We start from the raw sequence: 57671 nt of genomic DNA, 5'->3' as shown, positions 1-57671 counted from the left end.
TATTACTCATGGCGGCGGTGCCGTATCCTTTTCTCCTTGCAGTATGCAATACAGCTATACTACATATCTTGATTTTCCTGCCATTAATATTGGCCGCAGCGGTGATACATCAAAAATGTCCCTTGACCGCTTTGACAACGATGTTCTTCCAATTAAACCGGTTAATCTTATGATACTTACCGGCTCCAATTGTCTTAGGGATTCCTTTATTACCGCTGAAATGGTAATAGCTGACCTGGAGGGAATTTACCAGAAGTGTATATCCAACGATATCAGGCCTATTATGCTTACACTGCCACCAATTAATCCGGCTAACATAATGCTGGCATTCAGAACGCCTACGGATCCTAACTGGTATTCCAAAATGGTGAAAATCAACACCTATATTAAGACTAAACCGTATTACATTGATCTGGAGCCATATTTCTATGATTATACCCATACCTTTATGGATCCGACTTTTGCCAATGACGGTCTTCACCCTGATATAATGGGTAAAATGATTATGGCAGAGGTTATTAATTCCCACAAGGAAGTATTTAAGCATTAATCAAGAGTATTTGATTCAATAACAAATTCTATGAAAAAATACCAGTCATCAAAGCTGTAAACCTTGGTGGCTGGTATTTTGTATTTATTTGATTATCGTTCAAACAGCATGGATAAGATGGCTTCAAAATCTGAATTCTCTGCCGCTGACTTTATACTTTGGCAAAGCTCAGCATCTGAATCTGGAACACGATACCCTTCTATTTCTGCAAAAACAGCTGCTATGCTTTCTGCATCATGAGCTTCAGCAGATGCCCTGACTTCTTCATATACAGTATCCATCAGCTCTGCATCTGCCTCCGGCATATCATCTTCCATATTGTCGTTGACATCCTCTGCCACATCATTTGCAGCATTGTCTTCCGCATCATTCTCAGTGAAAACTAAGGACAATGGTTCCTTAAAGCTCCTATACGTCGCTATGAAGTCATTATGATGCTGGTTGATATAGTCCAAATCCCCAGCCTTGCCGGCATTTTCCAGCTGCTGGGCCTCTTCAGCAATGGCCTCTGCTCCAATAAGACGGGCAGAGCTCTTCATTGCATGTACTTTTATGGTGTAGTCATTGATATTACCCTCAGTATAGAAGCCATCAACAATTCCCGTGTCTTCCTCTATGGACTCGTAAAAGATTTTCAGTAATGGCAAATAATACTCTGAACTACCGCTGTTTTTTATTCCCGCAGCCAGATTAATCCAGTCCTGGTCCTTAAGCGGTGCCAATACAGCAGGAATATTATCCTGCTCTTCTTCCTCAACGGTATCAACATCGTCTTCCCCTGTAATAATTATTTTATCTCCCGGAAGATAAGCCATCAGCATATCCTCCAGCTTGCTAGGATGAATCGGCTTGGTAAGATAATTATCAAATCCCGCTGCGATATACTGTTCCCTTGCACCGGATATAGCATTAGCGGTCAGACATACAGATACGGTGCAGTCATTCAAGCCTTCAGCCTGCTCTTTCATTTCATGCAGGGTTTCGATACCATCCTTCCCCGGCATCATATGATCAAGGAAAATCATATCATACATCTTGTTCTTGGTCATCTGAAGTGCCTCATCACCACTTTCTGCCGTATCAATATTTATCCTGGTACGCTTCAGAAGGCTCTTGAACACCGTCAGATTCATCGTATTATCATCCACCACCAGCACATTAGCATCTGGTGCCGTGAACTTCTCCTTATATTTCTTATGCTCCTTTAAAAGCACATTAACAGATGTCTTGTAGTCTCCTAATGGCTCCCACTTGCCAACCTTCTGTCGTAAATCGAAGAAGAAGGTGGTACCAACACCATAGGTACTCTCCACCTGCAGATGGCTACCCATCATTTCAAGCAGATTTTTCGTGATGGTCATACCGAGGCCGGTACCCTCGATATTGCGATTCCGCTTTTCTTCTATGCGCTCAAATTTGGAAAATAGCTTTTCCATATCCTCCGGTTTTATACCGATACCCGTATCCTTCACCTTCACATGAAGAATAATACTATCAGTGGCGTCTTCACAACGATCATATCCAACAGAAAAAGTCACACTGCCTTTTTCCGTGTATTTTACCGCATTTGTCAAAATATTTGTGATAACCTGCTTTACACGAACCTCATCGCCAAAAAGCTGCTTTGGTACATTGGGGTCAAATTCAACATTAAAGGTAAGTCCTTTGTCGTCAGCCCGGTTATGAATCATTACCACCATATCGTTTAGAGTGGATGAAAGATCATAATCCACTGGAATAATATCGATTTTACCAGCCTCAATCTTCGAGAAATCCAAAATATCGTTTATCAGTCCTAACAGGGTATTGCCTGAGCTTCGTACATTTTCCGCATAGGACAGAATATTATCGTCTTCACATTCACGGAGTATCAGCTCATTCATGCCCAGAACCGCATTAATTGGTGTACGGATTTCATGGGACATATTGGAAAGGAATTCGCTCTTGGCTTGAGATGCCTGTTCAGCAGCCTCTTTTTCCCGGCGCAGGGATTCCAGGCTGGCACGACGGTATTCCTCTACTCTTTCACTTATAACGAAGGTATGCAGGAGACAGGTGCCAAGCATATAACCAATGGTATACATTGGAATGAAGAGAAATTCAAGCTGAAGAATAAGGGATATTGCGATAACCAATACAAACAGACAAATGGTCCGATGGCGTTTCTTTATGGTTCCTTCCAACCTTAACATAGCGCTGAAGGTGTAGGCAGCTGTCAACAAAAACAGCACTATCTGGAAAACAAGCTGTGCATACCGGGCCGGACAAGCATGATATTCGCCAGCCTCATCAAACCAAAACAGCACAGGAGTAGATATGCTGGCAAGAGATGCCAGTGTAATAACTACAAAGAAAATGCGTCCCGTCCAGAGAAGAAACTTTCCAAATTTGTGTTCCTCCCCTAAATATGTAACCACGAACCGTGTCCAAGTGAGTATGCCCGCAGCCATGACAATATAGTATATAACCACATTGGCAAAGAGCAGGTTAAATAAATTCAGCTCACTAAAAACGCCCCATAGTGTATCGGAAATATAGTATGCCAAAACAGCAAACAGAAATCTCCTATACATTTTTACTGCAGGAAGATTTTGATTTTTGCCATACTGAAATAAAATATCATAATTTACAAGCAAAAGAATGAGTATAGCAAGTAGTCCAATTAAAGCCAGATAAAACATAGAGATTGCCCCTCTCCATTAATCTGCAAGAACTCCCCTTAAGGATTCCAACAAGCTGCTTCTGGTAGTTGATTTTAAAATATATCCATCTGGCTTAAGGGCCATAACCCGTTCTACCCCTTCTCTGGTGCCTACACCGGTCAGAAAAACAACAGGAATATGTTTGGTGGACTGCTCCTGGCGCAGCATCTGGAAAACCTGCGGTCCATCCACCACAGGCATCTCATAATCAAGCAAAATTAAATCCACCGGAGTTTTCAGCAAAAAGGTGATGGCATCCATTCCAGATGTGACACTATATACCAGATAATCCTCCTTTATCCATTCTGTAACCATTTTGGAGAAGGATGGATTGTCATCCACGATAAGTATTTTTTTCTTTCCACCAGTGTAAATCGTATTTAGAACCGTCTTTTCCAGCTCATCCATTTTAAGTGGACGGTCAAGCCATGCAAAATGCTCCAAACGATGATTATGCTGCATCAGACGCTGACGGTCCTTCTTTTCACCTATCAGCAGCATGTTTGTACTGGTATACCACAGCTGCTCCTGAATTTTGTCCAGTATCTCTATTCCCTCCTGATCATCGGCAATATCGCCTGGCAGGTAGGTAACGAATAACAGTGCAGAATCTGCCATTTCCGCGATTTTGTCCAAATCACCTACAATAGTTACCACATTGTAGCCACACTCCTTGAGCTTCCGTTCAACAGCCTTTGCTACCACACTAGGTTTATATAAAAATAACACAATGCTAAAATCTATATCCATATCCAGGTACCTCCCTATAAATTACTGCTTCTTTGTCAATTCTATGTGTATGACCTTAATTCCTTCTTTATCTTAAGTCATTGGTCCCTAATCTGTCAAAGAAACTCTTCCCTATAACGTGACTATATATAACTGAGCCTCTTGATTAAATATATTTAGGTAAGGGACTGTAGTTATGTTAAACATTTATTAATTGTTACTATTCGTTATTCAATTGTAATTTCCTGCTTGGAAACATTATTTGTATTTTAAACTAAAATACCAGCCAACAAAAATTCTTTTGCTGACTGGTACTTTTTTAGATTAAATAATGAATTATATTAGTTTAATATCTAAATTAAGCTATGACTATATTATCTTTCTAGTTTTTATCGGGAATAATCTGCAACTCTCCCTTACCATTGCTTACTCTCATGCCGGGAGCTACAGAGCTGGTTATAAAGCAGTTACCGCTAATAATACATCCATCCCCGATAACCGTTTCGCCCCCAAGGATGGAGGCATTGGAATAAATAGTAACATCATTGCCGATAGTTGGATGGCGACGCATGCCACGCAGGCTCTGACCTCCTCTGGTAGACAAGCCACCAAGGGTAACCCCCTGATAAAGCTTTACTCTGTCACCAATGATGGTGGTCTCACCTATTACCACACCCGTTCCATGGTCTATGAAAAAATACTCACCTATTTGGGCTCCTGGGTGAATATCTACCCCTGTACGACTGTGGGCATGCTCCGTCATAATACGCGGAATCATGGGAACCTCCAGCTTATACAGTACATGGGCTATACGATTTACCATAATGGCATAAAAGCCTGGATAAGAGAAAATAATCTCATCAAAGCTGGTGGCTGCCGGGTCTCCGTCATAGCCTGCCTGAATATCCTTCTTTAACAGCTGACGGATTTCCGGAAGGGTATCAATGAACACCCCAACTATGGCTTCAGCATGATCCTCTCTAACCTCATCGTTCTTATTCATGTACTCAGGATGCTGTTGAAGAGAAATCATAACCTGCTTAGTAAGACAATTCGCAACATTGGACAGCCGTGTCCCCATTTCATAACACATCGAATAGCTGCCCGGAGTTTTTTGATTGGCAAAATGAGCAGGAAACAGAATAGCCACCAGATTATCCAATATCCGTATGATAGCATCCCTATCCAACTGCAAATGCTCAAACAGCTTGCTGGCAGTATGGGATTCTACCACATCTGCAAATATATCATCTGTAACACCCTGTATCTTTTCCTCCATTATTGCCATTAAATATCTCTCCAAACCATTAAAATTAAACTATTTTGGAACCGTCGTAAATCTCGCCACCTACATCAAGTCCCAAGCCATACTTCTCAGCCCACTCTGACTTATACTTTACAGCCTGAGCATGAATAGCCTTAAAACCATTCTCATCCAGGGTTTTCTTTACCTTGGCCGGGCAACCCACTACCAAGGAATTAGGTGGAATAATAGTACCCTTGGTAACCAGAGCACCAGCACCCACAATAGAGCCACGTCCTATAACTGCACCGTCAAGAATGGTGGCACCCATACCAATAAGACAATAATCCTCAATGGTGCAGGCATGAAGGGTAACACTGTGCCCTACAGTTACATAATCGCCCACGATACAGGCATAGTCGTCAGCCACATGAAGACAGGAGTTATCCTGAATGTTGCTGTAGCGACCAACCACAACCTTATTTACGTCTCCACGAAGGGTGGCATTTGGCCAAACACTGGCGTATTCCTTTAACTCCACATCCCCCACCAGAGTGGCGGTACTGAAGGAATATGCCTTTTTGTCAATAACTGGGTATCTTCCTTCAAATTCATAAATATAATGCTTGGCATCCTGCTCACGAATCTTAATGTACTCCATTTTCATATACCTCATTCATAAAACACAAAACACGAACCACAAATTTCTTTTAAGTATACAGCTTTTGTAGGTTTTTATCAATAATTATTCAAACAAAGGCTTACAAGCTGCAGACAGCTTATCCTTCTTAGCCTGTGCCTCTGCCAAATCCTTCCCCAATGTCGTAAAGTATGCCTTAATCTTTGGCTCAGTGCCTGAAGGCCTTACCACGATGGTTGCTCCGTCCTCCAAGGTGTAAATAAGAACGTTGGCAGAAGGAAGTCCTGTTTCCTCTGTCTTTTTGTAATCCACAGCCTTGGTAACCTTCAGCCCTGCAAATTCAGCAGGTGGATTGTCGCGGAGTCCCTGCATAATGCCGGCCATCTTATCCATACCACTGAGACCTGGGAATTCAAAGCTGTCAATCTTGTTGTAATAACGGCCATACTTGGCATAGATTTCCTCAAGGCGGGCCTTTATGCTGGAGCCGATACTTCTGTAATAAGCAGCCATTTCACAAATAAGCATAGAAGCTACCACTGCATCCTTGTCACGGACATAGGAACCGGAAAGATAGCCATAGCTTTCCTCAAAGCCAAAGATGAAACGCTCCTCCTGACCTGCTTCCTCCAAATGGAGAATCTGGTCACCAATCCACTTAAAGCCAGTGAGAACCTTTCTGAGCTCTACGCCGTAATTTTGGGCCACCGCATCAGCCAATGGGGTTGATACCAAGGACATTACCGCCACAGGATCCTTAGGCATAGTACCCTTTTCAATGCGTCCAGCGCAGATATAGTCAAGGAGCAATACTCCCATCTCATTTCCGGATACCAATTCATAGGAACCATCCGGACACTTCATGGCAATACCAACACGGTCTGCATCCGGGTCAGTAGCCAGCATCAAATCCGCATCGCACTTCTCTGCCAGCTTCAGCCCAGCCTCCAAAGCCTCATAAATTTCCGGGTTAGGATAGCTGCAGGTGGTGAAATAGCCATTTGGATACTCCTGCTCTGGTACGATGGTAATATCGTTGATACCAATATCCTTCAGGACCTGAGTTACCGGAACCAGACCGGAGCCGTTTAATGGACTGTAAACCAGCTTTAAGCCGCTTGTTTTAGCCAACCCCGGGCGAACCTGTCTGGACTCAATAGCATCATAAAAGGCCTTTTTACAGCCATCATCCACAAAGCGGATAAGACCATCTTCTACACCCTGGGCAAAGGACATGGTCTTGGCCCCTGTAAGAACATCAGTCTTTTGAATTTCATCGTATACAATGGCAGCCGCATCATCGGTCATCTGACAGCCATCAGGACCATAAGCCTTATAGCCATTATATTTTGATGGATTGTGGGAGGCGGTCACCATAATTCCAGCATTACACTTGTAATATCTGGTAGCAAAGGATAATGCAGGCACCGGCATAGCTGCATCGTAAATACGGACCTTTATTCCGTTAGCTGCCAAAACTCCTGCAGCGGTCTTGGAGAACACATCACTTTTTAGACGGGTATCAAAGCTGATAGCCACAGTCTGGCTGCCCCCCTGCTTCTTTACCCAATTAGCCAAGCCCTGGGTAGCCTGCCGTACAACGTAAATATTCATGCGGTTGGTACCGGCCCCCAGTACACCACGAAGTCCAGCAGTACCAAATTTAAGGGATACAGCGAAGCGATCCTTGATTTCCTCATCATTTCCTTCAATTTTCGCTAATTCAGGATAAAGGTCGCAATCCTCAAGGTCAAAGGACATCCAACGCTTATATTCGTTCTGATACATAAATAGCCCCTCCATTTTTCAATATAATTCATTCTCTTTACACTTCGATAATAAACGGTCAAAATCCTTTATTTATCTGGAAAAAATCTATATTTAAGCAAAAAAAGATTTGTGTACTACTAAGGACATATAAATACAAAAAAGATGTGCGGACTCGAATATAGTCTACACATCTTTAATAATTTTATATTAGTTTTTCATTCGAAGAATTTTTGTAAGCAGTTCATCCGCCAGCTTATGCTTGGTCATAATCGGCAGCTCCTCAATAGTGCCGTTCCTGTAGAGCAGCTTAACCACATTTGTATCTGTATTAAAACCGGCATCCTTGCGGGACACGTCATTGGCCACAATCATATCAAGATTTTTCTTTTCCAGCTTGGCCTTGGCGTATTCCAAAAGCTTCTGGGTTTCAGCAGCAAAGCCCACCAAAATCTGGCTAGCTCTCTTTTTCTCCCCCAGCTCCTTTAATATGTCAGGATTCTTTTCAAGGACAAGGGTCAGCTCCTCATCATTCTTCTTTATCTTTTGGTCAGACACATCACGTACACGGTAGTCCGCCACAGCTGCTGCCTTAATAACCATATCTGCTTCAGAGAAATGCTTCATTACAGCATCACGCATCTCGGCTGCTGATTCCACGCCGATAAATTCCACGCCCTCCGGCGGTTTAAGTGCAGAAGGACCGGATACCAAAACAACCTCAGCACCCCGTTTTTGAGCTGCTTCCGCAATAGCATAGCCCATTTTTCCACTGGAACGGTTTCCAATGTATCTTACCGGATCTATAGGCTCGTATGTCCCTGCAGCAGTTACCAAAACCTTTATGCCCAGCATATCTGCAGCAAAAGCCATGGTAAAGCGCACAAAATCAAAAATATCGGCCGGTTCTGGCATACGCCCAACTCCGTCCACACCACAGGCCAAATGCCCGGATTCAGGGGGAATGAAATTCCAACCGTTTTCAATCAAAGCATCAATGTTTTTTTGAGTCAGCTGGTTTTCGTACATATTGCTGTTCATGGCAGGAGCAAAGAATATAGGTGCCTTGGTAGCCAGCAACGTAGTGGTAAGCATATCGTCAGCCATGCCCATTGCACATTTGGCAATAAAATTAGCAGTGGCAGGAGCCACAATAACCAAATCAGCCAAATTAGCCAAAGCAATATGCTCCACATTATGATTGGTTACCTCCCCCCACATGGTAGTGGTTACAGGATTTCCCGTAATCTCCCTAAACGTCAGGGGAGTAACAAAATTCTGGGCACCCTTGGTCATAATAACATGGACAGAGGCACCTGCTTTACGGAGCCTGCTGGCAAGATCCACAGATTTATAAGCTGCTATACCACCAGTAACTCCCAGTATAACATTCTTGTCTTTTAGCATAGACTATTCCTTATGACAACACAAAATGACGGTACGGGTTAAACATTATTTTATTTAGTGGTATTGCGCAGACGCTTGTAAGTAATCTTACCCTCGTAAATTTCCTCAAGAGCATTGGTTACATCTCTGGTGGAGGTACGCTCAGCAGTCACCTTATGGGTGCCATCCATAATATCACGGGCACGCTTTGCAGCAAGTGAAACAAGTGTGTAGCGGCTGTCAACCTTTGGTAATACCTGATCTAAAGATGGGGTTACAATATCCATTATAAAATCTCCTTCCGGTTCTTTAACTTATCCAAAATTTCAATATTTAAATCAGTGCGATGTCGTTCTGCCTCAATGATATTAGTGATTTCATCAGCAGCAATATCCACTGTTTTATTAACTACAACATATCTGTACTGACGGCCAATCTCAATTTCAGCAATAGCTGAACCAAGACGTCGCTTCAGACTTTCATCATCTTCAGTACCTCGGCCGCAAAGGCGGTTTCTCAGCTCCTCCAAAGAAGGAGGTACAAGGAAAATAAACAGCCCGTCAGGACATTTTTCCTTTACATTCATGGCCCCCTGGGTATCTATTTCCAAAATAATATCGATGCCCTTGGCTCTCTGCTCCTCTATATGCTTGAGAGGGGTTCCGTAGTAATTGCCATATACATTGGCCCATTCCAGAAGCTCCCCGTTATTAATCATAGCAACGAATTCTTCCTTGGTGTGGAAGTAATAATTTACACCATCCTGCTCCCCTGGGCGGGCAGCTCTGGTGGTGGCTGATACAGAATAGGCAATGTCAGGATTTTTTTTGCGAACTACCTCGCACACTGTCCCCTTGCCTGTTCCTGATGGTCCTGAAATAACAATCAGCAGACCTTTACGCATTAGCTTTTATCCTCCTCGTCAAATCGGTGTGACATGGTATCCGGCTGTACCGCAGACAATATAACATGACCGCTGTCCATAATAATAACAGCTCTGGTCCTGCGGCCATAAGTGGCGTCCACAAGCTGGCCTCTGTCCCTGGCATCCTGCATAACCCTTTTAATTGGCGCAGACTCGGGACTTACCATGGCTATCACCCTATTGGCAGATACGATATTACCAAAACCAATATTTATAAGCTTTATATTCATAAAAAGCCACGACCTTACTCTATGTTCTGAATCTGTTCACGAATCTTTTCAATTTCGCATTTTACATCAACAGCTATCTGGGCGGCCCCGGTGGAATTTGCTTTTGAAGCAACCGTGTTGATTTCCCGGTTCATCTCCTGAATCAGGAAATCCAGCTTACGGCCCACAGGCTCGTTGGACTTAATGATGGTTCTGAACTGGTCAAAATGGCTGTGAAGGCGGACAACCTCCTCAGTGTAATTCACCTTATCTGTATACAGTGCTGTTTCCTGAATAATGCGGTTTTCATCAATATCCTCTTTTGCCAGATACTGCTCCAAAAGAGTCTCCAGTTTCTGCCGATAAGCTGCCACGATTTCAGGAGCCAGCTTCTCCAGCTGAGAAACATAGTCCTCCAAGGTGTCAATACGGGCCAGCAAATCAGCCTGGATATTCTCACCCTCGTGTTCACGCATGGCCACAAGATTTTTCATGGCCTCCTCAACAGCAGAAAGAATAGCAGGACCTGCCTCATCCAGATCACTGGCATCGTCATCAACCTTTAGTACATCAGGGAAACGGGCAATATCCATGGCAGAATATGGTCTGTCAGTACCAATCTGCTTATTAATTGCCGCCAAGGCCTCACTGTAAGCATAAACCAGTCCCCTGTCAACAGTAATGGAAACCGCCTTTTCCCTAAGATCACGGAAGCTAACATTGATGTCCAGCTTGCCACGGGAGGCATATTCCTTAATTTTCTTGGTTATATCTCCCTCGAAACGTGCCAAGGTGTGATGCATGTGGAAATTTACTTCCAGATACCGCTGATTAACGGTTTTTATTTCAACATGAGCCTTGAAAGAATCGTTTTCAAAATCGCCGGCGCCAAAGCCGGTCATACTTTTTATCATTGTATACTCCTAAAATTTAAATGGTCTCAAACCAGTATTAAATCTCTGCAACCCCGGTAAATACCTCTTCTGCCGGGCCAGTCATATATAGATGATTATTATCAGCCCACTCCACCTGAAGCTTGCCACCATCCAGCTGAATTTCTGCCTTGCGGTCTGCCAGACCGTTCAATACAGCAGCCGTAAGTGTGGCGCAGGAACCAGTACCACAGGCCAGGGTTACAGCAGCACCCCGCTCCCAAACCCGCATACGAAGGTGGGTCTTATCCTTTACCTCGACAAATTCAGTATTGGTCTTTCGTGGGAATTTTTCATGGGACTCAAAAAGAGGACCGTACTCATAAATAGGGAAGCTCTCTGCATCCTCAACGAACACTACACAATGAGGATTGCCCATGGAAACACAGGTCATCTTAAAAGACTTGTCCTTTACATTAATGGATTCACTGATAACCCTGTTCATCCCAAAGCCCTGAACTGGAATATTATCACCTTCAAGGATTGGTTCCCCCATATCAACTTGAACCTGGCTCACGCGGCCATTTTTCAAAATCATCTTGGGAACAAGAATCCCTGCACCGGTTTCCACGGTGAATTCCTCTTTGGCTACAATACCCTTTTCATAAACATAACGGGCAAAGCAACGGATGCCGTTGCCGCACATTTCCGCCTCACTGCCATCAGCGTTTATAATCCGCATACAAATATCGGCCTTATCAGAGGGCAGCACCAGCAAAATACCATCTGCCCCAATACCATAATGGCGGTCACAAAGTGCCTTGGCTGCACCAATATAGTCCAGCTTCGGCTCCTTTAAACAATCAATTAAAACAAAATCATTACCTGTGCCCTGAAGCTTGGTAAAATTAAATTTCATTATCTGTTCCTCCACAACTTACATAGGAGTTTGTATTCTACACATCAATATATTTTATCATATTTTTGGGTATTGTAAATATATCATAACTGTAAAAGCTGGTTATAAACCTGCTCCAGCTCTACGATATTCAGCCCGCCGTCGAGGGCTTTGATATTTGTTTCCAGACGTTCCTTCAAGCGTTTGCTAAAACGTTGGCACACCTTATCATATAGACCGCAAAGGGCTTCTTTCTCCTGACTTAGGAGCTTTGACTTTTCCTTGGCCAGATATTCATCAGCCATCTTTGAAAGTATAACCTCCATTTCTTCAGCCATAACTTTGGAGGCTCCCTCCTCGAAGAAATCCTTCGGATTCTTGTATATGGAAAGAGGCTTGATAAATATGTCGCGGTCTACACCCACAAATGCCTGCTGGAAGTTCAGCTGATTTTCATAGCTGTATTCCTTAACGGACAGTGTAAATTCATTGCTGATCTGGGCAAGACGCTGATTGGTATGCTCCTGAAATTTTAACAGGGAGTTTTTGATGTAGTTATCTGTTCTAAGGCTGGTAGCTCTAAGCTCCTGGGCCAAATCAAAGCCAATACTTTCAAGAAGCTGATCAAGAGCCTCCTTTAACTGCTCATTGGAATTTCCCCCGGATTTCAAGGTGGCCGGGTTAAAGGATTCACGGAAGAAATCAAGGTATCTTAGGAAAACTCTCTGCTTAACATAATAAATAAGCTCGGAGGCCTCCTGCTCCAGTCCCTTAACCAGCTCGGTATTGCTTAAATCTTCAAGCACACAGCCAATTTCCTGCTGGAACCTCTTTAATTTGGCCAATCGTTGTTCCTTTTGAGCGCTGTCACTTTTGCTTATATTTATAAGGTCATGGATACGCTCCACTGCCTTATCAAATTCCTGCCGGGCAGCAGAAAGGGCTATATCATTTAAGTCATTGACAACAAAATTATAAAAGGAGTTTTCAAATTCTGTTGGCGTGGTGTTTCCAGCTTCCCTTTCCTCCAATACCTCCTGAGAGGAAAGGGCAAAGAGCTGTGGCTTGGACACACCGTAGGATTTCAACTGCTTGCGAACATAATTAACCACATGGTCAGCCTCATCCTGATCCTCTGCCAGATCAATGGCATTGACTATAAAGAACATTTTATCCAGCTGGAAGGAATCCTTTACACGACCCATCTGAATAATAAATTCCCTGTCTGCCTTTCCAAAGGCATGGTTGTAATATGTCACATAAAGCACCACATCGGATTGGCGAATAAAATTAAAGGACATATTGGTGTGTCTTGCGTTAATGGAATCAGCACCTGGGGTATCCACAAGGGTTATCCCCTTGGCTGTCATTGGGCAATCATAATACACTTTTATCCAATCCACAAAGCAGGACTTATCCTCCTGGGCGGCATATTCACCAAAGCCCTTTAAATTGCTGGCAAATACTTCGCCCAGTTTGTTTTTCACTGTTTCATAGCCTGATATAAAGGCCCGTAGGAAGGATTTTTCCTTCTGATGTGTGTTGCCACCCTTGTTCATGGCCTCCTTGGCCAATGTTATTGCATCCTTTAAGCTGGCAGGTGACATATTAAATGGCTTAAAGGCCCTTAATAAGTCATCCAGCAGCATTCGTTCGGATTTCAGCTTAATATCCACTGTACCATGAGGATGCTCCTTATCCACCGGTAAAATCATATTAATTGCTGCAGTGGTTGGATTTGGAGATACAGGCAGCAGCCGTTCTCCCAGCAAGGAATTGGCAAAGGAGGATTTTCCCGCACTGAAGGCACCAAACAAGGTTACTAGAAAGCCCTTATTATTAAGACGTTCAGCCCTGTCCTGAAGCTCCTGGGCCATCTGCCCTACTCCTGGTATTTCCCCGATAAGCTCAGCACTTTTATGGAGCTTTACCGACATCTCCTTTAATTTTTCAGTGCCTGATGCAGTGAAAATATCAAGGTGTTTAGATGCTTCATTATCAAGGTCATGAGTGTTTTGTGTATCCCCCTTGGCCTTATCACCTGTTTCAGCCTTAGCCTTATCAACTTTTTTTATTAAAGACTCTTTAGAATCTAAAGCTGCTTCCGGGGCTACTATTTCCTCATCTGGTATTTCCACTCGTGAAATATCAACAATATTTTCCCTGGTTTCCACCATATCTTCGGTGGAAAGCATATCTCCAAGCTCTTTTGTAAGACGTGACATTTCAGCATCCAATGAATCCAGGACACACCAAGCCTTGTGATATTCCTCCAGCTCTACCAAACGTGAATTGATAGCCTCAATGCGCTGGGCTCTGTGATTATTTAAAAGCTCAGCAAATATATTCTTTATATCTCCTGCTTTGCTGCGGGCCACGTTTTTTATGCCCTCGGCAAAGTTAAGGGTATAGTTCATTACATAGCTGCCGTCCTGAGTGAGCTTTGCCCCAGAACGCATGGCTTCAGTAAGGAGCTCCTCTGGTGGCAGAATTTCCAATGATTGGATTTTTTCCTGCAGCTCCTTATTATTAACATTATGCTGACGAACAAAATCCAGCAAAAAGGTCTTTAAATGCCACTCTATCTGGGTCTTCGCCTTTTCAGAGGCATCCTCAAAGAAAATCTGTTTTCTGCGCTCCAGCTCTGCCTCTGTTTTCTTGCCGCGGCCAAAGAAGCCCACCTTGAAGGATGGCTGACAGGCCTCCAGATAATCCCTGGCCAAATCACGGGTAGAGGTTGGCATAAGATAGGCATTATCCAATATTTTGGCAATTCCTGCCTTATATGTTTCCTCCCAATCCTCATTAAGTATACTCTGCTCATGGGAAAGGCTGCCGTATTCATCACGCATAAGCTGAAGCTTCTCATCTGCTATTCCTTCAAGAATTGCCCCAGCTTCCTTTTTCTTTGAATCCGAATCCCTTTCAACGGCCTTAATATATTCAGTAATAATTCTGTTAAGGGAAGCATATATGGAAGCTTCAAGATCATCATTGCGGTGAGCAATCTTATTCTCCAAAAGTGCCATCAGCTCCTCATATTGGTTGTGGGCAGCGTCAGGATATTTGGCAGAAATAAAATACACACCCTTGGCCTTTACACCCCAACCTTCAAAAGCCTTGTACACAGAATTTTTGAAGGTCTCAAAGGACAGCTCATTTTCACGGTGCTTATCTATCTGATTAATAACCAGATATACTTCTTTACCGGCCTTGGTCAGATCACGGGTAAAGGAAAAATTCAGCTCTGACTGAACGTGATTATAGTCCATTACATAGAAAATCATATCAGCCAAATGAATAGCATCCTCTGTAACCATACGATGTGCATCATCAGCGGAATCAATGCCCGGGGTATCCATAATCTCCACCCCTTCCGGAATATGGAGACTGGAATAGCTAAGCTCTATACAGGACACAGCATCCCCATCACGACAATAGCTCTTAACAAGCTCATAGTCGTAGGGTGCCAAATATTTACGTGGCTTTCCCTTGCTGAAAAAAACACGGGCATAGTCCTCCCCTTTATATACCTTTACAAGATTGGCAGAGGTGGGAATAGGGCTGGAGGGCAGTATATTATCCCCTAAAAATGAATTTATGAGTCTGGATTTACCAGCAGAAAAATGTCCCGCAAAGGCAATGCCATATTTCTTGTCAGTGAGCTTTTGGGCCAGATGACGGACATGGTTCATATTGCGGGTATGATTTATTTTTTTAAAAAATTCATAAGCTGCTGTTAGCTTGTTTTCCAATAATTCTTTATTCATAATTGCTCCAATCAGGACGTGGTGATAGGATCAATATCTATCATTACATTCATATCACGGTGTACTCCCTGGTCACGGAGAAATTGATTTACCGCCTTTAAATCATCGGTTTTTATCAGCATTGAAAATCTGTGAACTCCCTTAAATGTTGGAATCATGGCAGGAGCCGGACCTATAATCTGATGATGCTTGGTATAACCGAAATTATTTAAGAAATTATCCTTTATATTCTGAGCCTGCTGACGGGCCTTTTCCGGCTTTTCGTTGTGTACTATCAGCTTAACGATACGACAAAACGGCGGATAGAAAAGACTTTCTCTCAGCTTCATTTCTTCTTCGTAAAAGCCTTGATAATCCTGCTTTATACCACTTTGTACTGCATTATGCTCCGGTGAATAGCTTTGGACTATAACCTTGCCGGGAATAACTCCACGACCTGCCCGGCCAGCAGTCTGGGTAATCAGCATAAACACTCTTTCTGCGGCACGAAAATCAGGCATATTAAGGGCCGAATCCGCACTGATTATCCCCACAGCCGTCACATTTGGAATATCGTGACCCTTGGCCACCATCTGGGTCCCCAATAATATATCGAATTCCTTATTGCGGAACCGCTCAATGATATTAGTATGCCCAAACTTGCCGGTAGTAGTATCTCTATCCATACGAATAACTCTGGCTTTAGGAACCAATGTCCTCAGCTCCTGCTCCAGCTTTTCTGTACCAGAGCCAAAATATTTGATATAACGGCTCTCGCATTTTGGGCACACATCCGGCACAGGAACGGTAATATCACAATGATGGCACATTAGCCGCTTATCCTTATGATAAACAAGTGGCATGGTGCATTGAGGACATTTAATAACCTCGCCGCAGGAACGACACATCACAAAGGTGGCAAAACCACGACGGTTCAACATAATAATCATCTGCTCTCCCTTGGCAATGGTGTCTTCAATAAGAAGACGCAAAGGGTGGCTGATAATATTTCTTCTTCCCTTTTTCAGCTCCTGTCGCATATCCACACACGCCACCTGTGGAAGTGGCTTATTGCCAATACGATTAGGAAGACTGAGCATGGTACACTTACCAATTCTAGCCTTGTGATATGTTTCCAATGAAGGGGTGGCACTTCCCAAAAGCAGCGGTGCCCCATAAATCTCAGCCAGCTTTTCTGCCACTACTCTGGCATGATAACGTGGAGATTCATCCTGTTTATAGGAGTTATCCTGCTCCTCATCCATAATAATCAGTCCGATGTCATCAGCTGGGGTAAATAGGGCAGAACGGGCACCAATAATAATCCCCGCCTCACCACGGCGCACTCTCAAAATAGCATCATTCCGCTCGCTGATGGACAGACGACTATGAATAACGATAATATCTTCTTCAAAATAGCTTTTAAAGGCTTGTACTACCTGACCTGTCAGAGCAATCTCCGGAACTAAAACCACCACTCTACGGCCCAAATTCCGTACTTGTTTGGCCGCCTCAATATACACCTGGGTTTTACCGCTGCCGGTAACCCCATATAGCAGAAATTCTTTATATGTCTTGTCGTTAATGGCCTCTCCCAAGGCATGAACAGCTTTATTTTGTTCAATAGTAAGTTCAATATTTTTATGTTTTAAACTAGGAGCATCATAGCTGTCACGGAAGACACGACGCCTTTCCCTGCAAAGAATCCCCGCTTCCACCAAAGCCCTTAATGTGGCAGCAGATACGCCATGGACTTTAAAAGCTTCACCAGTAAATGTAGTTTTCTCAGGGCATTGCTGATCCAGTGTATTCTGCTGATTTATAATTATCTGCAAAGCCTTTTTCTGAGCTGGCTTTCGTGAAAAATCCGAAAGCAGCTCCTCTGTTATCAACTTTGATGTTACATAAACGTTTTCAAATGCAGCTTTGGCCTTACTGTCAGCGTTATAAACTCGTTTGATGGCCCTGTATTGCAGCAGCTTTTCCAAAATATTATCCAGCGACTCAGCTATGTCTTCGTTACCATCAGCCAGCAGCTGGTCCTTTATTTCCTTTTTCTTGACTACTCCGGATATTTTTACTGCATCATAAACTGCACGATATGCCTGAACCTGCAAAAGTACATTATTTTCCATATTGGGAACTGCTTTATATGCTAATTGTATATGGGCACCACTTTTGCCGGGAATAAAAAGACGCATCATTTCACCCACTGAGCAAAGATAAAAATCAGCCATCCAGCGGGCAGCCTCTATTACCTCGTGGGTAAACCAGGCCTCCTCATCCAAGGTGCCCTTTATTTCTTTAAGTTTAAAATCGCCTTTGATGCTGCTTTCATCCACATTTTTTACGGACACGATAAATCCCTCAATGGCTCTGCCACCAAAGGGTACAATAACCCTCCAGCCCTCTGTAAGAAAGCAAAGATTATCTGGCACAATGTAGCTGTATGCCTGGGATATGCTTTTTATAGGAATATTAATATATACATCAGCCAGTCTCACGTTATCAGTCCATCCTGTTTTTTAGTCCGCTATTAATTCAATGAATATAGATGAAAAAACGGGACCACGTTCCTAGTCCCGTTTCATTTTATTAAGTGTTCATATAGTTTAAAAATGTATGCTTTCCACTATCTTGTCCGCAGCCTTCTCATAATCATCATCGTCGGCCTTGTATGATATGGTAATGCACCAATGCTCATCACCCTTGAAGAAGGAAATGAATCTTGTTTTAATCTTAATATCATTACTGGTGCCATCCAAAACAGCTACCTTTGCCGGCTCCCCGGCCACAGTGGCGTTCTCAAGCTGACCGCCAGTTGACTGCCGCTTGCTCTTATAGGTCTTTAAAAGATCCTCAGAAAATTTATTAAGGTCAGGCTTAAATTCTGAAGCGGTAAACTCCTTGTATTTGGCCCGATCATAATGAACACTCATAACAGTTATCTCAAAATCACTATTATGGTCTGCACTGGTACAAATAGTAGTACCATTAGGAAATGTTTTTGGTGCCATAGGATTTCTAAAGTCAAAGGGCAGACTGATTGTAAGGGTGCTTGCATGGCCATTGACACTGACATCATGAAGCTCAATATTCTTGGAGCCACATCCAGTCACAAGAATACTCAGTACCATAACAGTCAGGGCGGCCACAAAGGCCATCAGCTTCTTGTAATTCATAACCGACATAAAGCTGATGCCTCCTTAATCCAAATCGTATTGAAGCATGGACATAACCTTTATACCGGTATTTTCCAGCTTCTGACGACCGCCAAGGGTAGTCAGCTCCACAAAAAATACAGCTGCACTTACCTCGCCGCCAACCTTTTTTATGAGCTTTGCCGCAGCAGTAGCAGTACCACCGGTAGCCAGCAAATCATCAACAATGAGTACCTTCTGACCAGGTTTAATGGCATCCTTATGCATCTCAATGGTATCACTGCCATACTCCAGATCATAGTCAACACTAACCACCTCAGCAGGCAGCTTTCCTGGCTTGCGAATTGGCACAAAACCGATATTAGTAGCCGCAGAAAGAGCTGCACCATAAATGAAGCCACGGGATTCCAGACCCACAATCATATCAATTTTCTCATCCTTGAGAAGCTCCTTCATATAATCCAGGGTCAAGCCAAAAGCCTTGGCATCTTTAAGAGTAGTAGTAATATCTACAAACTTGATGCCCTCTTTTGGGAAATTATCCACCAGACGGATATGGTCCTTCACATAGTTTATGTCATTTGCTGTTAAGCTCATCAGAAAAATACTCCTTATAGTTTAATAATTAAATTCACAAACCATTTAATTATAACGCAGTTGTTCAAATTTTTCTATCTCCGATAGAAAAATATACTATATAGGCGTTTCAACGAGGTAATTTTTACCGAGTTATAACGCAGTTGTTCAAATTTTTCTATCTCCGATAGAAAAATATACTATATTTAAGCGTTTATTCGAGGTACAAGCAATCCTTGCCAACCTCAATAGCGGTTTCCTTATCCTTAAGCAGCTCAATCATCTTAAGAGCAAAGGCAATAGAAGTACCAGGACCACGGCTGGTAATAATATTTCCGTCCACAACCACCTCATTGGTACAGGTCTTGCCACCCTTCATGTGGTCCTCAAAGCCAGGATAACAGGTGCAACGCTTTCCTTCCACCAACCCGTTATCACCAAGAATAGATGGTGATGCACAAATTGCAGCCACCCATTTGCCTGCCTCATTAAATTTCTTAAGAATAGCCACTACTTCCTTGCTGGCCCCAAGATTCAGCATACCATCCATGCCACCAGGCAATACGACAATGCTATACTCATCGGCGTTTATATCAGCGAGAAGTGCATCTGCTTCAACAGGTATTTTATGTGCTCCAACAACTCTCTTATCATTATGAATTGATGCAGCAGTAACCTCAATGCCACCACGACGGAGAAAATCGACCTGAGTTATGGCCTCTACTTCTTCAAAACCATTGGCAAACAAAACTAATGCTTTCATATCTGTATCGCTCCTTTTGTAAAAATAAAACTACGTTACTCTAATTATACCATAAAGAACCGAGAACCTTGCAAATCAAATTAATAGGTATGTATAATTGTTTTTAGAGTAAAATACATTTAAAGATTGCTATATATCGGAGTGACAATATGAAAAAGAAGTTATCCCTTTTACTTTCCATGCTATCCATTATCTTTGGCTTGTCTTCACCAGCTGATATGCCCCAGGCCAATGCAAAAGTTCAAAACACAGTTAAGGGCACTATTCTTTTTGTGCCTCATGACAATCGCCCTACCTCCTGTGAGCAATCCACCGAAGCTTTGGAGCTGGCTGGCTACAATGTTATCATGCCCCCAAAGGATATGCTGGGAGGACTTAGAAATACTGCTGATACAAACGAGCTTTGGAGCTGGGTTAATAAAAACATTTCCAAGGCTGATGTGGCTGTAGTTTCCACGGACTCTCTCATTTACGGTGGACTGGTATCCTCCCGTAACCACAACAATAGTGAGGAGGAACTGCTTTATCAAACAAACAAGTTTAAGCAGTTAAAAAAATGAACCAAAAAATTAAAGATATTTGCTTTCGGCTCGCTTATGCGCACTCCAAAAAACGGTGCTGCAGCCGGGGCTGAGGAGCCGGAATATTATCAGAAATATGGCGATAAAATTTTTAAGGTCTCTGCTCTTAATGACCAAAAGGAAACCAGAAAACTTACTGAATTGGAAAAGGATGAACGAGAAGAACTTATGAATTCCATTCCAAGTGGTGTATACAAGGATTACTTTGGTCGTCGGACAAAAAATATTAATATTACAAAAAGCCTTATGAATTTAACCCAAAATGGCGTATTGAATTTTCTGGTCATTGGCAAGGATGATAATGCCCCCTTCTGTGCCACCCATCAGGAGGCCCGGGAATTAAGCACTTATGCCAAAAAACAGGGGCTTTCAAGGGACAAATTCATGGTGGCTACTGGTATTGATGAATTTGCCATGCTGCTATTGGCCAGAGCTGCCAATACTATTGATCATAAGCAATATACAGTTAATGTCCAATACAATACAGGTGTTGGCAAGGATACCATACCAAAATTCTCTGATGAGAAGCTCTTTAAATCCATTCGGGATGAGCTGACAATGGCAGGAGCGAAGGAAACCAACAAACCAAATGCTGATTTGTTTCTGCTGGTAAACACCGACCCTAAGGGACGCACCACTGATGGTTATCCCGATCCGAATGAACCTGACCCAATGTATAATGATGGCAAGCTACGAATTGGCACCCAATATTTTCTTGAGCTTGTAAAAGATAATCTTGCCAAAAACCATAGTGTGGCACTGGCGGATGTATGCTTTGCCAACGGCAGTGACAAGGCTCTTATGAACCAACTTTCCGAGAATAAGCTGTTGTTCAGGTTCCGCTCTTATTCTGGCTGGAATACACCAACCAACAGCACCGGCTTTGCTTTAGGACAGGGACTGGTAAATCTGAGAAACAGTCAAGAGGACTGCAACAGGATGCTTGTTAAGCGTTATCTTGATGATTGGGGCTATCAGGCCTATGCAAGAGAAAAGCTGATGGGTAGTCTTCCTAATTATAGGTATTACTTTAATCTTGCTGAATACGAACAATACGCTGAAAATTTGGTAACAACGGAATTACGTGAATTTGCCACCCGGCATCTCAGCGAATATCCAAATGCCACTGACATCAAGGTTACTTTCCCTTGGCATATTACCTTTATTGGGGGTATTACCATAAATGAGAACATTCCTAAAAAAAAAATAATTTTTAATGGTCGCTGGAACATTGAAAATGACCAGGCTACCTGTGGCTATGGAGCTACCTACATTAAAGCCCGTTTTACCGGTACAAGTATTGCTGCAAAAATGGATGACAGAAATTGCTGGTGGCGTTATGAAATAGATGGTAAGCCATATAACCGAATAAGGTTCAGGAGCGAATTGACTACCCTTGCAGATAACCTTCCAAAGGGTGAGCACGAAATTAAATTGGTCCGCTCCACAGAAGGTCAAGCAGGACTAAGCATTTTCAAAGGCTTTGTACTGGATGAGGGGGCTGAATTTTTGTCACCGAATGAGCCTAAACGACTAAGGCTGGAATTTGTAGGTGATTCCATTACGGCAGGAGCCTTTAATGATGGTCCCCATGATGTGTTGAGTTACCACGATGTAGAGAACAATGATATGTCATACGGCCCACAGCTGGCCCGAATGCTGGATGCAGACTACAGTGTTGTGGCAAAATCCGGTGAAGGCCTCGTACATAACTACTCAGAGGAATGGCCATATAATCAGGTTCATACTGCTGATCGCTACCCTTGGACCTACTATTCCTTTAACTGGAATGAACCCCATTTAAACTGGGATTTTTCCAATAACGAAGTTGATGCAGTGTTCATTTCCATTGGTGCTAATGATTTTTTATTTGAACCAAAGCCAACTGAAGACGAATTTATTAAGGGTTATACTCACCTTATAAATGTCGTTCGAAAAAACAATCCATCAGCCGCCATTATCTGTCTGGATCCTGTACCAACAGTTATTGGCCCTGATGCAGCAAGATGGACTGAAATAGCTGTAGCAAAGCTAAAAAATAATGGTGACAAGGCACTTTACTATATTCCGCTTAACAAGGCTGCCCCACTGCTTTCTGATTCAGATTATGCAGGCGACGGTGTTCATCCGACTCAGGGTGGTTCCCAAAAAATCGCTGAATATCTAAAAAACAAGGTTGAGTCAATTCTAAAAAAATAAACTTAAAATGTTATAATTATTGAGATACAAAAGCAGTGAGTTAACCTAAAAAACATTAGTTTGATTCACTGCTTTACTTATGTTATTCTTTAATTGAAATGTGTTGTGTATTATTGATTTTAGGGAGGTTATTATATGGATAAATCTAAAGTTTACTTTACTGATTTTCGCGTTCCGGTTGGCACCAGCATTTTGACCAAGATGAAAAAGCTCTTTATCAAAGCCGGCATTCAGAATATTAATATGGAAAATCAGTTTGTGGCTATCAAAATGCATTTTGGCGAGCTTGGCAATTTGGCTTTCATTCGTCCTAACTATGCCAAGGCAGTTGCTGATTTGGTAAAGGAACAGGGTGGCATTCCATTCCTTACTGACTGCAACACCCTTTATCCAGGCAGCAGAAAGCATGCGTTGGAGCACATGGACTGTGCTAACATAAACGGTTTCAATACTATTACCACCGGTTGTCAGATTATCATTGGTGACGGACTTAAGGGTACAGATGATATTGAGGTGCCTGTAAAAAATGGTGAATACTGTAAGACAGCTAAGATTGGTCGTGCTGTTATGGATGCTGATGTATTTATTTCTCTTGCTCATTTTAAAGGTCATGAAATGACAGGCTTTGGCGGTGCAGTCAAGAATATCGGCATGGGCTGTGGAAGCCGTGCGGGTAAGATGGAACAACATTCCTCCGGCAAAGTTGAGGTTAATATGGACAAATGCCGTGGTTGCCAGGTTTGTGCCAAGCATTGCGGATCCAATGCAATTACCTACGAAAACAAAAAGGCCATTATCGATAAGGATATTTGTAAGGGCTGTGGCCGTTGTATAGGTGCTTGTCCGTTTGATGCCATCCACAATGACCAGTGGGATGCCGGAGATCTGCTTGACAAGAAGATGGCCGAGTACGCTCAGGCCGTTGTTCAGGATAGACCTTGCTTCCATATCAACATGATTATGGATGTATCTCCAAACTGCGACTGTCATGGTGAAAACGATGCCCCTATTCTGCCAAATCTTGGTATTGCCTGCTCCTTTGACCCTGTAGCCCTCGATCAGGCCTGCGTAGATATTTGCCAGAATACTGAGCCTATCCGCAATTCCCAGTTAGGTGACATAATGGCTGATCCACATCACCACGACCATGGTGATCACTGGCTTAACAACAATCCTAATTCTCACTGGAAGGAAACTCTGGAGCATGGAGAAAAAATCGGCATGGGTACCAGGGATTATGAATTAATCGTAATGAAATAACTGCTAGCTGATACAGCTTTAAGAAGCACTGGCTCAAAGTCTTGAACCAGTGCTTTATTTTATAGCTAGTATATATTTATTTACATAATTGTCAAACTATTTGTAAAATTTATACTTTATTTGTTGTCATGTTTAGATAAAAGGTTTAAAATTTATACAGAGTATTACATATTAAAGATTGGGGGATTACCAAATGTCAAACAGAATTGTATTAAACACTATCTCTTATCACGGTTCAGGAGCTATTAATGAAATCATCGGCGAAATAGAACGAGGTGCCTACAAGCATATCTTCGTATGCACTGACCCGGACCTGGTAAAATTTGGAGTAACAGCCAAGATTACAGATTTACTGAGCAAAAACAATATTCCATTCACCGTTTATGACAAGATTAAGCCAAATCCAACCATCCAGAACGTACAGGATGGCGTGGCAGCTTTTAAGGAATGTAAGGCAGACGCCATTATTGCTGTTGGCGGTGGTTCTTCCATGGATACAGCCAAGGCTGTTGGTATAATTATCACCAATCCGGAATTCGAGGATGTACGTTCCTTGGAAGGCTTGTCTCCAACCAAGAATCATGCAGTACCAACTATCGCAGTACCTACTACTGCCGGAACTGCTGCCGAGGTTACTATAAACTACGTAATTACCGATGTGGAAAAACAGCGTAAATTTGTCTGCGTTGACCCTAACGACATTCCTTCAGTCTCTATTGTTGACCCTGATATGATGTCCTCTATGCCAAAGGGACTGACTGCTGCAACTGGTATGGATGCCCTCACCCACGCCATTGAGGGCTATATTACCAAGGCTGCCTGGGAGCTTACTGATATGTTCCATCTGGAAGCAATTAAACTCATTTCCCAGAATCTCCGTGATGCGGTAGCCAATAAACCGGAAGGTCGCAATGGCATGGCCATGGCTCAGTACATCGCCGGAATGGGCTTTTCCAATGTAGGTCTGGGAATAGACCACGCAATGGCCCATACTCTAAGTGCACATTACGACACCCCTCACGGTGTAGCCTGTGCAATGCTCCTGCCAATTGCCATGGAATTTAATAAGGAACACACCGGCGAGCGCTATCGTGAAATTGCCCGTGCCATGGGTGTAGCCAATGTTGACTCCATGTCCCAGACTGAATACCGCGATGCTGCTATTGCTGCAGTCCGCAAGTTGTCTGAGGATGTTGGCATCCCAGCCAAGAACGAAAAGATTACCGAAGCCGACCTGAAGGTTCTGGCCAAGGATGCCTTGGCTGACGCCTGCTATCCTGGCAACCCTTGCGAAGCAACCGAACAGCAAGTAATCGACATGTTCCGCCAGCTTATGTAATTCGTAACATCAACTAAATAAAATCACTTAAATAGGCATTGGCTCAATAACAGTCAATGCCTATTTTTTACTAAATTTTAATTATCTACAACTTGTTTCAATACACTTTCGTCTATTTTGTACTATAAGTACATTTTGGCCGCTAATTAAATTCTAATTTGCATTTCTATCGTCAAAGTGAATAAAATATCTATAGAAAATAAATTAGGAGCGGATGGATATGAAGTTCTTTAAACATCTTTTATTATATACATTCATGGCGCTTAGCCTGTTGGTGTTTACGTTTCAGCAAGCTGAGGCAAGGATGGAAACCTTCAGGGGCACCGGTGAATATACAGTCAGCGATAATGAAACATTACAGCAGGCTGAGGATTATGCAGTGGCTGAAGCTTTAAGGAATATTTCCGAGCAGGTAGGTGTTTTGGTATATAGCAATACCAGAGTGGAAAACTCCGTGGTTACCTACGATGAAATCGTCACTGTAAGCCGTAATTATGTGAAGGTATTAGATAAAAAAATCAGCCGCAGCATGACTTCAGCCGGAGATATTCACATTACAGCAGACGTGGTGGCCAATGCGGACCCGGAGCAAGTGGAATCTGAGTTAAAGAAGCTCACAGTAGTCAAGCCTAATGGCAGCTCCCCTGCTCCAACCAATCCTGCCAATACCACTTACCCGCCAACAACGGCTCAACCCGTAAAAAGTGATATCCCATCAGAATATGCTGGCGCTGTTCAACAGGCAGAAGGTTATGCCACTGCCAACCATCTTTCCAAAAAGGGCTTGTTCAGACATCTTCTGAGCAATGGCTATCCCCGTAATGTGGCCACACTGGTGTCCGACCATGTAGCTACTGACTGGAAAACTAATGCATTAAACAAGGCTCAGGATTATTTAACAAAGGGCTATTACTCAAAGAATGGTATATATATTCAGCTATTGTCCCCAAATGAAGGCTTTACCAAAGAAGAAGTCTTTTATGCCATGACAAATATCAATGCCGACTGGAAGGCTCAGGCCTTAGGTAAGGCGCAACAGTATAAGGATATGGGATGGACCAAGGATAAAATAAATCAGCGTCTTCTGGTGGAAGGCTTTTCCAAGGATGATGTTCAATATGCTATTTCTATGATGTAAAAAGGAGGCCTTTTGAGGTCTCCTTTTCTCATGCGTATTTATTAACTCAATTATGATTTATGTAAGCTCCACTGTTTCCACCCCATCAAGGGCATACAGGGCGTGCATTATTTCTACTTCCCGAATATGCTTTGTGTTAATAAGCTCCATCTCCACGAAAATGTGTGTATCATCTGCGGCATGTTCGGTATTTTTCATTTTTACTACGCTGATTTTTACGTCATAATGCTTAAGAATATCATAAATCTGTTGAACGGCGAGAGAATCGTTCTTAATTATTACCTTTGCAGATAGTTTTTTATCAATGGGATGAAATGAATCCAGCTTAGCAAATACTTCCAATACCACAAATACCAAAACTGCCGTAATAAAGGCGCTCATATAATAGCCGGCACCTACAGAAAGACCAACACCCGCTACTACCCAAAGACAGGCGGCTGTAGTAAGACCTGTAACGTTGAGACCTTCCTTCATAATTGCACCAGCACCCAAAAAACCTATACCGCTGACAACCTGGGCCGCCAAGCGGGCAGGATCAGCATTAGTCTTGCCTTCGACAGTGGAATAAAGCTCTGTAGAAAGAATCATAATCAGACACGATCCCAGGCATACCAGCATATTGGTTCTAAGTCCTGCTGACTTGCTCTTTGATTCTCGTTCATAACCTATAATTCCGCCTAAAATACATGATAAAGCCAGACGTCCCAAAATCTCCAAATCATTAGGGGTTACAAAACTAAGTTCCATACTATCACCGCCATTATGTAAAAATTAAAAATAATTCTTGACATCAATCAATAGTTATTATAAACTAATAAAAGTTTATGAAAACTGAATATCGCCACGAAAGGAGTGGGAACATTGACTAACATCGATATGTTATTTTCAATGATAGGGTTATTCACCGTAGCAGCAGCTATTCCTTGCATCTTTGCACCAGAGCTGGCTATGAATGAAGTTCGTGCCCTTGTGAAGTCTATTCTCTAATTTTAGAGATATTCTTCACTAAACAGAAACCGCAGCTGATTTTTTATCAGGTGCCTTTTTTATTTTCAGAATAAAATAAGGTTACTACAATAAGTATATCACAGTAACCTTATTAGTATAGATATTTTTTAACAAATTAATGTTTTACGCACTATTAGAGCCAGGCTTATTATTTTTCGGAATAAGACAGCTTGGCTTTTTTGCTGCTGGCAAAACATGGCAGGAATAATAACAGTTTACTTACACAATAGGTGATAAACAACCCGATAATACTGCTTATTATCCACTTAGGAAACCAAGGAATATCCAAAGGAAGCAGGAAATATGCCACCGGGAATACTATCTGCATATGAGCATAGTACATGGTGTAGGAATTGGCTGCCATTTCCCCGAAGAACTTGTTGGTTCCATTAAAGAATTTAAAGAAAATTGCCAGCAGGCCAAAGAAGGAAGACGTAAACATAGCTGCCTGGCACAAGCCTCTGATAAAGATAAAATGAAGCGGGTCAGTAGCAATAAATCTGCCAAACAATACCCAGCACGGATAAATCAGTGTCATTACAGCAAATATAGGAACCCACTTTTTAACTGATGGTGTATAACCTGTCTCAGAGAACCACTGATGCTTCCATGCGTATGCTCCCAAAAAGAATGCCCATACATAAGGTAAAACACGACATGGCTGAATTACCAAAAAGTAGCTGAGGTGAATCCACAAATCATCAAAGCCGGTGATAATATCCATTGCCACCACGTTGCAGAAAACAAAGATAAACAATGGAACTGCCATTGATCTGTCATTTGGTCTTGGATCATACTGGGTAAGGTAGTTCTTGTCCAGCCTGCTGATAATGTACATAACCAAATAAAATACTGTCAATACACCCAAATACCAATACTGGATATGAGAGAAAAACACACCGGAACCACCATTTACCGGGTCAAAGAAAAACCAGTCACGGCAAAATGTAGCAAAATCCACCGGCGCATTACGGCTGAAAAAGGTCAGGTATGATACTGGTGCCGCAAAAAGGGCAACACCAACTATCCACGGAACAATAATCCGCTTAAAACGACCATTCCACCACTTGCTACCCCCATGTTTTTTTAAAGTCCTAATACCAAAATATCCACTAATAAAGAACATCATTGGCATAATAAATACATCAACCCATGTTACAAATCCGGTAAGAAACAGGGAGCAATGCTCCGTATCTACAACATACCACCACTCAGGCGAGTATGCCATATAACACAGGCCTAAATGAAAGACAATCATCAGATTAATAGTAAACATTTTCAGATTGTCCATAAAAAATAGTCTTTTTTCATTCACTTGAATGACACCCCTCAAAAAAAATTATAGTATATATTCCCCTACATATACCAACGTATCTAATGATAGAACCATATCTTGGGTTATGTCAATTAAATCATAAAATATGGAAAAATTAATCAGATGAAAAAAATGACTTTGACAAAATTTGTCGAACAAATTACAATAGATGTATCTGAAGGAAAGGATGGAACCATTATGAAAAATACAAAAAAAGTTAGTTTTCTCTATGACACTGGTACTGTAGATTTGGAGGTTCCAGCAGAAAGCGCGGTTCTTACCTCCCGTGTTGATGAGCTTAAAAGCTCCCGATCCGGACGTGAAATTGTCCATGAAGCAATGATGAATCCTATTGACAGTCCGCTTCTCTCTGAGCTTGCCAAGGGTAAGCCTGATTGCTGCATCATCATTTCCGACCACACCCGTCCTGTTCCAAGCAAGGACATTTTACCGGAAATGATTGCAGAGCTGCGTAAAGGCAACCCTGATATAAAAATAACATTATTGGTTGCTACTGGTTTCCACAGACCAACCAGCACCGAGGAATTGCGTAGTAAACTTGGTGATGACTTGTATGATGAATTCAAAGATGACATCATCGTACATGATGCCCATAATCCAGAATGCAATACCAAGGTTGGTGTACTTCCATCTGGCCCTGACTGCATTATCGATAAAGTTGCAGCTGAAACATCCTTGCTTATTGCAGAGGGATTTATCGAGGCCCATTTCTTCGCTGGCTTCTCCGGTGGCCGCAAGAGTGTCCTGCCTGGTATTTGTGATGCTGTTACCGTTATGGGCAACCATTGTGGTGAGTTTATTGCCTCACCTTATGCCCGCACCGGTATTTTGAAGGGCAATCCATTACATATTGATATGGTGGCTGCAGCCAAGATGGCCAAGCTTGCCTTTATCTGCAATGTAATAATTGACGAAGAACAGAAGACTGTTGCTGCTTATGCCGGCAACTTCGAAACAGCACATCTGGAGGGCACAGAATTCTTGGCAAAGTATTGTGCCGTAAAACCAGCTCCTGCTGATATTGTTATTACAACCAACGGTGGTTATCCACTGGACCAGAACGCATACCAGTGTCCAAAGGGTATGACTGCCGCTGAAGCCTCCATTAATGAAGGCGGTGTCATAATAATGCTGGCCACCTGTAAAGACGGTCACGGCGGTCAGTCTTATTATGACTCTATACACGATGCTGCTACTGCTGACGAGTTCTTCCAGAAGTGCGTAAACACTCCTCAGGAGGAAACACTGCCTGATCAGTGGTGTGCCCAGGTATGGTGCCGTATTTTAAGAAAGCACACCGTACTCTTTGTAGCCGCTCCAGAACAGAAACAGCTTATTGAGGACCTTAAGGCCCACTACTTCCCTACTTTGGAAGAGGCTTATGCTGAGGCTCGCCGCATAAAGGGCGAAAACGCAACTGTAACCTGTATTCCAAACGGAATATCCGTTATAGTCCGCGATTAATTATTGTCGTTCCCTAACATTACATACACATATTATCCAAACTTGATTATCCGATGATAATCCAACCAAAAACAGCTGCCATATACCCCCGGCAGCTGTTTTTGGTTGCTTAATATTTACTTATGATTGTTATCAAAAATTTTATCAAAATAAAACCTTACAAGCTTTTGCGCATATTTCAACACCGGCAAAACAATATTATTATTTTCGAAATAATACATGTGCCGGTTAAAACGTTTATTTACCAAATCGTGTAAAAGCTCCAGCTGAAACTCCTTTTCTTCCTCACTGGTAACAATATTCCAGAAGACATAAAGAGTAATATTAAGCTCCTTAATGAAGGTAACATGATTCATTTCCCTGGATTCATCCTCATCCAGCCCCATCCCCACTGCTATTCGTATGGCATCCTCAGTGTCACTGGCCGTGGCAGAAGGATGGAGATTGAACATCAAACAGTTATTATGGGCAATAGAATTTCTAAGGTTCTTAACCACATTAAGATATTTTGTCTCAACATGCTTTTGCTGGTACTTATCAAAATACATATCATAAAGATCAATAAACTGGGAAAAGGTCTGAACCTCTATAATATTCCAAACAGCAAAATTTCCTTTATATTTTTCAATAAGGCCCTTAGCATATTTACTTTGGTGGCGGGACAGCTCCTTATCAAGGTATTTACGCTTTTCCATATATTCATTGACAATATTATAGCCATTTTCTTTTTTATTTCTTGCCAGCGCATTAAGAAGCTGAATCTTGGCATAATGCTCCACATCCTGCACAATATTAAACATAACCCGCCGATAATAAAGATCCAACAGGGAAAGCTCCTTCAAATGTGCAAATTCCAAATCAATATATCTGGTGCCCACACCAGACTTTTTTATTTTCTCAAAATTCTCAGCGTAATGCTTCAGGCGAAAATAATAAGTATGTTTAGCCAGATATTCCAGTGCCTCTGGCTCTTTTACAATATTAAAGCCGATATTTTTCGACTTCATTTGCTGTATCTGACCTTCAAGATTAAGCTTATTATTAGCCAAAAGGTTTACTCCCTCTCTCCGTAAAGTTCTATGTACTTCTTTTCATTTCTTAAAACGCCCCTGACATACATTTCGGTTTCCCTAAAAGGAATGGCGGAAATATCATTAAAATCATAATCCCAGCCGTACTGCTCCATCCACTCCTCCACATTGCCATGGCCTGCGTTATAGGCTGCCAGTGCCAATATTTTGTTTCCATGAAAATCTCTCAATAATCTGGAAAGGTACCAGGAACCGTAATATATGTTAATTTCCGGAGTTTCCAGCCGCTCTATGGAATAGAAGCTATCATGCATTTCAGATGCTATCCACTCAGCTGTGCTAGGCATAAGCTGCATCAGTCCAACTGCCCCCGGAGTAGAAACAGCATTGTTTTTAAAGTTGCTTTCTGACTTTATTACGGCTGCAATCAAAAACTCATCAACGTTGTTTTCCTCACTGCAAACCCGAACAATCTGCTGATACTCATAAGGAAACATAAAGGTCCTCTGGACACTTTTCTGCTGCATTACAAAAAACGTAACAAATGCCATAAGAAGAATAATAATCCCTACAGCACAGCTCCAGGTTCTTCTCTGAAATTCTTTTTTTCTGAGTAGATATTCACGGCGACGTTTCAAGCGTTCGTCTTCCCTGTCCATTACTCACCCTCTATCCTCAAATGTTCCAGTTTTTCATCCAGCTGATGGCGAAGTCTTTTTCTGTCAGCATTATTATTTATAATAACGTCACTTAATTTTTTCTTTTCTTCAAGGCTCATTTGCGAATCAATACGTCGAACCGCTTCATCATGATTAAACTTATTTCGGGACATGAGCCTTCTAAGCTGTGTTTCACGGCTGACATAAACCAGCCATTTCTCGTCTACTATTTTATCGTATGATGCCTCAAATAATAATGGCACATCGAGAAAAATTACCTTTTCCCCCTCATCACCAGCAGCCTTCACCTGAGACATCATCTCATCCTTTATTAGCGGATGAACAAGACTGTTAATAGTCTCCAGTTCCTTTTTATCCTTAAAAACTATATCCGCCACAGCCTGACGGTTCAAGGATCTGTCCGGATTAATAACCTTACTGCCATAACGGGCAAAATAAATCCTCCATATTGAACGATCAGGCTCCGCCAGCTCCCAGGCAATTTTATCACAATCCACCACAGTATAACCCTGTTGACGAAGATACTTTGTAACGGTACTCTTGCCACTGGCTATGCCACCTGTTAAACCGATAATCTTCATAATTTTAAGCGTTCCTTAAAAATAAAACCTATCCCAAAACTTATTTCATAGGTTGGCACTTAGGACAATAAACTGTCCCCCTGCCGCCAACCTTTATTTTCTCCATTATAGTACCACATTTTCGGCATGGCTGACCACCACGTCCATAGGCATAGAGATTGTTCTGATGGCTGCCCTTGCCCCCGACACCGTCACGATAGTCACGGAAGGTAGTACCGCCGTCGTTTATTCCGTCCTCTATAACCTTATTAATACAAGCATGAAGCTTTTTTGCTTCAGCACCAGTTACAGAATCCGGATTCCTTAATGGATTTATCCCAGCCAAAAACAAACACTCATCCACATATATATTTCCAAGACCGGCAATATAGTTTTGCTTTAACAAAAAGGATTTTATTTTTCCCTTTTTACCTGCAAGAATATCTTTAAGGTATTCTGGTGTAAAGTCTTTACTAAGAGGCTCTGGCCCCAGCTCTGCCAGTCCATTAATCATAGGCAGCTCATCCTCACGCATAGCATAAATGGTCCCAAGGGTGCGGGTATCAGCAAATACGAAACGGGCACCATCATCCAAATGGAAAATTATGCGGGAATGCTTTCTATCAGAATCATTTGGACCACAATAGCAAGCCTGACCACTCATTCTAAGATGAATCACAAGGGAAATATTGTTTTCAAGGACTAGAATAAGATATTTTCCCCTGCGCTGAAGCTCCATTACCCTTTGTCCCTTAATGCGGGATACAAATTCCTCAGGGGAAGGGTGCTTGATCTGACGGGACAGTAAAAGCTCCACATCATCAATTCTTCTGCCTTTTATATGTGGCTCCAATGACCGTTTTATTGTTTCCAGCTCCGGCATCTCAGGCATATTAAATCCCCCTTATCACTTGGCCTCAGCCCAATTTTTACCCATGCTAATATCAATGGAAAGTGGAACACTTAATGACACTATATTTTCCATAGCATCCTTTAAAATGGATTTCACAGCTTCAATCTCGGACTCAACCACTTCCAAAACGAGCTCATCATGAACCTGAAGAAGTATCCTGCTTTTCAGCTTGGCATCATTAATCATCCTATGTGCTTTAATCATTGCCAATTTGATAATATCAGCTGCTGTCCCCTGAATAGGTGTATTCATGGCCATTCTTTCCGCCAACATACGCTGCATATAATTAGAGCTATTAATAGATGCAAGCTCACGGCGACGTCCATAGGCGGTCTGAACATAACCCTTGGCGTGGGCCTCCTCAACTACCTTATCTATAAATTTCTTAACGCCCTTACATTTTTCAAAATAGCTATCAATATAGCCTGCTGCTTCCTTGCGGGTAATTCCCAAATCCTGTGATAAACCATAATCACTGATACCATAAACAATACCAAAATTAACTGCCTTGGCATGACGGCGGAGTGTTGGAGTTACTTCATCCATAGGAATTCCAAAGACCTCAGCTGCCGTACGTGCATGAATATCCTCATTATTATTAAATGCCTTAATAAAATTTTCATCCTGGGACATATGGGCCAAAACCCTAAGCTCAATCTGGGAATAATCTGCACTAAGAAGATAATCATACCCGGCACCTGGCTCAAAGAGCTGACGGATTTTCTTTCCCTCCTCAGTACGAACAGGAATATTCTGCAAATTAGGATCTGAACTGCTGAGTCTGCCTGTGGCTGTAACAGTCTGATTAAAGGAGGTGTGAATCCGGTTAGTTCCACTGTCGATGAGCTGGCTTATACCGTCAAGATATGTAGATTTCAGCTTAGTCCAAAGGCGGTAGCTTAAAATTTTCTCGATAATAGGATGTTCACCACGAAGCTGATTAAGCACCTCTGCATTGGTAGAATAACCAGTCTTTGTTTTTTTAATCACTGGAAGACCTAATTTTTCAAAGAGAACCTCCCCCAGCTGTTTTGGAGAATTCACATTAAAGTCCATACCAGCCAACTCACGGATTTCCTTATCAAGGTCAGCTATTATCTTGCCTACAGCAACAGACTGCTCATGAAGATTTTTCCGGTTCACATAAATACCGTTTTTCTCCATATCAGCCAATACATATACCAACGGAAGCTCCATATCATTGTAGAGCTTGTCCAGCTCCTTTTCCTCAAGCCGATGAAGCATATCTTCACTAAAACGCTCCATGGCAAATGCCTGCCATGACACACTATTATATATATCAGTCCCCTTCTCAGGAGCAGTAAGAGAAGGCGCAAAGGCCGCTGCCAACTCACTTACATCATATTTGGAGCTTACAGGATTCAGGAGATAGCCAATGAGCTCCAAATCGTAAACCTTGCCCGTAACTTCAACATTGGCATGATAATAATTTTTTAAACCATGAATATATTTAACCACTGACTCATCAGAGAACAATACCTTTAAAATCTTCCATAGCTCATTTTCTGCAACAAGCTCATCAAAAAACAGAGAATCATGTTCAAAATCACCCATGGATGAAACATCTACAAAATAACGCTTACCATTTACAGCAACACCTAGCCCGGTCAAAGCTACGGAAGGAACCTTGCCACTGAAAACAGCAGCCGCATTTATTTTACCGGCCTGACGGCATTCATCCACCAGCTTCTTGGCTCCAGAAGCATCATTTATCACCTGGCACTCCAGGAGCTTTTCTTCAGAAACCGCTTCCACTACCCCGCCTTCAGAAATAAATGGCTGGATTGCCTTTAGCATAGACTTAATATTGTAACGTGTATAAAAACGGGTAAGCTCATTACCGTCAGTAGTGATTTTAAAGGCGGCATCGTCAAATTCCACAGGAACCTCCAAGCAGATAGTAGCCAGTTTCTTTGATAAAATGGCCATCTGCTGATTCTCACGGATATTTTCTTTTAGCTTTTTCCCGGCAATTTCCTCCACATGAAGGAGAACCTCCTCCACGCTGCCATAAGCGGCCAACAGCTTTGAAGCTGTCTTTGGGCCCACTCCCGGAACACCTGGAATGTTATCAGAGGTATCGCCCATAAGCCCCTTCATATCAATGAGCTGAATAGGATCCAGGCCATCATATTCCTCCCGGAAGGTGGGAACATCATAAACCTTAAGCTCAGAGATGCCCTTCTTGGTGAAAAGTACACTTAAGTCAGGCTTAACAAGCTGGAGCGCATCTCTATCCCCAGTAACAACATAGGCCTCACAGCCATTATCCACAGCCTTGTTGGCCAAGGTGCCAATAATATCATCAGCCTCATAACCAGGCAGCTCCACCAGAGAAATCCCCCATGCTTCAGCCATTTCATGCAATAATGGAATCTGGCTCAAAAGTTCAGGAGGGGTAGGTTTTCTGGTGCCCTTATATTCAGTAAACATTTCATTACGGAACGTCTTTTTTCCCGCATCAAAGGCAATAACCAAATAATCAGGCTTCCACTCAGTCATGAGTTTTACCAGCATATTGGAAAAGCCATAAATAGCATTGGTATATTCCCCGGACTTGGATTCCAAAAGTGGCAAAGCATAAAACGCCCTGTACAAAAGAGAACTTCCATCTAAAATAAAAAATTTCTTTTTCAAAGTGATACCCCCATCTATATGCTTAAACATATAGGCACAAGAAAGCAGAGATATAATATACCTCTGCTTTGATAAAACAAACTTACTAAAAAATTATTTTTTTCCCGATTCTACATTTCTGTTAAATACGGCAGTTTCATTAACCTTGGTTCCAGATTCACTATTTTTAACTTCCTCAGTCTTTTTAGGCGGATTGGTTTTATACACCATGGAATTACTGGAGTATTTACCACCATTTATGTTAAAAACAGCTTCTGCTTCATCAGCATTGATATAAAGAACATTCTTAAAATCATTAACAGTGGCTGTACCATAGGATGTTCTCACCATGCCGGCATCCTTATCAGTGTAAACTGCCATATTCAGGGCCTCAGCCATCTGATATAGCGGCAAATAATAGATGCCATCCTTCTGAATAGCCTTCCATTCCAAGGTCTTACCATTTACGGTCAAGTTGAAAGGCCTTGCCACAAATGTAGGCTGGCCATCCTCCGCAGCAATCTTCTCTTTTATGGCATCATCACTTTCAAAACATTCCACACCATAACCGTGAAGCCATTCATTGATCTGCTCCACAGAAAGTGGCTGACAGTCATAAGCGTCTGGATAGATGTAATACACCACTGTGCCGTCATTTGATTTTTCCATAACACAGCGATTGTAGTAAACCTCCACAGGAGTGCCTACCTCAACCCGTTCATACAGGTCCTCCACGTCATCCTCCAGCATACGGATACAGCCCTTGGAGGCATAGGTGCCAATGCTGGATGGGTTATTTGTACCATGAATACCATAATAACCATTAAATCCAATCCAACGATACCCCAGTGGATTAGATGGACCGGAAGTAACCACATTTGTGCGATCAGCAGGATCAATCCAAGTAGGATTAACCTCTTTCTCACTAACCTTATAATAACCTACCGGAGAACGATTGGTATATTTGCCACAAGCTATAGGATACAGCTTGGTCTTAACGCCCTTTTCATATAAATAGAGCCCACGATTGGCCAAATTTATCATAATTTTCGTGCCATCATTAACCTTTGGTATCAATTCTTCCTCATGAAGCTCCACCTGTGCACTTGCCACAGCAGCTGCCTGTTCTCTGGTAACATCAGCTACATTAATATCTATTCCCTCTGGTTCAGCTGCCCAGGCTGTACCATACATAAACATTGAAGCTGCACATATTATGCCAGCCAATGCTCTCATCCTAATTGCCATCATATTCATCCTCCGGACAAAATAAATTACATCTCTAAGTTTATCATGGCGACTTATTTTTTTCAATGTAAAAAACATAAGAAAAAGCCCTTCTCAGGTGCTTACTGAAAAGGGCTCAGAGATATTTAGGTATTCTTCATTTGCTCAATGCGTTTCTTCTTTTTTCGCTTCCAACGACTATGTTCAATCTTATAAATTACCATAGGGATTATCAGGCTGATAGCACCGAGATATATTGTCTCCCGAAGCTCCGGCTCCGATGCCACTATGATGATACAGATAACCTGAGCCCAAATGCCGAAATGAGTGACAAATGGGAAGAACGGAGTCCTGTAGCGAAGCCTTTCCACAGAATTTCTTGCCTCACAATGCTTACGGAAATTGTACTGGCTCCAGCAAATTGAAATCCAGGCAATAGCTCCGGTGAAACCGGACAAGGAAAGTAGATATGTATATGCCATGTCACTGGTATCAAAGCTATAAAGCAATATAATCAGCCAGCAGGTGGCAATGGTAACCACCACAGAATTCTGAGGCATACCGTTTCTATTAAGAGTTGACAGCTTTTTGGGAGCCATGCCAATCTTTGACAAGGAGTAAAGGGCACGGCTGGTGCCATAAAGACCAGAATTTGTACAGGACAAGGCCGCTGTCAGCACAACGAAGCTGAAAAACGCTGCAAACTTATCCAAACCATATTCAGCCAATGCCACTGCAAATACGCTTTCCTCAAGGCTCGCCTTATCCCATGGCAAAATGGAAATCAATACTGAAATAGGGATAATATAAAGAGCAATAATACGCCATGTTACATTACGCACTGCCAAAGGGATACTCTCCTCAGGCTTTTCACATTCACCAGCTGCCAAACCGATGATTTCAGTACCCTGAAAATTTACCAAAATTATAGTCATGGTTACTATAATTGCCCAGTAACCATTTGGGGTAAAACCACCGCTGCCGAGCAGCAATGTAGTTCCCAGATAGCCCTGATCACCGATTAGGCCAAGTATTATTAGAACGCCCACAACAACGAAAGCCATCAGGGCAATAATTTTTATAATAGCCAGCCAAAACTCGCTTTCGCCAAATTTATCCACCTGAAACAGGTTCACCAAAGTAACTAGCAGACAAAATAGAACAGCCCACCAAAGCTGACTGACCTCTGGCACGAAATTATTCATTATTATGCCGGCGGCAATCATTTCTGACGGAACATAGGAAACCCATGTGACCCAATATGTCCAGCCTACACCACATGCCCATGTTGGATTAATATACTTTCTGGCATAAGTTACAAAAGAGCCCGCTATAGGTTCAGCTACCGCCAATTCTGCCAAACAAAGCATGACACATAGTACAATGGCGCCTCCTAACAAATAGGAAACTATTGCAGCCGGTCCTGCTTTTTCCAGAATATAGCCGGTACCAAGGAAATATCCGCTGCCAATTACACCACCTAAGGAAATAAGCTGTAAATGGCGATTCTTCAATCCCCTTTTCATTCCTTTTTCTTCCATTGTCTCACTAACACAACCTTTCATTTATCGATATACAGATAGTGCAAATATCTCGTTAAATATACCACGTTTAAGACCACAATACTATAAAAATTATTTTTTATCTAACAAATCCTTTTTCCCTCTATCATCGTTGATGTCATCATATCCTTCTGACTCCTCGTTAGAGTTATTATGCTTTTTGTTGTACATAATCATGGCCACCACTGCTACCGCAATTCCCATCATACTTGTAATAGCAGATACATTTTCCGGAGCAAATTCGGAAATAAGCCAGAAGACCAGAACCGCCACAAGACAAAATTTTAGGATATTCATAATCATTAGTCCTTTCAGAGAATACTTTTCCATTAATATTGTAACACTAAAATGTAAACTTTGCAGTTTTTAATCTTATTTTAATCTTTGTTTCATATTCATTTAATTTATAAATAGTAATATTATTCTACATCGTAGGGGAGTGATTTTTCCCCTATGAAGGTTAATCAAGGTTAATGTAACAGACAAACCTCTCCAATTGCTTGTTACACAAAAAATACCTTGATGTAGATCCCATTATCATTCCTTCTCCGTGGGAAGCCCCTCATCTCCAAGGGGCTTCTTTTATTTTGCATTTTTTCATCATAAATCCTTATTTTTGCATTTTTAAATATTATATATTAGAATTGTATGATGAATTAATTTGTAAGGAGTTATCTATGAGTAATGAAAACCAACAGCTGGATGAAGCAGTAAATAAACTTCATATTGTCCCTGGTACCCGACACTTTTTCTGGGTCCTGTTTAAATCCACCTTTCTGATCAGTGCCTTCACTGTAGGCGGTGGCATGGTAATTATACCACTTCTTAAGAAAAAATATGTGGATGAATATGGCTGGATTAACGATAAGGACACCTTGGACATTACTGCCATCGCTCAGTCCCTTCCGGGCGTAATGGCTGTTAACGCTTCCATAATGCTTGGTTATAAAATGGCAGGTTTTATGGGGACATTGGTAACCATATTGGCTACTGTACTTCCTCCACTTATTACCATTACAATTATCGCTTTTTTTTACGATCTCTTTGCCCACAACTACTATGTACAGATGCTTTTAAAGGGCATGCAATGCGGTGCCACCGCTGTTATTATTGATGTGGGACTTAATCTGGTATATAAGCTGTTCAAGAAGAAGCTGTTACTTCCAATATTGATTGCTGCCGGTACATTTATAGCCTCTCTCTGTTTCAATGTAAATCCTATGTACTGTGTCCTGGTGGATGCAATCATTGGGCTTATACTGTTGAGAGATCCTAAATACAATTGAGAGGAGGCTGGCAGATGAATATATTACTTCTTTTGTACTGGGAATTTTGTAAAATTGGCCTGTTCTGCGTTGGTGGTGGCTATGCCTCCCTCCCTTGGATTCAGGCTGCCGTTGTGGATAATTATCACTGGATTACCATGACAGAATTTATTGATATTTTCACCATTTCACAAATGACACCAGGGCCTATTGGCATTAATGCAGCTACCTTTGTAGGAACAAAAATTGCGGGGACACCGGGAGCCATTGTGGCAACCCTTGGCTTTGTAACGCCATCCCTTATTTTATGCCTTTTGATAACCTATCTGATGAAAAAATATGGTGAGCTCAGTTCCATAAAGGGAATCTTAAACGGACTTCGTCCCGCTGTGGTTGCCCTCATCTGCACCGCTGCCCTTAGCTTTATATGGCTTTCCGTATGGAACACAGAAAGCGTTCCTACAAATTTTGCCGACTTCGATTTTAAGGGTATAATTATTTTATTAATTGCTATGATAGCTGTAAAAAAGAAGGTAAGTGTTATCACCCTGCTGTTTGGCAGTGGAATTGCAGGATTAGTTCTTGGTTTACTGATGTAAAAACATGCTACTTAGGAATATAGGCTGGTGCAAAAATGCATCAGCCTATATTTATTAATCAAGCTTTAAAGTATAAAGTTTTTTTGACAGCTCAATCATTTTAGGATCATCAGAGCTGTTAAGCCAGGTAATTGTTCCCGGCTTCATAGAGGTATTAATCATATTTCTGGAATACAGCCGTCTTCTAAGCTGTCTGGCTGTGCCAGCAGCTCCATCAAATATCTTCACCTTATTATCGAAAAGCTCACTTATTACCTTTCGCACAAAAGGATAATGGGTACAGCCAAGAACTACCCCGTCAATTTGCTTGCCATCCAGTTTACTGAAATACCCCATAAGGAATTCTCTCAGTGCTGGGGAATCCAGTTCGCCACGTTCCACAAACTCAGGAAGTCCAGGCAGTGGCATCTTGATAATTTCAGCTCTGTCCCTCCATGTTTCCATTAATGTGGCAAACTTCTGCTCCCTAAGAGTAGCTTCTGTAGCCAACACCAACACCCTGCCTCCGGGACAGTTAATTACAGCAGGCTTTAATGCAGGCTCTATGGCTATAATCGGAAGCTGAGGATATTTTTCCCGAAGTCTCTTTCCAGCAGCACTGCTGGCTGTATTGCAGGCAATAACAACAGCCTTTGCGCCTCTAGCCAGCATTTTATCTACCACGTCAGATGTAAGCTCGTATATTTCCTGGGTACTTCTGCTGCCGTATGGAGCATTTTTGGAATCTCCGTAAAATATATAGTTTTCATTAGGCATAAGCTTGGTTATTTCCCTTAGGACACTAATTCCACCCATACCTGAATCCATAATTCCTATAGGATTTTCCGAATTCATTTTATCAAGAACCTTTCCATTAATGGTATATTTCAATATTTTACTATTATACACCTATACGCCTCCTTGATAAAGGCACTACTATTGATTTACAGAGTTTTCTTGTATAAAATATGAATGGTGAATTGTTTATGAATATTCGTGATGACTTTCTACTTTATAAAAACGACAATATAAATCAAAATGTAAAGCTGTCTGCCAAAAGTAAACGTAGGATGAGTAAATCCAAGGCTGATAATACTATAAAATCCTATTCAGCTGACTGGAATGACTTTACTGACTGGTGCGAGGCCCATGAGGTACCGCCTCTCCCTTGCACAGCTGAAACTATAGTTAACTACATTAATGATTTGGCAGACCATGCCCATGCCAATACGGTTTCCAGGCGCATTACCGCCATTTCGGAAAATCATATTGCAGCTGGCTTTTACGACAACAACCCAGCCAAGGACGGTATGGTTCGCAATGCCATGCAGGCCATTCGCCGGGAAAAGGGTACCTTCCAGCATGGCAAGGCCCCTATACTGATGGAAACTATGTCCCTTTTGGCTGATCTTTTTGATGCAGGAGATTTGGTATCCATTCGCGACAAGGCATTATTATTTCTTGGCTTTGCGGGTGCCTTCCGACGCTCTGAGCTGGTTGCTATACAGCTTAGGGATATCACCTTTTCCCCACAGGGTATGGTTATTTTTATTCCTCAGTCAAAGGGTGACCAGCTGGGACACGGAAGCCAAATTGCCATTCCATACGCTCCTGATCCCCATACATGTGCTGTAATTGCTGTACAGGATTGGATTGAGGCAGCAAACATAAAGGACGGGCCACTTTTCAGAGGCTTTAAACGTAACCTGGATCCACGGGAAACACAGCTTTCCGACAAATCAGTGGCAATTATCGTAAAAAAATACATGGGCATGCTGGGAATGAACCCTGATGATTTTGCTGGTCATAGCCTGCGTCGTGGCTTCGCCACCTCTGCAGCCCAGCACGACCTTGATGCACTTTCCATTATGAGACAAACCAGGCATAAGTCTGAAAAAATGGTTCACCGATATATTGAGCAGGGTAATCTCTTTAAGGAAAACCCTCTTAACCGTATGTTTGGACCTGCACATAGAAAGGATTAGTTTTTAAATGTCTAAATCACCAAGTAAATTCTTTATGGGAATTGGTATTATGTTAATCTTGTTAGGTGGCTTTGGTTGGGGGTTCACTTATGTTTTTGACCATCGCCCTGCGGATAATCTTTCCGGCTATTGTGATATTGACTTCCAGACCGGAGTAGATATAAATGGCAAGATTAACAGTGCCACCCTCACTATTCAGGACTATCGTTATTCCAGTGCCAATCTGCTGACCGCTATGACCATGATCTGCGATGACGATACCTACACCATGGAAGCTGCTGTCCGCCAAACTCCCCCGAGCTATTCCCTGGCATTCTATAACGACAAAACCACTTTAAAAAATACCAACAAGCTCTTTGTGGAATTTCCTCCTGAATCCTTCGATTCCATGCGAAAGGCCGAGGTTATTACCATTCAGTTCGCTTATGACAATGGTGACAAGGTATCATTGCCACTTAGTGAGCCGGATATGGAATACTGGAAGGACCATCTGAAGGACCAGCGAAAATAATTTATTATTATGTATACATGAACAACTTGTCAAAGTTTAATAGACAAGTTGTTTTTTTTGTGTTAAAGTCTTATAGGGTTTTTTTGAACCCACTTTTGTTTATTTACTAAAAGGAGTGTTTTTATTAATGAGTGAGAATCGAGTAATTCAGGTCCATGAGAGGCCACCTATTACAAAAACTATTCCGCTATCTTTACAGCATTTATTTGCTATGTTTGGTTCTACTGTGTTAGTACCAATTCTGTTCAATGTAAATCCTGCAACTGTACTGCTGTTTAACGGTATCGGTACATTGCTTTACTTGATTATATGTAAGGGGAAGATTCCGGCATATCTGGGTTCCAGCTTTGCCTTCATTTCTCCTGTATTTGCAGTATTATCCCAGTTCAACTATGAGGCTGCTCTTGGTGGTTTCATTGCCGTAGGTCTTGTTTTCGTTATTGTGGGCTTAATTGTTAAAGCCGTAGGTACTTCCTGGATAGACTTCATCTTCCCGCCAGCTGCCATGGGCGCCATTGTGGCCGTTATCGGTCTGGAGCTTATGCCAACTGCGGCTAAGATGGCCGGTCTCACCGAAGCAGAACCTGATATGAACAACATTATCGTGGCTGTTGCTACTCTGGCCATTACTCTTTTCTCCCAGATCGTGTTCCGCGGCTTTTTGGGTATTATTCCAATTCTTATTGGTATAATCTGCGGTTACATCATTTCTCTGGGCTTTGGCATTGTTGACCTTAGCGGTATTGAAAAGGCACCATGGTTTGCCCTGCCTACCTTCTATACCCCAGAATTCAATCTTACTGCCATAACCATTATCCTTCCTGCAGCACTGGTTGTTATCGCTGAGCATGTTGGCCATCTTTTCGTAACCAGTAACATTGTAGGGGCTGACCTTACCAAGGATCCTGGACTTGACCGCTCCATTATCGGTAACGGTATCTCCACTATCTTGTCCGGTTTCTTCGGCTCCACACCTAATACCACCTATGGCGAGAACATCGGTGTATTGGCAATTTCCAAGGTATTTTCCACTTGGGTTATTGGTGGCGCAGCAATCTTTGCTATTATTTTGTCCTGCTTCGGCAAGCTGTCCGCTGCAATTCAGAGTATTCCTGTTCCAGTAATGGGCGGTGTTTCCATGCTGCTCTTCGGCGTAATTGCCGCTTCTGGTATCCGCGTTCTGGTGGATGCCAAGATTGACTACAACCAGCCAATTAATTTGATGCTTACTGCTATCGTTCTCGGTATCGGCGTATCTACCGCCAGCATTACCATTGGCTCTACCACCTTGGCCGGTATGTCCCTGGCTACCGTTGTGGCAATTATTCTCAGCATCTGCTTCAATGTAATCAAGAAGCTCCGCGGAGAGAACTAAAATGAACATCACTTACGAAGTTAAGGATAATGAAGCCCTGACCCCTGTATCGGTCAGGGCTTTTCTTAGAAGCAGCTGTGGAGTCTCCCATGGTCTCTGGCGACGTCTTAAATGGAACGGAACCATTTTAGTTAATGGTGAAAAAGTTAAGGCCACTATGGCAACTGTAAAGTCAGGAGACAAAATCACCTGCATATTGGAAGAAGAATCCTCCATTGTTCCCGCAAGAATTCCCCTGGACATACGCTACGAGGATGATTACCTTATTATTTTAAATAAACCAAATGGTATTCTGGTGCATCCCACTGGCGGTGACCATGATAATACTTTGGGAAACGGCTTAAAATATTATTACCAGCTAACCGGGCAGGATATTGATTTTCATCCCGTACACAGGCTGGACCGTAATACCACAGGATTGGTTGTGATAGCCAAGCTGCCCCAGCTACAAAGTGCCCTTACCCAGCCAGGCCCTCGCATAAAGGGAAATATGAAGGAGCATAATATTACCCAAAAATTCTTTCACAGAAGCTATTTTGCCCTGATTGATGGCATTCTGCCCCAAAGAAAGGGAATCATAGATTTACCCATTGCCCGCCACCCAGACAGTATCATTCAGAGAATTTGCTCCCCAGATGGTCAATATGCAGAAACCCATTATGAAACCGTGGCAATCAATAACGGCAAATCCCTTATTAAGCTGGAGCTGAAAACCGGACGGACTCACCAGATAAGGGTTCATCTGGCCTCCATTGGATTTCCTCTACTGGGAGATGATTTATACGGCGGTAATCATGATATAATCAACCGTCAGGCCCTCCATGCCTACCATCTGGAGGTATTTAATCCACTTAACGGAGAAACTGTTTCTGTGTATTCAGATATTCCCCAGGATATGATTAAGGCCTTTTACAAATAAATTGAATTAACAAAAAACATAATGATGCTTTTACGCACCCAAAAAGGACCAGCCCCACGGGCCGGTCCTTCATTTTTTAAAAAATATTAAGCTATTAAACGTCGATTGCCTTGCCATCGGAGCCAAGAACATTTCTGATCTTATGAGCAACAATATCCTGAATATTCTGGCGAGCTGGTTTCAGATACTGACGAGGGTCAAAATGCTCCGGATACTTGGCCATGTGCTCACGAATACCAGCAGTAAGGGCAAGACGCATATCAGAATCGATATTAATCTTGCAAACAGCACTACGGGCAGCCTTGCGCAGCTGATCCTCAGGAATACCGATAGCATCCTTTAAATTACCACCAAAGTGATTAATAATCTCCACATACTTAGGCACAACAGAGGAAGCACCATGAAGCACGATAGGGAATCCAGGCAGACGCTGGGAAATTTCCTCTAAAATATCAAAGCGCAGATCTGGTGGAACAAGCACACCCTGCTCGTTTCTGGTGCACTGCTCCGGTCTGAACTTAAATGCGCCGTGGCTGGTACCGATAGCAATAGCCAAGGAATCTACGCCTGTGCGGGATACGAACTCCTCTACATCATCAGGATCGGTATAGGAACCAGTTGTCACATTTACATCATCCTCTATGCCTTCCAACTGACCAAGCTCACCCTCTACCACTACGCCGTGTGCATGAGCATACTCTACAACTTCCTTGGTGATAGCAATATTTGCTTCAAAAGAATGTGCAGAGCCGTCGATCATAACGGATGTAAAGCCACCATCAATACAGGACTTACAGGTCTCAAAATCTGCACCATGGTCCAAATGCAGGGCAATAGGCACTGTGCTGACCTTCAGGGCAGATTCAACCAAACCAAACAGGTACTCTGCACCAGCATACTTTCTGGCACCGGCAGAAGCCTGCAGAATAACTGGAGACTGGGTTTCTTCAGCAGCAGCAACAATTCCCTGAACGATCTCCATATTGTTTACATTGAAAGCACCAATGGCATAGCCGCCCTCGTATGCTCTCTTAAACATCTCTTTGGTATCAACTAATGGCATAAAATAATACCTCCCTCTCTATTGGAATTTCTCTTATTTGGTATTATAGCATACAAACCCTTTAAATACTAGGCAAATCATCAAACAAATCTGTTGATTTGTGGTATTTTTCGCAATAAATACGAAAAAACAATTTTTACCACTTTATTATTTACTGACAATTTTCAATATTTTTCTGAGGAAGGGAATAGATAAACCTGCATGGATTGATGTTTTTTGACCGCTCCAAGGCAGAAGTAAGATACAACGCCTTCTTCGCCCTGGTAATTCCCACATAAAACAGTCTGGCCTCCTCATCGAAATAATCCGCATCTATGGCGAACTTACTTGGAAATACTCCTTCCTGGAGCCCTGCAAAGAATACCTGATCAAACTCAAGTCCCTTTGCCTGATGGACAGTTATAATAGGAATCTTGGGATGGGATGCCAGCATAAGATCGAATTCAGTATTGGAAAGGGATGTAAGGGTCAGCAGATTCTTTATACCATCAAGACAGGACATACTTTTGTCGTCCCGCTCCCGCATAAAGCGATATAATTGGCGAAGATTTCCTACCTTACCGTTGGACTTGTTGGAGGTGTTATTTCGTATATCCTCATTAGTATAACGCTCCAATATGCCCACCTCCCTGATGACCTTGTTCATCAAGTCATGCGGTCTCATATCATACATATCCCGCTTATATTCATTAATCTTGTCCGCAAAAGGAGCAAAAAGCTTGGAATATTTAGCAAAGAAACGACGCCGCTCATCTATACCATCAATAATATTATTGTTTACTGCATATATAAGAATTTCCCCGGTAGCCGAAATATCATCAAAGGCATCATGGGTTGACTTATGACTGACTTTAACAAACTCCCCTACTGTAGACAGCTTGTGGTTTTCCAGCTTCGGGTAAAATCTACGGAAAATATCCAAGGTATCATAATGAGCCTGACACTGCAAACCTTCCAGTCCCAAACGATTAAACTGGCTTGCCAATATTGTCAAATCATAGCCAACATTATGCCCCACAATGACGCTATCCCTGGCAAAAGCCAAAAACCTCTGAAGGCCTTTTTTAGGATCCACACCCTCCTGCTGCAGCTGTTCATCAGTAATATGATGAGTATTTACGGACTGTCCCACAGACTTTGTTGCTTTCAAGAATAAATTCAGCTTATCCAGAACCTTTCCTGTCCTATCAATTCGTATTGCCGCAATCTGAATAATTTCATCTTTGGAAGTGTCCAGGCCGGTGGATTCCACATCAAAAACCACCACATTGCCTCTTTCCAGCTCACGGCGCAGCATTTCAAAGGGTTCATCGTATTTGATAGTAGATGGATGAATCATATCACTGGGGCGAATCCCCAAGGTCATGGCTTCCTCCGACTGTAGCTTTTCGATGGTCCTGGCACCTATACCCTTGGCGTATTCCTTAGCTACACGGCAAATACTGGTATCATCCCATTCGTTAATCAGCATGTTAAATACAGCCAAAACATCCTTTATTTCCTGCCTGCGAAAGAAATGAAACTCGTCCACCAGCATGAATTCAAGGGGGAAATCTTCAAATATTCCCTTTTGGAGCATCTGATTTCTCTGTCTTGTTTCCATAATCTTACTGAAGCAATTTGACAACCGCTTATTATATACATTGGAACGGGTCAAAATACATACCTTGGACAAATCCTGAGGTCGCAAACGCTGGAGGGTATTATAAATCCAGTCAGCCTCTATATATGTATCCCTAAAGGTGGCGTGAACAATTCTCTCCCCTTCATTATCACTCATAGCCATGGCATCGTCCGGAAAAAAGTTTGTAACCTTATCCGGGAAACGCTTTTTTAAATACTGATATGAGCTGTCCAAAAGTATTCTTGTGGAGCGATAATTTTTATTAAACACAATCAGCCGTGGCTGATACTCTCCATAAAATTTGTCAAATATTAAATCCGGCTGGGAGCCACGCCACTCATATATAGTCTGGAAAAAATCACCGCACATAATAACATTATTCTGTCCAAATAAATGCTCCAGTACACTGTACTCCAAACGTGAGGTATCCTGAACCTCATCGATACACCAATATTTATAATAGGAGCTCCATGCCCTTTGTACTTCAGGATTTTTCAAAAGCTCATAGGCAATATTGATAAGATCGCAAAAGTCCATGCCATGGGCCATTCTAAGGGCATTATCATAAGCACAAACCAGCATACCGCCTCTATTCTGGAATTCCATAATAAGGGCGTTGCATGATTTCCAATTAATACGGCTGGCATCCGAAAACCTTTGACCGTTTTCCATCAGCAGGCGGTCAATAACCCGCTGATAATCCTCACCGGCCTCATCGCTAAAATAGTCATACTCTCCCCGATACTCCTTCACCAGGGCGATAATCTTCTGAATAGCCCCGGCCCAGCCGGTTTGAGAAGCCATATCTGCCATTTCCGGCACATTTTTGATAATTTCAAGACAGTCTTCCTCATCATAAATGATGGAATCTGCTGAAATACCAATATCTCTATGCTTTGACTCCTGACGGATAATTTCGTAACAAAACCCATGGAAGGTCTTGATGGTAACATCATTGGCGGCTTCCCCCACCACCTCCATAACACGATTTTTCATTTCGCTGCAGGCCTTATTTGTAAACGTCAGACAGACAATTTCCCGGCCCTCCGCCCGCTTTTCTTTAATAATATGGGCTATTCTATAGGCTAATGTATTGGTTTTTCCCGTACCTGCCGAAGCAATCAGCAAAATATTGTTATCTAATTCGTTGACCACATCAAGCTGGTTATCGTTTAAATAGTTCGGCTGTTTATTATAATCCATTAACATATTCTCCACTTGCCAATGTTTCTTAAACTATATATTATTGTAAATAAACAGCAGGATAAAAACAAGTGTTTGTAAAAATAAAATCAGAGGAAGCATCTCACTCCCTCTGATATATTTGTCTTTTATCCTATGAAACAGCTTATCTATGATGGAACCATCCGTTACCAAAGGCCCGGCAATTTAACACCTTACCCGTTACTGCATCTACATGGACCATATAGTTAACATCGTTCGCCTCGCAGATTACAGAATACATTGGATGAAATTCAATTTTTGGCCGTTCACCATTTGTTTTTTTATCCTGTTCGGCTGCCTGAGCTTTATTATCAGTATTATTTACCTGATTATCAGGCTGGAAACTGCCCTGCCATCCGCCACCACGATAACGGTGTCCATAGCCTGACCCCCAGTGACCGTCATAATTATCTTTATTGTTATTTTGTCCATTATTATCCTGATTACGGTTTTCATCCCAACCATTACAGTACGGACCAGCACCATTGCGCCCCGGGCCACGATGTCCGTTAAACCGATGACCCATTCCCATATAGTGATTTGTTGGTCCGTCACAAAGGAAGATTTCCTTCCAGGTAATACCGGAGGCATCCACCCCCATAGCCTGGGCAGCGGCTTCCTTAGCCTGTGACTCACTGATTACTTCGATATTGTTTTCATTCAGCCTTGTTTCCACAATTTTGCTGTTGGCCTGAACAACGTTATGGAACTCCACCAGCTTCTGCTGATGACCGTACCAGCCTAACCCACCTAATGCTACGACACAGGCCACCATGGCCACACCGGCCTTCTTCATTGTACCACTTGAAATAATTTTGTTATCCATAATAAATTCCTCCTTGAACCACTTTTCTCTTTTCATTGTTCCCTTATTGGGTACACCTGAAGTATAAAACTATATTCTAAACAAAACATAAACTGCATATAAATATTTTGATACATATCATTTTTTCCCGTTTAGATTTTTGTTAGAATTATGACGTATACTTAACACTATATAAAAAAGCTTTATTGAGAAAATCATCAGATAAAAAAGGAGCAATTATTATGCGACTTCGGGACATTTCCCTGCGTAAGCGGTTATTTATAGCCAACTTCATGATGGTCTTTATTCCCTTTTGTTTGCTGGTAATTATCGGCGGCAGCCTGTTTTTGGGTATGCAGCTGATGGGCGGGTCAGACCAGGACAAGGTAAATTCCATGTGGCCTGAAAAGGGGCCGGCACCATCCATTCAATTTGCCATCAGTGCCATAAAAGTAAAAATTGAACACTACAACCCTGATGCTGTTCCACAGGGCCAAGGGCAGGGACACGGTCATGGTATGGGAATGCATCGCCAGCGCATGATGAACGGCAATTTCAACAAGAATATAGAGCGTGACCTCATGGCCTTGGAAAAGGAAAACATCCAAAGTGTGGTAACAAGGGACAACACGCCAATATATGTATCCCCCGGCATTGATGCCAATACTCTGATTCAAACCGTGACGGAACGCAGCCATGGGGCCCCTATGATGCTATGGGACAACGATATTTTTCTCTTTAATTACCAATCCAGTGATAAAAGAACACAAATTTATTCATATGGACCGGCTCCACTACTGCAACGCGGTGAGCCACCTATGCCCAATCCACGCCATGACTGGAATTCTATTCTTACAGGGATAATGATTATTGCCATAATTTTTATTATATTGCTTGGCCTGTACCTGTCCCGCCTGTTATCCCGTCAAATACTGGAGCCGTTATCAGCCCTCCGGCGGGCTTCGGCAGAAATCCGGCAAGGCAATCTTGATACTCCGGTGGAAATTCAGGCTCAGGATGAATTTGGAGAAGCCTGCCAGGATTTTGAAGCCATGCGCCTTGAATTAAAAAAGGCCCGGGAACAGCAGAAAAAATACGAGGAAAACCGCAAGGAGCTGATTGCAGGTATTTCTCACGACCTGTCCACGCCCCTCACCTCCATGAAGGGCTATGCCAGCGGTATACTGGATGGAATTGCCAAGACACCGGAAAAGCAGCGGCATTATGTGGAAATGATTCTCCAGGGGGCCTTCACCATGGAAAAGCTGGTAGAAAGCCTGTTTTTATTCTCAAAGCTGGATTTGGGACGAATTCCATTTACCATGGAAACAGTCGCTCTGCGAAATTATTTTACCGATTTTTACAATGAGCAAAAGCCTCTCCTGACAGAAAAGAACATTAATCTCACCATGGAAATGAATTTACCGAAGGAAGAAGATGGACTGGTTTCCATTGACAGAATCCAATTCCAGCGGGTTATAGATAACCTTATCAGCAACAGCAGTAAATATTCCAATAGGGATGATGTAGATATAAAGATTTGTCTTGAATCCCGTAATAACAACCTTCGTATCACCTTTGCCGACAATGGCCCGGGAGTACCGGCGGAAGATTTGCCAAAGCTCTTTGACAGCTTCTATCGCACCGATCATGCCCGTAGTAATGTGGCCAAGGGCAGCGGTCTGGGACTGGCCATTACCAAGCGAATCATTGATGGTATGAAGGGAAAAATTCGGGCTGAGTCCAATCCATCTGGTGGCCTTTGCATTATTATTGAATTGCCACTGACTAACAATGATAATCTGTAACATACACAAATTCAACATTTTGCAGGAGGAACAGCAAATGAAGCGCATATTAATTATAGAAGACGATCCTGGAATTGCAGAACTGGAAAGAGATTATCTGGAAGCCAGCGATTTTCAGGTGGATATTGAAGCTGATGGTATCAAAGGACTTAGCAGAGCCTTGGTTGAAGATTTTGACCTGCTTATTTTGGATGTTATGCTACCTGGTCAGGACGGCTTTCAAATCTGCCGGGAGTTGCGTAAAGAGAAAGAATTGCCTATACTAATGGTGTCGGCCCGTCAGGAGGATATCGACAAAATACGGGCCTTGGGACTGGGAGCCGATGATTACGTCAGCAAGCCCTTTAGTCCCAGTGAGCTGGTAGCCAGAGTAAAGGCCCATCTGGCCCGTTATCAACGGCTGACCAAGCTATCCAGCGATTCATCGCCAAAAGTGAAGGCTATCCACCGTGGCGACCTGGAAATACAGCCGGAAACTCACATGGTTTACCACAAGGGACAGGAAATCACCCTCACCAACAAGGAATTTGAGCTGCTCCTGTTTATGGCGGAAAATCCGGGCATTGTTTTCAGCAAGGATAAGCTTTTTGATGAGATATGGGGCCTGGATGCCATGGGTGATACGGCTACTGTAATGGTTCACATTAACCGCCTTCGGGAAAAGATAGAACCAAATCCCTCCTCCCCTATATATATTGAAACAGTATGGGGGGCCGGCTATCGGTTCTGCAATAAATAATATACGAATATTGACCACACTTAAAAAGCGGCTGTAATCGGTACAAAATACCGAATACAACCGCTTTTTTTATTTAAGCTTAATTAATTCTCAGTCTGCACAATATATTCATTTTCTTCATCTTCCTCAAGGTTGGAAGTATCCACATGACTTACTACTACACTGCTCAATGCAAACAGAGCCAGGGAGTTCGGAATAACCATGAGATTATTGAACATATCCGTAAGCTCCCACACCAGATTGTTGGACAGGCAGGAGCCAAGGAATACAAACACAATGGCAATGAGGGAGAATACCTTAACAGCGGATTTTCCCATCAGATATTCCACATTAATCTTGGCAAAGAGATTCCAGCTAAGAATAGTGGAAAAAGCGAAGAACAACAGGCTGACAGCAATAAAGGCACTGCCCAGGCTGCCACCAAACAGGCTGCCGAAGGCCAACTGAGCCATATTGGTCTTGGAAACGCCCTCAGCGGCACCACCGGCCAATACGCCATCACCAGTATACAGGGTGGTTACAACAACCAAGGCCGTCATAGTAAGTACAACAAAGGTATCAATAAACACACCAACCATAGCTACCACACCCTGATCATGTGGTTTTTCCACATTGGCCAAGGCATGTGCATGTGGAGTGGAACCCATACCAGCTTCATTGGAGAACAGACCACGCTTTACACCCTGACTGATAGCGGTCTTGATAGCCATACCCCAGCTACCGCCGATAATAGCATCAGGATTAAAGGCATAGAAGAAAATAAGGGAAACAGCCTCCGGAACTCTATCAATGTTTGCCAAGAGAATAACTGCACCACCGATAAGATAGAAAATTGCCATAATAGGAACCAGCTTCTCAGTAATTCTGGCAATACGATTGGTACCACCGATGAACACAAAGCCGGCCAATAAAGCGATGACAATACCGACGCCCCAGGCAGGAATACCAAAGGCGGCCTCACTGGTCTCACCGATGGAATTGGACTGAACCATGCAGCCCATAAATCCAAGTGCCAAGGTAATGGCTACGGCAAAGAAGGCTGCCAAAAATTTACCAAAGGAGCCTGGAAAAGCGCGACGGATATAGTAAACCGGTCCACCGAGAACTGTGCCGTCCTCCTTAACGACACGGGTCTCCTGGGCCAACACAGCCTCGGCATAGTTGGTGGCCATCCCGAAGAAGGCAATAATCCACATCCAGAAAATGGCACCAGGTCCACCGGTGAGAATTGCACCGGAAGCACCAACCACATTACCGGTACCTACCTGAGCTGCTACCGCAGTTGCCAATGCCTGAAATGAGCTCATGCCGCTTTTTCCGTTATCACCATGAAGGGAGAAGTTGCCAAAGAACCGTCTAAAGCCTTCGCCCAGGCAGCGAACCTGAACGAAACGGGTTCTGATGGTATAATACAGCCCCAAACCAATCAACAGAATACAAAGAATGTAATCTGATAAATACGTATTAACCATTTGTACGATTTCCAATAAGTCCATAATCATATCCTCCAAAAATAAAAAGAGTATCCTCCGAAGAAGATACTCTATAGGACAATCAAATAAACAACGCCATATAACTTCTAGAACATTACTGGCTGTTACTCATTATCACTGTCTTTTTGCCTGAGAGATTCAGCTTACATATAAAATGTAAACCTTGCACCTTCGGCACCCAATTTAATGGGATTCTCCAGAGTATCCTCCATCACCAGTCTGCATAGCATTCTGATGACTTCTTCGGATTAATGTAGTTAACATGGAGTAATATACCACTGTTTTATGTTCATGTCAAGCGGATATATGTAGTAAATATGGAATACCGCAGAAAGTCCCCCAGTAAGTCCTTCCTTCTTACCGGCAAAACCGCTGAGGTTCAGATCAAGGGTAACATTACTCTTTTCCCCAGGCCGGAAGGTGGCACCGATTTCTCCCCTTACGCTTCCCGTACCACAAACCGATATTTCCCTTTGCGAAGACCACGAACATTTTCAATAATACCCAGCTTCAACATTTTCTTTAGCAAGACGGAAGCAGGGCTTGGCGTTATTGTCAAGGTGTTTACCACCTCAGTACGGCCAAATATTCTTTCTTTACCAAAGATATCATATAGGCTCATAATGTTGTTCCTTGTCTTGACAGTACATTTTGCCTCATCCAGCAAAGACAATATCCTGTTTTTCCCATCAATGTCCTGTTGAATGTCCTGTTTTGATGGTGAATGTGCCGTTTCTGCCTGCCAATCAATATGCAAATACCGATTTTTCAGCTCATTGTCCTCACCCATCAGCAAATTTCTAAGGAATTTTTCCAAAAAGGTAGGTGTTTCATGTACTCCATTTTGTAAATTGCTGTAGTTGGCCCGCACCAAAGCATTACGGAAGTACCATGAATTATCTGCAAATAAGTCATTGGTAACATTAAAGCCCAAGCTACGCAGATATTTTATGAGGAAAACTGCTGTTGTCTTGGTATTGCCTTCACCAAATATATGGATCTGCCACAACTGGGATATGAATTTGGCCAGATGATTTACTATTTCGCTCATGGACAAGCCTTTATAGCTAAATTCCTTCTCGGTGCGAAAATCATAATCCAAAATTGCATTTAATTCCAAGGCTCCTCCATGAGTTACCGAAGCACCATTTAGTACCCATTCTTTTTTAGTTATGTTGTAATCACGAATTTTCCCGGCATGGGAATACACTCCTGTAAATAACCGCTGATGAATGGAAATATACTGGGCAGGAGAAAAAACGAAGGATTCTTCCCCAAGAATTTCCGTTATTCTTGCCGCGACCTTGTCCGCTTCCTCTGTCCGTTTCTGTACTCCCTTGACTCTGTCCTGCTTGTAGTAACTATCTATAAGCTGCTTGGCCTCAGCAATATTTATACGACCTTCAATATTATCCTTGGCTGTTTTTAATAAATACTCTGATGTTCGGAGATTATCTACCTTCTGCAGGCCAATGGCAGTTTTCCAGGCATGGGCCTTTTGTGCTTTATCCGGCTCACCGGAAATGTAATATTGAGCAAACGGATCAAGTATTTCATTTTCTACCATGCTTACACCTCCTACAATTTACAGATTCTTTATTCTCTGCCATGAATATCCCCCTAATTAATTAAGTACTGGTTCAAAATGCCACAAGTCACACCTTTAGGTATTTTTCCACACATTTCAATGGTAATTCTTTTTTAAGTTTATGCCAATAATTTATTAGAAAAAAGATGATATTGCCGTCGCTAGTTATAAAGTGTACTAAAAAAGGCCCTGCCTATTGATAGACAAGGGTATTAATACGAGTTAGAACAATATGGAAGGTGTTACCATAGAGGTAGGCGGTCAATCCTAGCCCCTGAGAGGGGGTATTGCCTATGACGATATATGACTTTTTAACAGTTGTATTTCTCATTGCAATCTGTATTGTTGCAATTAAATCATAGCAATAGAAAAACCGCCACGGCTACCAACTGAGACGGCTTTTCTATAAACTGTTTCTTGTTCGGGGCTGACCGTCTATCGGTAGCACCTTTTTCTTAGGTTCATTATAGCATTTTTAGTATAATCTTGAAAGTAACTTTTTATCCGATTTTAAATATGGAATACCGCAGAAAGTCCCCCGGTGAAGCCCTGTTTCTTCCCGGCAAATCCGCTGAGATTCAGATCAAGGGTAACATTGCTCTTTTCCCCAGGCTGGAAGGTGGCACCGATTTCTCCCCTTACGCTGGTTCCGCTGATGTCTGCACCGCGGATAGCCACACCATCAGCAAAGCCTGATGCCCTGCCGCAGAATTCATGCTCTACAGCCAGTCCACCGTAGTAATTAATATTATCGTTCTGCTTTACGGTGTATCTGGTTCCTACACGAAGAACGCTGGATTCCACTGCATCAAGGTCGTAGTGACCACCGGCATCAAAGGACACACTGCCCCTATGGTTATAGAAATACTTGGCATAAAGGTCCAATACAGCCGTCTTGTTCAGCTTGATTTCACGGCCAACACCGATATGGGCACCCCAATAGGTGGCATCAGTGGTATAGCTGTATGGATTTCCTGCTGCATCCCGAAGCACGTTATTGGCATCATCATGAATAGAACCGGCCCGTAGACTCCCCTCTACATAAAAGCCGTTATTCTTCTGCCACTTGCCTAAGATACCGCCACCAGTATAGCGGGTGGAGCCATCGCCCCGTTCATCACCATTAAAGGTGCTATAGTTTCCAGTACCGTATTCAAAGAAGGCTCCGTACTCTGTGGTGGACAGCTTCTTTTCGTTTTTGTGCCCAAGGGCCAAAATAGCATTCCATGTATGGGTCTTTACATGAGAACCGGTTTCCACATTCATGGAGCCACCACCCATATTGGCATAGGTGGCCATACCGTCAGTGCCTGTATTTCCTGCCATAGAAAGGCCCTCAGTAGCTGCACCTACGAAATCATTACCGGCAGAGAGAGCTGCCATACCTACTTCAGCTCCCATAACTGTATTATGTGTCTGCTCCTGGACAGTCAGGGACTCAACCCCAGTCTCAGCAGTGAAAATCAAATCTTCTCCCATCAGTGAAGCCTTGCCCTCACCCCCAAGAGTGGAACCCACCTTGTACTTGGTGCCTGTGATTGTGCCAATGTTTTCGCCAAAATTGGAAATCAGTGTCATTGTTTTATTGG

At 42.5% G+C, this 57671-nt stretch carries 48 protein-coding genes, 1 pseudogene and 1 riboswitch (1 of these 50 running past the window's edge); of the genes and pseudogenes, 16 read left to right on the top strand and 33 right to left on the bottom strand.

The genetic code is table 11. From position 1 onward, the window contains the following. Positions 1–550 carry the 3' end of an SGNH/GDSL hydrolase family protein gene (locus tag ACKI5G_RS08915; RefSeq protein WP_407399598.1) on the top strand. It extends 980 nt beyond the left edge of the window, so only the last 550 of its 1530 coding nucleotides appear in the window; the start codon falls outside the window, past its left edge; it ends in the stop codon at positions 548–550. A 92-nt stretch (positions 551–642) separates the two neighbouring features. Here ACKI5G_RS08915 and ACKI5G_RS08910 read toward each other — a convergent pair whose 3' ends face one another. From ACKI5G_RS08910 to ACKI5G_RS08835, 16 genes are all read right to left on the bottom strand, one after another. After that, on the bottom strand, positions 643–3231 hold the full coding sequence (locus ACKI5G_RS08910; RefSeq protein ID WP_407399596.1) for an ATP-binding protein: 2589 nt from the start codon (positions 3229–3231) through the stop codon (positions 643–645). A gap of 18 nt (positions 3232–3249) precedes the next feature. Next, the gene (locus ACKI5G_RS08905; RefSeq protein ID WP_407399594.1) at positions 3250–4002 is read right to left on the bottom strand and encodes a response regulator; all 753 of its coding nucleotides are present in this window, start codon (positions 4000–4002) and stop codon (positions 3250–3252) included. A gap of 361 nt (positions 4003–4363) precedes the next feature. Beyond that, entirely contained in the window at positions 4364–5269 is a 906-nt protein-coding gene (locus ACKI5G_RS08900; RefSeq protein WP_407399592.1) for a serine O-acetyltransferase, read from the bottom strand. A gap of 25 nt (positions 5270–5294) precedes the next feature. Further along, complete coding sequence (locus tag ACKI5G_RS08895) at positions 5295–5885, bottom strand: gamma carbonic anhydrase family protein (protein WP_407399590.1); 591 nt, start codon at positions 5883–5885, stop codon at positions 5295–5297. Positions 5886–5969: 84 nt separating this feature from the next. Next, positions 5970–7652, bottom strand: a complete 1683-nt coding sequence (locus tag ACKI5G_RS08890; protein ID WP_407399588.1) for a phospho-sugar mutase — start codon at positions 7650–7652, stop codon at positions 5970–5972. Between the two features lie 189 nt (positions 7653–7841). Beyond that, the gene (coaBC, locus tag ACKI5G_RS08885; RefSeq protein ID WP_407399586.1) at positions 7842–9038 is read right to left on the bottom strand and encodes a bifunctional phosphopantothenoylcysteine decarboxylase/phosphopantothenate--cysteine ligase CoaBC; all 1197 of its coding nucleotides are present in this window, start codon (positions 9036–9038) and stop codon (positions 7842–7844) included. Positions 9039–9088: 50 nt separating this feature from the next. Beyond that, positions 9089–9304, bottom strand: coding sequence for a DNA-directed RNA polymerase subunit omega (rpoZ, locus tag ACKI5G_RS08880; protein ID WP_407399584.1), 216 nt, complete (start codon positions 9302–9304; stop codon positions 9089–9091). Then, positions 9304–9921, bottom strand: a complete 618-nt coding sequence (gene gmk / locus ACKI5G_RS08875; protein WP_407399582.1) for a guanylate kinase — start codon at positions 9919–9921, stop codon at positions 9304–9306. Before gmk ends, rpoZ begins: the two co-directional genes overlap by 1 nt. Continuing rightward, on the bottom strand, positions 9921–10172 hold the full coding sequence (remA, locus tag ACKI5G_RS08870) for an extracellular matrix/biofilm regulator RemA (protein ID WP_407399580.1): 252 nt from the start codon (positions 10170–10172) through the stop codon (positions 9921–9923). The genes gmk and remA overlap by 1 nt, the downstream gene beginning before the upstream one ends. Positions 10173–10186: 14 nt before the next feature. After that, on the bottom strand, positions 10187–11065 hold the full coding sequence (locus tag ACKI5G_RS08865; RefSeq protein ID WP_407399578.1) for a YicC/YloC family endoribonuclease: 879 nt from the start codon (positions 11063–11065) through the stop codon (positions 10187–10189). 37 nt (positions 11066–11102) lie between these two features. After that, the gene (gene dapF / locus ACKI5G_RS08860; protein WP_407399576.1) at positions 11103–11942 is read right to left on the bottom strand and encodes a diaminopimelate epimerase; all 840 of its coding nucleotides are present in this window, start codon (positions 11940–11942) and stop codon (positions 11103–11105) included. An 83-nt stretch (positions 11943–12025) separates the two neighbouring features. Further along, positions 12026–15691: a dynamin family protein gene (locus tag ACKI5G_RS08855; RefSeq protein ID WP_407399574.1), complete on the bottom strand. Its 3666-nt coding sequence runs from the start codon at positions 15689–15691 to the stop codon at positions 12026–12028. An 11-nt stretch (positions 15692–15702) separates the two neighbouring features. Continuing rightward, positions 15703–18174: a primosomal protein N' gene (priA, locus tag ACKI5G_RS08850; RefSeq protein WP_407399572.1), complete on the bottom strand. Its 2472-nt coding sequence runs from the start codon at positions 18172–18174 to the stop codon at positions 15703–15705. A gap of 108 nt (positions 18175–18282) precedes the next feature. Further along, the gene (locus tag ACKI5G_RS08845; RefSeq protein ID WP_407399570.1) at positions 18283–18861 is read right to left on the bottom strand and encodes a hypothetical protein; all 579 of its coding nucleotides are present in this window, start codon (positions 18859–18861) and stop codon (positions 18283–18285) included. Positions 18862–18876: 15 nt separating this feature from the next. Continuing rightward, entirely contained in the window at positions 18877–19428 is a 552-nt protein-coding gene (gene apt, locus ACKI5G_RS08840) for an adenine phosphoribosyltransferase (RefSeq protein ID WP_407399568.1), read from the bottom strand. A gap of 193 nt (positions 19429–19621) precedes the next feature. After that, on the bottom strand, positions 19622–20170 hold the full coding sequence (locus tag ACKI5G_RS08835) for a DJ-1 family glyoxalase III (RefSeq protein ID WP_407399566.1): 549 nt from the start codon (positions 20168–20170) through the stop codon (positions 19622–19624). Positions 20171–20319: 149 nt separating this feature from the next. Here ACKI5G_RS08835 and ACKI5G_RS08830 point away from each other — a divergent pair. The 5 genes and pseudogenes from ACKI5G_RS08830 to ACKI5G_RS08810 form a co-directional block, all read left to right on the top strand. After that, positions 20320–22257 (top strand): annotated as a pseudogene (locus tag ACKI5G_RS08830) (DUF4127 family protein); the annotation flags it as partial. 3 nt (positions 22258–22260) lie between these two features. After that, positions 22261–22950, top strand: a complete 690-nt coding sequence (locus tag ACKI5G_RS08825; protein WP_407399608.1) for an SGNH/GDSL hydrolase family protein — start codon at positions 22261–22263, stop codon at positions 22948–22950. Positions 22951–23085: 135 nt separating this feature from the next. After that, entirely contained in the window at positions 23086–24210 is a 1125-nt protein-coding gene (locus ACKI5G_RS08820; RefSeq protein ID WP_407399564.1) for a DUF362 domain-containing protein, read from the top strand. A 193-nt stretch (positions 24211–24403) separates the two neighbouring features. Next, entirely contained in the window at positions 24404–25549 is a 1146-nt protein-coding gene (gene fucO / locus ACKI5G_RS08815) for a lactaldehyde reductase (protein WP_407399562.1), read from the top strand. A gap of 220 nt (positions 25550–25769) precedes the next feature. Then, positions 25770–26687: an Ltp family lipoprotein gene (locus tag ACKI5G_RS08810; protein ID WP_407399560.1), complete on the top strand. Its 918-nt coding sequence runs from the start codon at positions 25770–25772 to the stop codon at positions 26685–26687. A gap of 57 nt (positions 26688–26744) precedes the next feature. Here ACKI5G_RS08810 and ACKI5G_RS08805 read toward each other — a convergent pair whose 3' ends face one another. Then, the gene (locus ACKI5G_RS08805; RefSeq protein WP_407399558.1) at positions 26745–27434 is read right to left on the bottom strand and encodes an MgtC/SapB family protein; all 690 of its coding nucleotides are present in this window, start codon (positions 27432–27434) and stop codon (positions 26745–26747) included. A 114-nt stretch (positions 27435–27548) separates the two neighbouring features. Here ACKI5G_RS08805 and ACKI5G_RS08800 point away from each other — a divergent pair, with 114 nt between their 5' ends. Then, positions 27549–27674 carry a hypothetical protein gene (locus ACKI5G_RS08800; protein ID WP_407399556.1) on the top strand — a complete coding sequence of 42 codons (126 nt, stop codon included), beginning with the start codon at positions 27549–27551 and terminating at the stop codon, positions 27672–27674. Between the two features lie 169 nt (positions 27675–27843). Here ACKI5G_RS08800 and ACKI5G_RS08795 read toward each other — a convergent pair whose 3' ends face one another. Continuing rightward, the gene (locus tag ACKI5G_RS08795; protein WP_407399554.1) at positions 27844–29010 is read right to left on the bottom strand and encodes an acyltransferase family protein; all 1167 of its coding nucleotides are present in this window, start codon (positions 29008–29010) and stop codon (positions 27844–27846) included. A gap of 198 nt (positions 29011–29208) precedes the next feature. Between ACKI5G_RS08795 and larA the strand changes: the two genes are divergently transcribed. Next, positions 29209–30495, top strand: coding sequence for a nickel-dependent lactate racemase (gene larA / locus ACKI5G_RS08790; RefSeq protein WP_407399552.1), 1287 nt, complete (start codon positions 29209–29211; stop codon positions 30493–30495). 116 nt (positions 30496–30611) lie between these two features. Here larA and ACKI5G_RS08785 read toward each other — a convergent pair whose 3' ends face one another. From ACKI5G_RS08785 to ACKI5G_RS08750, 8 genes are all read right to left on the bottom strand, one after another. Then, positions 30612–31544 carry an Abi family protein gene (locus tag ACKI5G_RS08785; protein ID WP_407399550.1) on the bottom strand — a complete coding sequence of 311 codons (933 nt, stop codon included), beginning with the start codon at positions 31542–31544 and terminating at the stop codon, positions 30612–30614. A gap of 5 nt (positions 31545–31549) precedes the next feature. Then, positions 31550–32185, bottom strand: coding sequence for a lytic transglycosylase domain-containing protein (locus ACKI5G_RS08780; RefSeq protein WP_407399548.1), 636 nt, complete (start codon positions 32183–32185; stop codon positions 31550–31552). Continuing rightward, entirely contained in the window at positions 32185–32787 is a 603-nt protein-coding gene (coaE, locus tag ACKI5G_RS08775; protein WP_407399546.1) for a dephospho-CoA kinase, read from the bottom strand. Before coaE ends, ACKI5G_RS08780 begins: the two co-directional genes overlap by 1 nt. Positions 32788–32827: 40 nt before the next feature. Continuing rightward, a complete protein-coding gene (gene mutM / locus ACKI5G_RS08770; protein WP_407399544.1) occupies positions 32828–33658 on the bottom strand; it encodes a bifunctional DNA-formamidopyrimidine glycosylase/DNA-(apurinic or apyrimidinic site) lyase in 831 nt (276 codons plus the stop codon). Positions 33659–33673: 15 nt separating this feature from the next. Then, the gene (gene polA, locus ACKI5G_RS08765) at positions 33674–36367 is read right to left on the bottom strand and encodes a DNA polymerase I (RefSeq protein ID WP_407399542.1); all 2694 of its coding nucleotides are present in this window, start codon (positions 36365–36367) and stop codon (positions 33674–33676) included. Between the two features lie 63 nt (positions 36368–36430). Next, positions 36431–37567, bottom strand: a complete 1137-nt coding sequence (locus tag ACKI5G_RS08760) for a L,D-transpeptidase (protein ID WP_407399540.1) — start codon at positions 37565–37567, stop codon at positions 36431–36433. A gap of 122 nt (positions 37568–37689) precedes the next feature. Next, a complete protein-coding gene (locus tag ACKI5G_RS08755; RefSeq protein WP_407399538.1) occupies positions 37690–39069 on the bottom strand; it encodes an amino acid permease in 1380 nt (459 codons plus the stop codon). 108 nt (positions 39070–39177) lie between these two features. Then, positions 39178–39402 (bottom strand): hypothetical protein, encoded by a 225-nt coding sequence (locus ACKI5G_RS08750; RefSeq protein ID WP_407399536.1) that lies wholly within the window; start codon positions 39400–39402, stop codon positions 39178–39180. A gap of 380 nt (positions 39403–39782) precedes the next feature. Here ACKI5G_RS08750 and ACKI5G_RS08745 point away from each other — a divergent pair, with 380 nt between their 5' ends. Together ACKI5G_RS08745 and ACKI5G_RS08740 are read left to right on the top strand one after the other, a co-directional pair. Then, entirely contained in the window at positions 39783–40391 is a 609-nt protein-coding gene (locus tag ACKI5G_RS08745) for a chromate transporter (protein ID WP_407399534.1), read from the top strand. 14 nt (positions 40392–40405) lie between these two features. After that, positions 40406–40969: a chromate transporter gene (locus tag ACKI5G_RS08740; protein WP_407399532.1), complete on the top strand. Its 564-nt coding sequence runs from the start codon at positions 40406–40408 to the stop codon at positions 40967–40969. Positions 40970–41023: 54 nt separating this feature from the next. Here ACKI5G_RS08740 and murI read toward each other — a convergent pair whose 3' ends face one another. Further along, positions 41024–41857, bottom strand: a complete 834-nt coding sequence (murI, locus tag ACKI5G_RS08735) for a glutamate racemase (RefSeq protein ID WP_407399530.1) — start codon at positions 41855–41857, stop codon at positions 41024–41026. Between the two features lie 77 nt (positions 41858–41934). On the opposite strand from murI, the gene ACKI5G_RS08730 reads away from it, so the two are divergent. From ACKI5G_RS08730 to ACKI5G_RS08715, 4 genes are all read left to right on the top strand, one after another. Beyond that, complete coding sequence (locus ACKI5G_RS08730; protein ID WP_407399528.1) at positions 41935–42933, top strand: site-specific integrase; 999 nt, start codon at positions 41935–41937, stop codon at positions 42931–42933. 49 nt (positions 42934–42982) lie between these two features. Then, entirely contained in the window at positions 42983–43444 is a 462-nt protein-coding gene (locus tag ACKI5G_RS08725) for a hypothetical protein (protein ID WP_407399526.1), read from the top strand. Between the two features lie 127 nt (positions 43445–43571). Further along, positions 43572–44819, top strand: a complete 1248-nt coding sequence (uraA, locus tag ACKI5G_RS08720; RefSeq protein WP_407399524.1) for a uracil permease — start codon at positions 43572–43574, stop codon at positions 44817–44819. Between the two features lies 1 nt (position 44820). Next, the gene (locus tag ACKI5G_RS08715) at positions 44821–45738 is read left to right on the top strand and encodes an RluA family pseudouridine synthase (protein ID WP_407399522.1); all 918 of its coding nucleotides are present in this window, start codon (positions 44821–44823) and stop codon (positions 45736–45738) included. Between the two features lie 94 nt (positions 45739–45832). On the opposite strand, the gene fba is transcribed toward ACKI5G_RS08715, so the two are convergent. The 3 genes from fba to ACKI5G_RS08700 all read right to left on the bottom strand — a co-directional run bounded on the left by fba (position 45833) and on the right by ACKI5G_RS08700 (position 50475). Further along, a complete protein-coding gene (gene fba, locus ACKI5G_RS08710) occupies positions 45833–46801 on the bottom strand; it encodes a class II fructose-1,6-bisphosphate aldolase (RefSeq protein WP_407399520.1) in 969 nt (322 codons plus the stop codon). 151 nt (positions 46802–46952) lie between these two features. Next, complete coding sequence (locus ACKI5G_RS08705; RefSeq protein ID WP_407399518.1) at positions 46953–49628, bottom strand: 3'-5' exonuclease; 2676 nt, start codon at positions 49626–49628, stop codon at positions 46953–46955. Between the two features lie 145 nt (positions 49629–49773). Further along, entirely contained in the window at positions 49774–50475 is a 702-nt protein-coding gene (locus ACKI5G_RS08700) for a hypothetical protein (protein WP_407399516.1), read from the bottom strand. A 221-nt stretch (positions 50476–50696) separates the two neighbouring features. Between ACKI5G_RS08700 and ACKI5G_RS08695 the strand changes: the two genes are divergently transcribed. Together ACKI5G_RS08695 and ACKI5G_RS08690 are read left to right on the top strand one after the other, a co-directional pair. Then, a complete protein-coding gene (locus ACKI5G_RS08695; RefSeq protein ID WP_407399514.1) occupies positions 50697–52262 on the top strand; it encodes a sensor histidine kinase in 1566 nt (521 codons plus the stop codon). Between the two features lie 37 nt (positions 52263–52299). Continuing rightward, positions 52300–53001 (top strand): response regulator transcription factor, encoded by a 702-nt coding sequence (locus ACKI5G_RS08690; RefSeq protein ID WP_407399512.1) that lies wholly within the window; start codon positions 52300–52302, stop codon positions 52999–53001. Positions 53002–53084: 83 nt separating this feature from the next. Here ACKI5G_RS08690 and ACKI5G_RS08685 read toward each other — a convergent pair whose 3' ends face one another. The 3 genes from ACKI5G_RS08685 to ACKI5G_RS08675 all read right to left on the bottom strand — a co-directional run. Further along, positions 53085–54497 (bottom strand): alanine/glycine:cation symporter family protein, encoded by a 1413-nt coding sequence (locus ACKI5G_RS08685; protein WP_407399510.1) that lies wholly within the window; start codon positions 54495–54497, stop codon positions 53085–53087. Between the two features lie 104 nt (positions 54498–54601). Further along, positions 54602–54704: riboswitch (glycine riboswitch) on the bottom strand. 229 nt (positions 54705–54933) lie between these two features. Further along, a complete protein-coding gene (locus ACKI5G_RS08680; protein WP_407399508.1) occupies positions 54934–56061 on the bottom strand; it encodes a Fic family protein in 1128 nt (375 codons plus the stop codon). Positions 56062–56592: 531 nt separating this feature from the next. Further along, positions 56593–57671, bottom strand: a 1079-nt coding sequence (locus ACKI5G_RS08675) for an autotransporter outer membrane beta-barrel domain-containing protein (RefSeq protein WP_407399506.1), incomplete at its 5' end; no start/stop codon positions are given.

The organism is Anaerovibrio sp., assembly GCF_045637405.1.
Taxonomy (GTDB): Bacteria; Bacillota; Negativicutes; order Selenomonadales; family Selenomonadaceae; genus Anaerovibrio.
Note: the sequence above shows the minus strand (reverse complement) of the source record. Positions and strands in the feature narration are given on the sequence as shown.

Bases quoted from the DNA above. Each gene is read 5' to 3' on its own strand.
- fucO (WP_407399562.1), top strand. From the start codon at position 24,404: ATGTCAAACAGAATTGTATTAAACACTATCTCTTATCACGGTTCAGGA.
- ACKI5G_RS08760 (WP_407399540.1), bottom strand. From the start codon at position 37,567: ATGATGGCAATTAGGATGAGAGCATTGGCTGGCATAATATGTGCAGCT.
- ACKI5G_RS08820 (WP_407399564.1), top strand. From the start codon at position 23,086: ATGGATAAATCTAAAGTTTACTTTACTGATTTTCGCGTTCCGGTTGGC.
- ACKI5G_RS08805 (WP_407399558.1), bottom strand. From the start codon at position 27,434: ATGGAACTTAGTTTTGTAACCCCTAATGATTTGGAGATTTTGGGACGT.
- mutM (WP_407399544.1), bottom strand. From the start codon at position 33,658: ATGCCTGAGATGCCGGAGCTGGAAACAATAAAACGGTCATTGGAGCCA.
- fba (WP_407399520.1), bottom strand. From the start codon at position 46,801: ATGCCATTAGTTGATACCAAAGAGATGTTTAAGAGAGCATACGAGGGC.
- coaE (WP_407399546.1), bottom strand. From the start codon at position 32,787: ATGAAGATTATCGGTTTAACAGGTGGCATAGCCAGTGGCAAGAGTACC.
- ACKI5G_RS08855 (WP_407399574.1), bottom strand. From the start codon at position 15,691: ATGAATAAAGAATTATTGGAAAACAAGCTAACAGCAGCTTATGAATTT.
- rpoZ (WP_407399584.1), bottom strand. From the start codon at position 9,304: ATGGATATTGTAACCCCATCTTTAGATCAGGTATTACCAAAGGTTGAC.
- uraA (WP_407399524.1), top strand. From the start codon at position 43,572: ATGAGTGAGAATCGAGTAATTCAGGTCCATGAGAGGCCACCTATTACA.
- dapF (WP_407399576.1), bottom strand. From the start codon at position 11,942: ATGAAATTTAATTTTACCAAGCTTCAGGGCACAGGTAATGATTTTGTT.
- ACKI5G_RS08695 (WP_407399514.1), top strand. From the start codon at position 50,697: ATGCGACTTCGGGACATTTCCCTGCGTAAGCGGTTATTTATAGCCAAC.
- ACKI5G_RS08730 (WP_407399528.1), top strand. From the start codon at position 41,935: ATGAATATTCGTGATGACTTTCTACTTTATAAAAACGACAATATAAAT.
- larA (WP_407399552.1), top strand. From the start codon at position 29,209: ATGAAAAATACAAAAAAAGTTAGTTTTCTCTATGACACTGGTACTGTA.
- ACKI5G_RS08750 (WP_407399536.1), bottom strand. From the start codon at position 39,402: ATGAATATCCTAAAATTTTGTCTTGTGGCGGTTCTGGTCTTCTGGCTT.
- ACKI5G_RS08835 (WP_407399566.1), bottom strand. From the start codon at position 20,170: ATGAAAGCATTAGTTTTGTTTGCCAATGGTTTTGAAGAAGTAGAGGCC.
- ACKI5G_RS08740 (WP_407399532.1), top strand. From the start codon at position 40,406: ATGAATATATTACTTCTTTTGTACTGGGAATTTTGTAAAATTGGCCTG.
- ACKI5G_RS08780 (WP_407399548.1), bottom strand. From the start codon at position 32,185: ATGGACAGGGAAGACGAACGCTTGAAACGTCGCCGTGAATATCTACTC.
- ACKI5G_RS08845 (WP_407399570.1), bottom strand. From the start codon at position 18,861: ATGTCGGTTATGAATTACAAGAAGCTGATGGCCTTTGTGGCCGCCCTG.
- coaBC (WP_407399586.1), bottom strand. From the start codon at position 9,038: ATGCTAAAAGACAAGAATGTTATACTGGGAGTTACTGGTGGTATAGCA.
- ACKI5G_RS08705 (WP_407399518.1), bottom strand. From the start codon at position 49,628: ATGGATTATAATAAACAGCCGAACTATTTAAACGATAACCAGCTTGAT.
- ACKI5G_RS08890 (WP_407399588.1), bottom strand. From the start codon at position 7,652: ATGTATCAGAACGAATATAAGCGTTGGATGTCCTTTGACCTTGAGGAT.
- ACKI5G_RS08900 (WP_407399592.1), bottom strand. From the start codon at position 5,269: ATGGCAATAATGGAGGAAAAGATACAGGGTGTTACAGATGATATATTT.
- ACKI5G_RS08865 (WP_407399578.1), bottom strand. From the start codon at position 11,065: ATGATAAAAAGTATGACCGGCTTTGGCGCCGGCGATTTTGAAAACGAT.
- ACKI5G_RS08810 (WP_407399560.1), top strand. From the start codon at position 25,770: ATGAAGTTCTTTAAACATCTTTTATTATATACATTCATGGCGCTTAGC.
- gmk (WP_407399582.1), bottom strand. From the start codon at position 9,921: ATGCGTAAAGGTCTGCTGATTGTTATTTCAGGACCATCAGGAACAGGC.
- remA (WP_407399580.1), bottom strand. From the start codon at position 10,172: ATGAATATAAAGCTTATAAATATTGGTTTTGGTAATATCGTATCTGCC.
- apt (WP_407399568.1), bottom strand. From the start codon at position 19,428: ATGAGCTTAACAGCAAATGACATAAACTATGTGAAGGACCATATCCGT.
- ACKI5G_RS08725 (WP_407399526.1), top strand. From the start codon at position 42,983: ATGTTAATCTTGTTAGGTGGCTTTGGTTGGGGGTTCACTTATGTTTTT.
- ACKI5G_RS08895 (WP_407399590.1), bottom strand. From the start codon at position 5,885: ATGGAGTACATTAAGATTCGTGAGCAGGATGCCAAGCATTATATTTAT.
- ACKI5G_RS08745 (WP_407399534.1), top strand. From the start codon at position 39,783: ATGAGTAATGAAAACCAACAGCTGGATGAAGCAGTAAATAAACTTCAT.
- ACKI5G_RS08680 (WP_407399508.1), bottom strand. From the start codon at position 56,061: ATGGTAGAAAATGAAATACTTGATCCGTTTGCTCAATATTACATTTCC.
- ACKI5G_RS08905 (WP_407399594.1), bottom strand. From the start codon at position 4,002: ATGGATATAGATTTTAGCATTGTGTTATTTTTATATAAACCTAGTGTG.
- ACKI5G_RS08685 (WP_407399510.1), bottom strand. From the start codon at position 54,497: ATGGACTTATTGGAAATCGTACAAATGGTTAATACGTATTTATCAGAT.
- polA (WP_407399542.1), bottom strand. From the start codon at position 36,367: ATGTTTAAGCATATAGATGGGGGTATCACTTTGAAAAAGAAATTTTTT.
- ACKI5G_RS08700 (WP_407399516.1), bottom strand. From the start codon at position 50,475: ATGGATAACAAAATTATTTCAAGTGGTACAATGAAGAAGGCCGGTGTG.
- ACKI5G_RS08690 (WP_407399512.1), top strand. From the start codon at position 52,300: ATGAAGCGCATATTAATTATAGAAGACGATCCTGGAATTGCAGAACTG.
- ACKI5G_RS08910 (WP_407399596.1), bottom strand. From the start codon at position 3,231: ATGTTTTATCTGGCTTTAATTGGACTACTTGCTATACTCATTCTTTTG.
- ACKI5G_RS08755 (WP_407399538.1), bottom strand. From the start codon at position 39,069: ATGAAAAGGGGATTGAAGAATCGCCATTTACAGCTTATTTCCTTAGGT.
- ACKI5G_RS08715 (WP_407399522.1), top strand. From the start codon at position 44,821: ATGAACATCACTTACGAAGTTAAGGATAATGAAGCCCTGACCCCTGTA.